General features: G+C 67.6%; 50 protein-coding genes, 1 tRNA gene and 1 pseudogene (2 of these 52 cut by a window edge). 21 read left to right on the top strand and 31 right to left on the bottom strand.

Features of this window, described 5'->3' with window-relative positions; genetic code table 11:
* The 5 genes from IE075_RS11300 to IE075_RS11280 all read left to right on the top strand — a co-directional run.
* Window positions 1-621, top strand: the 3' portion of a protein-coding gene (locus tag IE075_RS11300; RefSeq protein WP_189456578.1) for a hybrid sensor histidine kinase/response regulator. It extends 885 nt beyond the left edge of the window; only the last 621 of its 1,506 coding nucleotides appear in the window; its start codon lies off the left edge, out of view; its stop codon occupies window positions 619-621.
* A gap of 636 nt (window positions 622-1,257) precedes the next feature.
* Entirely contained in the window at window positions 1,258-1,755 is a 498-nt protein-coding gene (locus tag IE075_RS11295; RefSeq protein WP_189456576.1) for a YgjP-like metallopeptidase domain-containing protein, read from the top strand.
* Window positions 1,756-2,310: 555 nt separating this feature from the next.
* Complete coding sequence (locus tag IE075_RS11290) at window positions 2,311-5,541, top strand: hybrid sensor histidine kinase/response regulator (RefSeq protein ID WP_189456574.1); 3,231 nt, start codon at window positions 2,311-2,313, stop codon at window positions 5,539-5,541.
* A gap of 553 nt (window positions 5,542-6,094) precedes the next feature.
* Complete coding sequence (locus IE075_RS11285; protein WP_189456572.1) at window positions 6,095-7,951, top strand: EAL domain-containing protein; 1,857 nt, start codon at window positions 6,095-6,097, stop codon at window positions 7,949-7,951.
* Window positions 7,952-8,024: 73 nt separating this feature from the next.
* Window positions 8,025-9,290: a phospholipase D-like domain-containing protein gene (locus tag IE075_RS11280; RefSeq protein WP_189456693.1), complete on the top strand. Its 1,266-nt coding sequence runs from the start codon at window positions 8,025-8,027 to the stop codon at window positions 9,288-9,290.
* Between the two features lie 57 nt (window positions 9,291-9,347).
* Here IE075_RS11280 and IE075_RS11275 read toward each other — a convergent pair whose 3' ends face one another.
* A complete protein-coding gene (locus IE075_RS11275; RefSeq protein ID WP_189456570.1) occupies window positions 9,348-11,429 on the bottom strand; it encodes a tetratricopeptide repeat-containing diguanylate cyclase in 2,082 nt (693 codons plus the stop codon).
* 374 nt (window positions 11,430-11,803) lie between these two features.
* On the opposite strand from IE075_RS11275, the gene IE075_RS11270 reads away from it, so the two are divergent.
* The gene (locus IE075_RS11270; RefSeq protein ID WP_189456568.1) at window positions 11,804-12,844 is read left to right on the top strand and encodes a hypothetical protein; all 1,041 of its coding nucleotides are present in this window, start codon (window positions 11,804-11,806) and stop codon (window positions 12,842-12,844) included.
* 104 nt (window positions 12,845-12,948) lie between these two features.
* On the opposite strand, the gene IE075_RS11265 is transcribed toward IE075_RS11270, so the two are convergent.
* Both IE075_RS11265 and IE075_RS11260 read right to left on the bottom strand, forming a co-directional pair.
* Window positions 12,949-13,473 (bottom strand): hypothetical protein, encoded by a 525-nt coding sequence (locus IE075_RS11265; protein ID WP_189456566.1) that lies wholly within the window; start codon window positions 13,471-13,473, stop codon window positions 12,949-12,951.
* A 384-nt stretch (window positions 13,474-13,857) separates the two neighbouring features.
* Window positions 13,858-14,292: a YcxB family protein gene (locus IE075_RS11260; protein WP_189456564.1), complete on the bottom strand. Its 435-nt coding sequence runs from the start codon at window positions 14,290-14,292 to the stop codon at window positions 13,858-13,860.
* Between the two features lie 374 nt (window positions 14,293-14,666).
* On the opposite strand from IE075_RS11260, the gene IE075_RS11255 reads away from it, so the two are divergent.
* Window positions 14,667-15,509, top strand: coding sequence for an FIMAH domain-containing protein (locus tag IE075_RS11255; protein WP_189456562.1), 843 nt, complete (start codon window positions 14,667-14,669; stop codon window positions 15,507-15,509).
* A 314-nt stretch (window positions 15,510-15,823) separates the two neighbouring features.
* On the opposite strand, the gene IE075_RS11250 is transcribed toward IE075_RS11255, so the two are convergent.
* Together IE075_RS11250 and IE075_RS11245 are read right to left on the bottom strand one after the other, a co-directional pair.
* Window positions 15,824-17,026 (bottom strand): PAS domain-containing sensor histidine kinase, encoded by a 1,203-nt coding sequence (locus tag IE075_RS11250; RefSeq protein ID WP_189456560.1) that lies wholly within the window; start codon window positions 17,024-17,026, stop codon window positions 15,824-15,826.
* Window positions 17,027-17,669: 643 nt separating this feature from the next.
* Window positions 17,670-17,990: a hypothetical protein gene (locus IE075_RS11245; RefSeq protein WP_189456558.1), complete on the bottom strand. Its 321-nt coding sequence runs from the start codon at window positions 17,988-17,990 to the stop codon at window positions 17,670-17,672.
* A 290-nt stretch (window positions 17,991-18,280) separates the two neighbouring features.
* On the opposite strand from IE075_RS11245, the gene IE075_RS11240 reads away from it, so the two are divergent.
* Entirely contained in the window at window positions 18,281-19,963 is a 1,683-nt protein-coding gene (locus IE075_RS11240; protein ID WP_189456556.1) for a sensor domain-containing diguanylate cyclase, read from the top strand.
* Window positions 19,964-20,292: 329 nt separating this feature from the next.
* Here the strand turns inward: IE075_RS11240 and IE075_RS11235 are convergent, their stop codons facing one another.
* The gene (locus tag IE075_RS11235) at window positions 20,293-21,138 is read right to left on the bottom strand and encodes a tetratricopeptide repeat protein (protein WP_229792472.1); all 846 of its coding nucleotides are present in this window, start codon (window positions 21,136-21,138) and stop codon (window positions 20,293-20,295) included.
* A gap of 401 nt (window positions 21,139-21,539) precedes the next feature.
* Between IE075_RS11235 and IE075_RS11230 the strand changes: the two genes are divergently transcribed.
* Entirely contained in the window at window positions 21,540-21,869 is a 330-nt protein-coding gene (locus IE075_RS11230) for a hypothetical protein (RefSeq protein WP_189456553.1), read from the top strand.
* A 524-nt stretch (window positions 21,870-22,393) separates the two neighbouring features.
* Here the strand turns inward: IE075_RS11230 and IE075_RS11225 are convergent.
* The gene (locus IE075_RS11225; protein WP_189456551.1) at window positions 22,394-22,825 is read right to left on the bottom strand and encodes a hypothetical protein; all 432 of its coding nucleotides are present in this window, start codon (window positions 22,823-22,825) and stop codon (window positions 22,394-22,396) included.
* A 470-nt stretch (window positions 22,826-23,295) separates the two neighbouring features.
* Here IE075_RS11225 and IE075_RS11220 point away from each other — a divergent pair, with 470 nt between their 5' ends.
* Both IE075_RS11220 and IE075_RS11215 read left to right on the top strand, forming a co-directional pair.
* Window positions 23,296-24,123 carry an SPFH domain-containing protein gene (locus IE075_RS11220; protein ID WP_189456549.1) on the top strand — a complete coding sequence of 276 codons (828 nt, stop codon included), beginning with the start codon at window positions 23,296-23,298 and terminating at the stop codon, window positions 24,121-24,123.
* Between the two features lie 520 nt (window positions 24,124-24,643).
* Entirely contained in the window at window positions 24,644-27,739 is a 3,096-nt protein-coding gene (locus IE075_RS11215; protein WP_189456546.1) for a DUF3427 domain-containing protein, read from the top strand.
* A 416-nt stretch (window positions 27,740-28,155) separates the two neighbouring features.
* Here IE075_RS11215 and IE075_RS11210 read toward each other — a convergent pair whose 3' ends face one another.
* The 8 genes and pseudogenes from IE075_RS11210 to birA all read right to left on the bottom strand — a co-directional run bounded on the left by IE075_RS11210 (window position 28,156) and on the right by birA (window position 33,888).
* Window positions 28,156-28,920, bottom strand: a complete 765-nt coding sequence (locus IE075_RS11210) for a hypothetical protein (protein ID WP_189456544.1) — start codon at window positions 28,918-28,920, stop codon at window positions 28,156-28,158.
* Window positions 28,920-30,425: a tetratricopeptide repeat protein gene (locus IE075_RS11205; protein ID WP_189456542.1), complete on the bottom strand. Its 1,506-nt coding sequence runs from the start codon at window positions 30,423-30,425 to the stop codon at window positions 28,920-28,922. The genes IE075_RS11210 and IE075_RS11205 overlap by 1 nt, the downstream gene beginning before the upstream one ends.
* 183 nt (window positions 30,426-30,608) lie before the next feature.
* Window positions 30,609-30,737, bottom strand: a complete 129-nt coding sequence (locus IE075_RS16015; protein ID WP_425489372.1) for a phage integrase central domain-containing protein — start codon at window positions 30,735-30,737, stop codon at window positions 30,609-30,611.
* A gap of 149 nt (window positions 30,738-30,886) precedes the next feature.
* Window positions 30,887-31,138, bottom strand: a pseudogene (locus IE075_RS16010) (Arm DNA-binding domain-containing protein); the annotation flags it as partial.
* 172 nt (window positions 31,139-31,310) lie between these two features.
* Window positions 31,311-31,386: transfer RNA gene (locus IE075_RS11195), tRNA-Thr, on the bottom strand.
* Between the two features lie 27 nt (window positions 31,387-31,413).
* On the bottom strand, window positions 31,414-32,064 hold the full coding sequence (locus IE075_RS11190) for an SPOR domain-containing protein (protein ID WP_189456538.1): 651 nt from the start codon (window positions 32,062-32,064) through the stop codon (window positions 31,414-31,416).
* Window positions 32,065-32,113: 49 nt separating this feature from the next.
* Window positions 32,114-32,863, bottom strand: a complete 750-nt coding sequence (locus IE075_RS11185; RefSeq protein WP_189456536.1) for a type III pantothenate kinase — start codon at window positions 32,861-32,863, stop codon at window positions 32,114-32,116.
* The gene (birA, locus tag IE075_RS11180; RefSeq protein WP_189456533.1) at window positions 32,860-33,888 is read right to left on the bottom strand and encodes a bifunctional biotin--[acetyl-CoA-carboxylase] ligase/biotin operon repressor BirA; all 1,029 of its coding nucleotides are present in this window, start codon (window positions 33,886-33,888) and stop codon (window positions 32,860-32,862) included. The genes IE075_RS11185 and birA overlap by 4 nt, the downstream gene beginning before the upstream one ends.
* Before the next feature lie 219 nt (window positions 33,889-34,107).
* Between birA and IE075_RS11175 the strand changes: the two genes are divergently transcribed.
* Both IE075_RS11175 and IE075_RS11170 read left to right on the top strand, forming a co-directional pair.
* A complete protein-coding gene (locus tag IE075_RS11175) occupies window positions 34,108-34,368 on the top strand; it encodes a hypothetical protein (protein WP_189456531.1) in 261 nt (86 codons plus the stop codon).
* 13 nt (window positions 34,369-34,381) lie between these two features.
* The gene (locus IE075_RS11170) at window positions 34,382-35,122 is read left to right on the top strand and encodes a M90 family metallopeptidase (protein WP_189456691.1); all 741 of its coding nucleotides are present in this window, start codon (window positions 34,382-34,384) and stop codon (window positions 35,120-35,122) included.
* A 66-nt stretch (window positions 35,123-35,188) separates the two neighbouring features.
* Here the strand turns inward: IE075_RS11170 and IE075_RS11165 are convergent, their stop codons facing one another.
* The 9 genes from IE075_RS11165 to IE075_RS11125 form a co-directional block, all read right to left on the bottom strand.
* Window positions 35,189-36,586 (bottom strand): ATP-binding protein, encoded by a 1,398-nt coding sequence (locus tag IE075_RS11165; RefSeq protein WP_189456529.1) that lies wholly within the window; start codon window positions 36,584-36,586, stop codon window positions 35,189-35,191.
* Between the two features lie 131 nt (window positions 36,587-36,717).
* Window positions 36,718-37,401: a response regulator transcription factor gene (locus IE075_RS11160; RefSeq protein ID WP_189456528.1), complete on the bottom strand. Its 684-nt coding sequence runs from the start codon at window positions 37,399-37,401 to the stop codon at window positions 36,718-36,720.
* A 44-nt stretch (window positions 37,402-37,445) separates the two neighbouring features.
* Complete coding sequence (locus tag IE075_RS11155; protein ID WP_189456526.1) at window positions 37,446-37,775, bottom strand: hypothetical protein; 330 nt, start codon at window positions 37,773-37,775, stop codon at window positions 37,446-37,448.
* Between the two features lie 136 nt (window positions 37,776-37,911).
* Window positions 37,912-38,823, bottom strand: coding sequence for an arginine deiminase-related protein (locus IE075_RS11150; protein ID WP_189456525.1), 912 nt, complete (start codon window positions 38,821-38,823; stop codon window positions 37,912-37,914).
* Entirely contained in the window at window positions 38,820-39,833 is a 1,014-nt protein-coding gene (dusA, locus tag IE075_RS11145; RefSeq protein WP_189456523.1) for a tRNA dihydrouridine(20/20a) synthase DusA, read from the bottom strand. The genes IE075_RS11150 and dusA overlap by 4 nt, the downstream gene beginning before the upstream one ends.
* A 67-nt stretch (window positions 39,834-39,900) precedes the next feature.
* Window positions 39,901-40,521: a hypothetical protein gene (locus IE075_RS11140; protein ID WP_189456520.1), complete on the bottom strand. Its 621-nt coding sequence runs from the start codon at window positions 40,519-40,521 to the stop codon at window positions 39,901-39,903.
* The gene (locus IE075_RS11135; RefSeq protein ID WP_189456518.1) at window positions 40,518-40,946 is read right to left on the bottom strand and encodes a hypothetical protein; all 429 of its coding nucleotides are present in this window, start codon (window positions 40,944-40,946) and stop codon (window positions 40,518-40,520) included. Before IE075_RS11135 ends, IE075_RS11140 begins: the two co-directional genes overlap by 4 nt.
* 110 nt (window positions 40,947-41,056) lie before the next feature.
* Window positions 41,057-41,515 carry a hypothetical protein gene (locus IE075_RS11130; protein WP_189456516.1) on the bottom strand — a complete coding sequence of 153 codons (459 nt, stop codon included), beginning with the start codon at window positions 41,513-41,515 and terminating at the stop codon, window positions 41,057-41,059.
* 238 nt (window positions 41,516-41,753) lie between these two features.
* Complete coding sequence (locus IE075_RS11125) at window positions 41,754-42,371, bottom strand: EF-hand domain-containing protein (protein ID WP_189456514.1); 618 nt, start codon at window positions 42,369-42,371, stop codon at window positions 41,754-41,756.
* Between the two features lie 619 nt (window positions 42,372-42,990).
* Here IE075_RS11125 and IE075_RS11120 point away from each other — a divergent pair.
* Both IE075_RS11120 and IE075_RS11115 read left to right on the top strand, forming a co-directional pair.
* Entirely contained in the window at window positions 42,991-44,331 is a 1,341-nt protein-coding gene (locus IE075_RS11120; protein WP_189456512.1) for a sigma-54-dependent transcriptional regulator, read from the top strand.
* The gene (locus IE075_RS11115) at window positions 44,328-44,558 is read left to right on the top strand and encodes a hypothetical protein (RefSeq protein ID WP_189456510.1); all 231 of its coding nucleotides are present in this window, start codon (window positions 44,328-44,330) and stop codon (window positions 44,556-44,558) included. Before IE075_RS11120 ends, IE075_RS11115 begins: the two co-directional genes overlap by 4 nt.
* Before the next feature lie 115 nt (window positions 44,559-44,673).
* On the opposite strand, the gene IE075_RS11110 is transcribed toward IE075_RS11115, so the two are convergent.
* Entirely contained in the window at window positions 44,674-45,936 is a 1,263-nt protein-coding gene (locus IE075_RS11110; protein ID WP_189456508.1) for a BON domain-containing protein, read from the bottom strand.
* 461 nt (window positions 45,937-46,397) lie between these two features.
* Between IE075_RS11110 and IE075_RS11105 the strand changes: the two genes are divergently transcribed.
* The 3 genes from IE075_RS11105 to IE075_RS11095 all read left to right on the top strand — a co-directional run bounded on the left by IE075_RS11105 (window position 46,398) and on the right by IE075_RS11095 (window position 47,728).
* Complete coding sequence (locus IE075_RS11105; RefSeq protein WP_189456506.1) at window positions 46,398-46,763, top strand: hypothetical protein; 366 nt, start codon at window positions 46,398-46,400, stop codon at window positions 46,761-46,763.
* Window positions 46,764-46,778: 15 nt separating this feature from the next.
* Entirely contained in the window at window positions 46,779-47,399 is a 621-nt protein-coding gene (locus tag IE075_RS11100) for an RES family NAD+ phosphorylase (protein WP_189456504.1), read from the top strand.
* A 95-nt stretch (window positions 47,400-47,494) separates the two neighbouring features.
* Window positions 47,495-47,728, top strand: a complete 234-nt coding sequence (locus IE075_RS11095) for a KGG domain-containing protein (RefSeq protein ID WP_229792485.1) — start codon at window positions 47,495-47,497, stop codon at window positions 47,726-47,728.
* A 265-nt stretch (window positions 47,729-47,993) separates the two neighbouring features.
* Here IE075_RS11095 and ligD read toward each other — a convergent pair whose 3' ends face one another.
* Both ligD and ku read right to left on the bottom strand, forming a co-directional pair.
* On the bottom strand, window positions 47,994-50,822 hold the full coding sequence (gene ligD, locus IE075_RS11090; RefSeq protein ID WP_189456500.1) for a DNA ligase D: 2,829 nt from the start codon (window positions 50,820-50,822) through the stop codon (window positions 47,994-47,996).
* 3 nt (window positions 50,823-50,825) lie between these two features.
* Entirely contained in the window at window positions 50,826-51,704 is an 879-nt protein-coding gene (gene ku / locus IE075_RS11085) for a non-homologous end joining protein Ku (protein WP_189456497.1), read from the bottom strand.
* 178 nt (window positions 51,705-51,882) lie between these two features.
* On the opposite strand from ku, the gene IE075_RS11080 reads away from it, so the two are divergent.
* Window positions 51,883-52,383, top strand: coding sequence for a hypothetical protein (locus tag IE075_RS11080; protein WP_189456495.1), 501 nt, complete (start codon window positions 51,883-51,885; stop codon window positions 52,381-52,383).
* 84 nt (window positions 52,384-52,467) lie between these two features.
* Here IE075_RS11080 and IE075_RS11075 read toward each other — a convergent pair whose 3' ends face one another.
* Together IE075_RS11075 and IE075_RS11070 are read right to left on the bottom strand one after the other, a co-directional pair.
* The gene (locus tag IE075_RS11075) at window positions 52,468-53,043 is read right to left on the bottom strand and encodes an EF-hand domain-containing protein (RefSeq protein WP_189456493.1); all 576 of its coding nucleotides are present in this window, start codon (window positions 53,041-53,043) and stop codon (window positions 52,468-52,470) included.
* 153 nt (window positions 53,044-53,196) lie between these two features.
* A complete protein-coding gene (locus IE075_RS11070) occupies window positions 53,197-53,796 on the bottom strand; it encodes a M15 family metallopeptidase (protein WP_189456491.1) in 600 nt (199 codons plus the stop codon).
* Between the two features lie 290 nt (window positions 53,797-54,086).
* On the opposite strand from IE075_RS11070, the gene IE075_RS11065 reads away from it, so the two are divergent.
* Both IE075_RS11065 and IE075_RS11060 read left to right on the top strand, forming a co-directional pair.
* Window positions 54,087-54,842 carry a hypothetical protein gene (locus IE075_RS11065; protein WP_189456689.1) on the top strand — a complete coding sequence of 252 codons (756 nt, stop codon included), beginning with the start codon at window positions 54,087-54,089 and terminating at the stop codon, window positions 54,840-54,842.
* Window positions 54,843-55,561: 719 nt separating this feature from the next.
* Window positions 55,562-55,780: a hypothetical protein gene (locus IE075_RS11060; protein WP_189456489.1), complete on the top strand. Its 219-nt coding sequence runs from the start codon at window positions 55,562-55,564 to the stop codon at window positions 55,778-55,780.
* A gap of 37 nt (window positions 55,781-55,817) precedes the next feature.
* Here IE075_RS11060 and IE075_RS11055 read toward each other — a convergent pair whose 3' ends face one another.
* Window positions 55,818-56,048, bottom strand: a complete 231-nt coding sequence (locus tag IE075_RS11055) for a DUF2798 domain-containing protein (RefSeq protein ID WP_484484281.1) — start codon at window positions 56,046-56,048, stop codon at window positions 55,818-55,820.
* Window positions 56,049-56,083: 35 nt separating this feature from the next.
* Window positions 56,084-56,546: the 3' portion of an HAD family hydrolase gene (locus IE075_RS11050; protein ID WP_189456485.1), read on the bottom strand. 299 nt of this gene lie beyond the right edge of the window; the window shows 463 of its 762 coding nt (coding positions 300-762); its start codon lies beyond the right edge, outside the window — the gene reads right to left on this strand; it ends in the stop codon at window positions 56,084-56,086.

The raw sequence follows: 56,546 nt of genomic DNA, 5'->3' as shown, positions 1-56,546 counted from the left end.
CAATGCTTCGAACTGTTTGTTCAAGGTGAGCGAACTCCAGAGCGCGCTGGCGGTGGACTGGGGATAGGCCTCTCCCTTGTGCGCAGCATCGTTGAGCTGCACGGGGGATCCGTCCGCGCTGAGAGCCCCGGCATCGGCAAGGGCAGCCGCTTCACCGTATCGCTGCCACGGGCCGCGGGCCGGAGGGGCGCGAAAACGCTCCCGTCACCCGCGGCCCAGCAGCAGGATCGTGCGGGTGAGCGCCTGAAGGTCCTGATCGTGGACGACAACGAAGACGCCGCCGAGATGCTTGGCATGCTGGTCGAGGCGATGGGGTATCAGGCCGTCATCGAGGGCCGTCCAGTCGATGCACTGAAGCGCATCGACGTGGAGCGGCCTGATCTTTGCCTGCTTGATGTGGGCATGCCCGAAATGGACGGGTATGAGCTCGCCCGAGCGATCCGCATGCATCCCACCTGGAGGCGGCTCACTCTGGTCGCCGTAACCGGGTACGGACAACCTGAGGATCGCAGGCGGGCAATCCAGGCGGGGTTTGACGAGCATTTTGCCAAGCCGCTGGACCAAGCGGCTTTAGCTGAGTTACTTGCTGATCACGCGCGCTCGAAAAGACCGCCGGAATAGCCTGTGACCATCGGTGGGTGCTCGGGGAATCGGTGATCCCAACCCTCAAACGTGCGCTGTGCTTCTGTGGCGACGGGCTGCGCGACGACCACCTGCTGGCGGTGGCAGGTTGAACTGCTGTCGATAGCGGACCTGGTCAATAACAGCGACCTGGTCAGCTCGGCCCGGAACTCCTGATCAACGGGACCGGCACATGCAGGAACCTTGTCCGGGTCGGCCAAAGACGTGGTGAGGTCCGCTTCTGGCCGGAAGCGGACGAGACGTCATAGCAACCACAGCAGGACAGAGGTCCGCGTCCTGCCTTCCGGAAACCCCGGCCGAGCCGCCACGTGCGGATCACGGACGTGATGGGCCGGACCTCAGCGAGATTGACATCAGGTGTCACTTGGCAGGCAGATATGGAAATGCTTCGCCGGCGCTGCGCACAACTGCGGGTGTCGGTCGCTGTGTATCCTTGAGGCTCGCCACCTGCGCTTGCTGACTCGCTCAGCGGTGACAGTTCGTCCGAGTTTGCGCGGCGTCCCGAACATGGGTGAGTTCATCCGTGGACATGCCCGGCAGTGACGAAGGCGAACGCCATCGTACTCGCGGCTCGCGCCGCCTCCGGCCCTGCGTCCGCTCTCGCGCGTTGCTCCGATGAAAGCTTTGAAATATCTCGCTGGCTATCCACCGCACGTGCTGGCTCGCGTACAGGCACTGATCGAGCAGGGCCTGTTGGGAAAGGTGCTCGCCGACAGGTACGACCAGACGCATGCCATCCGCAGCGATGGCCAGCTCTACGAGTACGTCCAGGCGCTCAAGGAGCGGCACCTGCGCCAATCGGTCCCGCTGGGCAAGGTCGTCTACGACAGCAAGCTGCAAGTGATGAAGCACGCGCTTGGCACGCATACGACCATTTCCCGCGTCCAGGGCGACAGGCTCAGGACCAGCCGCGAGATCCGTATCGCCACGGTGTTCCGGGACGCGCCAGCTGAATTTCTGAAGATGATCGTGGTGCACGAGCTGGCACACCTGAAGGAGGCCGAGCACGACAAATCGTTCTACCGGCTATGCACCCACATGGCGCCGGACTACCACCAGTTGGAGTTCGATTTGCGCCTGTATCTGACTCATCTCGACGCAGATAGGGGCTGAGGGGCTACCGGCGCATCACGAAGGCTGGGCTGGCTGAGACGAAGATGTGCTTTCGGCGACTCCACGACGAACAACCGCCCCGCGTGGTCGTCGGCTAGCGACTCAAAGCGGACGTCGTGCATGGCCGCTTCTTCTCTCAAATTCACGTCCACCCTCGCAGCAGAGAAGCGCGATCCTGAAATCCGTTGTGGATGTGTCGCGAGGATCGCCTGATCGAAGCGGGAGCCTCCGGGCACTGCTCGAGAGGTTCACTCGTCACCGAACGCGTCTGTCGACGACAAGCCTGACTCCAATCCACAACAGACGAGCATTCAGCGACAGAGCCAGCAACCGGCGATGACGCGCCGCTCTAAAGCTCGCCGTTCAGCCGCGACGTTCGGTTCTTGAGAATAGGGAGTAGGGTGACTGGTTCCCGACGTCACATGCGTCGCGGATCACCCCCGGAGGGGGCGCAGCGTCAGGCGGTCTATCCCCTGAGGCTTCTTGTACGTAGCTTCACGCCGCACTGGCACTGCCCCGCGACCTACGCCGCCCACTGAATCTTCAGGTGGCAGCATGAAACTTCTTGTTTTCCGTCGCGCTGAATGCGTGCTCGTCCTCTCTCCCGAGCTGCTGGAGCCCCCCGCTCCCAGGTATTCCGCTGTGCTCCAGGCCAGTTCGGGCGTCAGCCTGGACGTCGAGCAGCTTCCCTCTACCGTTGCGTCCAGCATCAAGCGCCAAGGGTTCGCGGTCGTCACGGGCGATGCCCGCGCTCGCCTCGAGGTTGCCATGCAGCTCGCCGCATACGGCGGGCCGGAGGGCACATCGGCCGAGCCGCGTGCGCACAGCGGCAGTGCGCTTTCGGGTGTGCTTGGCGCCCACGCTGCAGCTGCATTGCGGGCACAGGTGTTCGAAGGTGCCGACGGGTCCGTCTGGGTCGCCGCAGCCGCCACGCAGGCGCCCATCCCCGCGTCTGAATGTCCGGCCTGTTATCCCATTGGAGAGGCGCGCATTCCGCTTGCTGCGCTGAGCGACTCCGTTCTCCTGCAACTGGCACGCGTGGGCTATGCGGCGGTCAACGCCGACGATCGCACTGTCACGCTGAGCTCGGTCACCGCCTGGGCTGAACCGTCGCGCGGAGCACAGCTGCGCGGCCCCGCTACGAGCGCCCGCTCCAATGTCGACGCCGACGCCTCTAAGCACGGGCCGGCCCGCCCGACCGACGAGCCGCGCGGCGCGCACCTGGATTTCGAGGCTCTCTTCAAGGCGTCGCCCTATCCCTACCTGCTGATTGCGAAGGACCAGACCATCCTCGGCGCAAACCCGGCGTACCTGACTGCAGCCGGACGCAGCGTGGACTCGGTCGTTGGGCAGCGGTTGTTCGATGCATTCCCGACCAACCCGGACGATCCGGCGTCGACGAACACGGGTGAAGTCGCCCGGTCCATCGATATCGCCGTTTCGACCGGCAGATCGCATACCAGCCCCCTGCTCCGCTACGCGACACCGCGCGACACACCCGAAGGCCGTGTGTTCGATGAGCGCTACTGGAGCGTTGTGCACACGCCGGTGCTCGATGCCGACGGCAACGTCCTGTACGTGTCGCAGAATGCCATCGACGTCACCGACCTCTACAGGTTCGACCCCGCGAGCCAGCACTACTTCCTGCGCAAGGAAGCCGACGCCGTTCCGGACGTCGCTGAATTCAACCGGCCGCAGTTGCACGAAGCAATGACGCGGATTCTCGGCGTCGAGCGCAACCAGCTGCAGACGCTGTTCGACCAGGCGCCCGGGTTCGTGGCAGTGCTGATGGGCAAAGAGTGCGTCTTCGATACGGTCAACCAGGCGTACTACCAGCTGGTCGGCCACCGCGACGTCATCGGGCGGCCCGTCATGCAGGCACTGCCCGAAATCGCCGGGCAAGGCTTTGAGGAGATATTTGCCGAGGTCCTGGCGACGGGTAAGCCAATTGTTCTCTCCGAGCGGCAGGTCGCTCTCCAGCGCGCCCCCGACGGACCATTGGAAGAGCGCTATCTCGATCTGCTGTTCCAACCGATCTTCGACAGCGACGGACGCGTCACGGGCATCTTCAACCAGGGCCAGGACGTCACTGAGGGTTGTAACGCCCGACGCGCCCTCGGAGAGAAGCTCGAAGAACTCGCGGAGGCGAAGCGACGCAGCGCGTTCCAGCTGCAGCTGGCCGATCGGCTGCGCCCGCTTCACGACCCAACGGAAATCTTCCGGCAATCCGCTGCACTGATCGCCGGGCACTTCCATGCAGCACGCCTCGCATACGGCGAATACCACCGCCTGCAGAAAAAAATGAGGTTCCACGCCGAGTACCTCGAGAACGAAGCGACGCATGCGCCGCTCCAACCGGCGGCCGTCGAGTTCGAAGCGTCCGACGCCGAACTGATCGAGAGCGGCGGCATCTGGGTCAGCGACGATCTCTCGCGGGATCCACGCACCGCCGGGCCTGAGACCTGGCAGACGTTCCAGGCGCTGGAGGTGCATGCGGCAGTGGTCGTGCCGCTGACCCAGCAAGGGCCGACGATCGCCTGCCTGTTCATCGGCTCATCCACCCCGAGAGCGTGGGCGACGGCGGAGCTCGATCTGCTGAAAGAGGCGGCCGACCGGGTATGGACGGCGGTAGAGCGCGCGCGTGCCGAAGAAGCACTGCGGACCGCGGACGAAAGAAAGGATCAGTTTCTGGCGATGCTGGCGCATGAACTGCGCAACCCGCTGGCGCCGATCCGTGCGGCCGCCGAAATCCAGGCGTTGACGCCGGGCGACGTGGAGCGTGTCGTCGCCACGAGCGCGATCATTTCAAGGCAGGTCAAGCACATGACGAGTCTGGTGGACGACCTGCTCGATGTGTCGCGGGTAACGCGCGGCCTCGTCACGCTCGAGGTGCTGGAAGTCGACCTCAAGGACGTGCTTGCACATGCCCTCGAACAGGTGCGACCGCTGATTGAAGCGCGCGGGCACGTGCTTTCGGTGCAACTCGCGCCCGCCGTCGCGCATGTGGCCGGTGACGAGAAGCGTCTGGTGCAGGTGTTTGCGAACGTGCTCAACAACGCTGCGAAGTACACCCCGGAAGGCGGCCGCATCCGGGTCGAGACCCAGATGGGCGAGGACTCGATCCTCATTACCGTCGCCGACAGCGGTATCGGCATGTCGCAGGAGATTGTCCGGGACGCCTTCGATCTCTTCGCGCAGGCCGAGCGAACCTCCGACCGTGCACAGGGCGGGCTTGGGATCGGGCTCGCGCTGGTCAAGCGCCTGGTCGAACTGCATCAAGGCTCGGTGTGTGCCAGCAGTGCCGGGCTGGGCGCGGGCAGTGAATTTCTGATTCGCCTCCCGCGGCTGAAGGTCAGTGCCACCGCGACGTTGGTTGCCCGACCTGCACTGACCGCCAAAACCCGGGCGTTGCGTGTGCTGGTCGTCGACGACAACCGCGATGCCGCGGCCATGACCGCCATGCTGATCGAAGCATCCGGTCACACGGCATATGTGGCATACGATGCAGCCGAGGGACTGAAGCGCGCGCTCACGGAAAAACCCGATGCCTGCCTGCTCGACGTGGGCTTGCCCGGAATGGATGGAAACGACATGGCCCGCGAGCTGCGCCGCAACCCGGTGACATCCGGGGCGATGCTCATTGCCATCACCGGCTATGGGCACGACGAGGACCGCAAAGGCACGTCCGAAGCGGGCTTTGATCACCACCTCGTCAAGCCGGTCGACCCGAATGTTCTGGCGGGACTTCTCGCGCAGACAACGAGGCACGCCGCCGATGTCCAGTAAACGCCAGCCACTGCGACCCACGAAGCCGCGATGTTCACTGCCGGAGGCGGCTTCGCCTGTACGGGTAAAGCTTCCACCGTTGCCGCAGGGTCGAGGGCGTGCCGCCCGATCACCTGCGGCACTTGAGCGGATACGCGCGGGCGGGCCCCAAACCAGGAGCCGCATTGCGCGGCTTGCCGGCTGAGCAAGATGCGTGCGCTGGCTGTAGTGCGGCAGATGGGGGAGCGACCGTTCATCTCCCGGCCGCCTCGGTGGGGCCGCGTCACGGCGCGGGCAGCGCACTCGCGCGGTCGTTGCTCAAGCGTGTTCAATGAACACGACCCTCGTAACCGGCAGGAGGACGGGATTGCGCACTTGCGCGCCCGTTGAATCAAGCGCATACCGGTTGGTTGGGGAAACACGTTCTTCGACTCCCGCGTCAGACACACCCGGCCTCAATCGGGCTCCCCGTCTGCGCCCCGCTGCTGCAGTCGCACCGCCTAAGCCTCTTGCCAGACGCTCCGGTCCTGCTTCTGGTCCGTGACGTCCGCTGGTCCCAAGAGGCTTCTTCCCGATGAACGCGATCGACAACGGACACATCACTCCACTGGAGGCGATGGCGTCCAGAGACATCCCGAATGGGACGGATCATGTGTCTGACCCCAGCCCGGAGCCGGTGGCCTGCTCGGCCAGCCTTTGCAGCGGTCTATGCGCGCCAGATGTCTACGACGCAGATGCGTCTGCGGTCCGCGTAAACGTGGCCGCGCGTGAGACTGAAGCTCGGTGGCACGACGCCCTGCCGTTGGAAGCGGCCGCCAAGCGCGAGCCACGCGACGCGAAAACGGAGCTGACGATCGCTCTGCGAGAGGCGCTCGCGCGCCGCGAGTTCGTACTGCATTACCAACCCAAGGTCTCGCTAACGACGGGAGCCTGGACGGGCGTCGAAGCCCTGCTCCGATGGTTGCGGCCGGGCCACGGCATGGTGCCGCCCTGCGAGTTCATTCCGCTTCTCGAGGAGTCCGGTCTGATCGTGCCGGTCGGCGCCTGGATCATCGACGCAGCGTGCAAGCAGCTTGCGGAATGGCGTGCCCGCGGTATATGCCCGCTGCCGATCGCCGTGAACGTCTCCGCGCTGCAGATCGCGCGATCGAATTTCGCGGCTACTGGGAAAGCCGCAGACGCTGCTGCCGAGCTTGCCGGTGGAACCACGGGTTTGGTCGGCACCGTGGAAGCCGCCCTGCGCACCCATCGGGTGCCGTCATTCATGCTCGAGCTCGAGATCACCGAGAGCGCGGCGATGGCCGATGCGGACAACAGCATCCACATGCTCGAGCGCCTGCGCGCGATGGGTGTCAGGTCGTCAGTCGATGATTTCGGCACGGGCTATTCCAGCCTTTCGTGCCTTCGTCACTTTCCCCTCCACACCGTCAAGATCGATGGCAGCTTTATGCGCGAGGTCACCGAAAGTGCTGAAGGTGCGTCAATTGCGGCGGCCATCCTCGACATGGCGCACCGACTTGACCTGAAGGTCATCGCCGAATGCGTGGAGACTGCGGAACAGATTCAGTTTCTGCAGGCGCACGAGTGCGACGAGGCACAGGGGTATTACTTTTCCGGGCCATTGCCCCCGGTTGCTCTCGAGAAGCTGTGGGCGGCGACCGGTGGCGCCTTCAGGCAGCTGGCCGAAATTTCGGTTCGCGTCGATATCGACCACGCCTGCGCGGCGGCATGGCCCGAGTGCAGCGCGTTTGTGCTCGCGTTGCTGACAGGCTCCCGCAGCGAGGGCATCCACCTGATCGAGCGGCGGATGGCGCGCGGACACGGCCTGGTCGAGGTCGGTTGCGAGCTGATCCGGCCCGCGCTCTACCGCGTCGGCTCGCTCTGGCGGCGCGGCCAGGTCAGTGTGGCTGAGGAGCACCTGGCAACCTCATTGGCGCTTTCGATCATGGTTGAACTCCACGCGCGTCAGCCCGCAGTCGACCGGAACGGAAAGAAAGCCCTGCTCGCGTGTGTGCGAGGCAACCATCATGCGGTGGGAGTGCAAATGCTGTCGGACGCATTCGATGGCGCAGGCTGGATCGCGCACGGCCTGGGTGCAAACGTGCCCACAGAGGTTTTGATTGAACACATCAGGTCGTGGAGACCGCACATCGTCGGGCTGTCCGCGTCCCTGCCGGAACACGTGCTCGAGGTGAAAATCGCCGTAGCACGGCTGCGGGCGTCATTGGGAAGCGACTGCCCCGCGATTCTGATCGGCGGCCAGGGCTTCGCGGCTTCACATGTGCCCGCGGAGCTATTGAACCAGACGATTTGGGCGCCCGATGCGGAATCTGCCTTGGCCGCTGCCGAGCACGCGTGCCGGTCAGTCGAGGGCGACACGCGGTCGAGTGGCTCCCGAGTCGGCGGCCGTGCTTCGTTTGGGGAGCGCTGATCACGTGAACTCACCGTGGCGCATGTTGGGCCGTATACCCGCCGCTGCCGGCCGCAACCGCACGCTGATGCGCCTGCTCGCGATCATCGTCGCGACGGCGGCGTGCACCGCGCTGCTCATCGTGATCGCCGCCAACTTCTCGACGCCGGAGAAAAATCTCGAGCGCAAGATCGAGCACCGCTACGGGGTTGCGGACGAACAGTACCGGCGTGAGATGTCAGTTCTGCTCGGTCCCGCGGTATTGCCGGGCAATCGCATCACACCGCTGCACAACGGTGACGAAATATTTGCCGCCATGCTCGACGGAATAAGAAGCGCGCAAAAGACGATCACGTTCGAGACGTACATTTACTGGTCCGGTGAGATCGGCGATGCATTTGCGGACGCGCTGGCCGAGCGCGCCCGGGCCGGAGTCAAGGTGCACGTCACGCTCGACTGGGCCGGCAGCATCAAGATGGATAACGACCTGCTCGAGCGAATGCGCGATGCAGGCGTGCAAGTCCACCATTACCGCCCACTTCGCTGGTACAACCTCGGCCGGCTCAACAACCGTACGCACCGCAAGCTGCTGGTCATCGACGGCAGGTTGGGCTTCACCGGCGGCGTGGGCGTGGCGGACCAGTGGTTGGGAGACGCGCAGAGCCCGGATCATTGGCGCGATATCCACTTCCGCGTCGAGGGCCCGGTCGTTGCGCAGCTGCAGGCTGCATTCAACGACAACTGGATGAAGACGACCGGCGAAGTGCTCAACGGGGCCGCGTACTTTCCACCGCTTGCGCCTGTAGGCGACACCCCGGCCCATCTGTTCATCGCTTCGCCTGCCGGTGGCAGCGAAAGCATGCACCTGATGTACCTGATGGCGATTGCGGCCGCCGACGAAACCATCGACCTGGCAGCGTCCTATTTCGTGCCCGACGAGCTCATCACGCGGGCGTTCATCGCGGCGCGACACCGAGGCGTGCGGGTGCGGGTGCTGCTGCCGGGTCCGCACATCGACTCGGTCACCGTCCGCTTCTCCTCGAAAGCTTCATGGGGCCCGTTGTTGCTTGCCGGCGTCGAGGTCTATGAGTACCAACCGACGATGCTGCACGCGAAGCTGTTGATCGTCGACGAGGAAATGGTGTCGGTCGGCTCCACGAACTTCGATATCCGCTCGTTCCGTCTCAACGACGAGGCAAGCCTCAACATGTACGACGCCGACTTCGCGGCGCGGATGACGCGCACGTTCGAGGCCGACCTGAAAAATGGACAGCCCTATCTGTACCAGGAATGGGACAACCGTTCGCTGCGACACCGTGTGGTCGAAACGCTGATGGTGCCGCTCCGTACTCAGCTCTGATCGTTCGTTCGCCGGGCGGTCGACGGCGCTCGCGACGCGTGTAGGCGAAGCCTCCCCCTAGAGGAGCGCAGGCACGCCGTCCTCCTCGGCGTTGCGATGGACGTCGTCAGGCGTGGGCCGCACCGGGCCGACGACGGTCTGGAGCTCGACTTCGCCCTGTTCGCGTGCCGCACCGAGGTCGCGGTAGACCCGCTCCATCTGGGCGTCTTCTGCAACACGAACCACGTAGGTCGCCCGGTTGCGCCCGCTGCCCTTGGACTCGTAGAGCGCAAGGTCGGCGACGTGCATCGCCTCTTCCCAGCGTTGGCCGTCCTTGAATGGCCACACCACGGCGCCGGCCGAAGCCGTCACGTGGATCAGCGCGCCATTCACTTCGAACGGCTCGGTCGCAATGATGTCGAGTACCCGCCGCGCGATGACCGCGAGGCCATCGCGGGACGCGCCCGGAAGCACCAGCAGGAACTCCTCGCCGCCCCAGCGCACCACCGCGTCCTGATCCCGGACCAGTGATTGCAGGCGACCGGCGACGCCCTTGAGCACGGCGTCGCCCGCGACGTGGCCGTGCGCGTCGTTGACCTTCTTGAAGAAGTCCACGTCGATGACCATCAGGCCCACGCCGGCCTTTCCCTCCCCGTTGAGGTCGCGGGCGTGAAGCGTCAACTCCTGCTGGCCCATGAGGCGCTCGCAGTGACGGCGGTTGTACGCGCCGGTCAGCGGGTCGTGGGCGGACTGCTCGCTGAGAGCGGCGTTGTCGTCTTCGAGGAGCCGGTTGCGCCGACGCACGTGCCGCAGGCCGAGCCAAAGCAGCACGGTGCCCAGCGCGAACGCGACGGCGACGGCGGCCCACAGCCGCTGCTGCCAGGTGCGCGCCTCCACCTCCGCCTGGCGCCGCGCGCTCTCCGTCGAAAGACGGTCGATTTCGTGCGACTTCCGCTCGGCGGAGAACTTCTCCTGCAGCTCGACGAGGACCGCGTCGCGCTGGGTCTGGGTCAACTCCTTGTCGAGCGCGATGACGCGGCGCAGCGTGGCGAGCGCGTCGGCGGGGCGCCCGACGAGTTCGTAGACGTTGGCCTTCTCATCCAGCAGGTCGATGCTGGCGCGCTTGTCGCCCGCGCCCGCCGCCAGGTCGCTGCCCTTCTGCATCAGGGCGAGCCCGGAGCTGACCTGCCCCATGCGGGCCATCGCGCTGCCGCGGTTGCTGACGGCAAAGGCGACTGATAAATCGTCCCCCAGCTCGTTCGCCAGCGCCTCGGCGCGGCGGGTCACCTCGATCGATTCGGGAAACTGCTTGGCGTAGATGTGGTACGCCGACAGATTGATCAGCGTCGTCAGCGAAAAGCGCTCCATGCCGGGCACGCCGTTCGACAGGCGCAGGGCGTCGGTCAGTGCGGCGTGGAACTTCGGGAGATCGTCCCGCCCGCCGTAAACGTAGCTCTGGTTGTTGCGCATGCGCGCCATCTGGTACGTGTAGCCGATGCGCTTGGCGAGCGCATAAGCCTCGGTGGAGAGCGCCAGCCCGCGATCCAGATCTCCGCGGGTGAGGTTGGCCCGCGCCATGATCGCGAGCACATCCACCTGTCGAGCGGGCTCATCCATCCGCATCGCGAGGTCCGCGGCTTCCACGCCTGCCTTGATCGCCTCGTCGAACTCGTCACCGTGCTCCAGAACGCTGGCGTGCGCGGTCATGATCTCCAGGCGCTGTGCCTGCTCGGCAGACGGCAGGTGCTGGAGCGCGCGCGTCATGTGCGCGCGGGCGTCGCCAGGCTTCTTGTTCGCGGCTGCGAATTCGGCCTGTCGGACCAGCTGCAGCACGCCGCAGGGTTGGCACCCGCGTTCGGTTGCCAGCGTGCCGAGCGCCTTGATCGCCTGCTCGGCGACCGCGTCCTCACCGGCGACGGTCGCGTAGTCGGCGAGCGCCGCCTGGTAACGCTGCTGCTTGTCCAGCGGTGCATCAGCCGACGGCCTATCGGGCGCCGCCTGCAGCGCCCGAAGCGCCACCAGCGGTGAGGCGTAGCCCTTGCGGCCGTGCTGATCGAGCAGCGCATCGACGGTGGACGGCGCCGCGACCGACGCGGCGGACGCCGTCGCGGTCAGGACCAGGACCACGGCGGTCAGGTGGGTACGAAGCGACGGCTTCATGGCGCATGCGACCTGTTCAGGCGAAAAGGGTGACCGCGGACGGCCGCGATCTCCCCTCCATGCAAGTGTTGTTCCGCCGCGAAAGGGGTTTGCTGGCCTCCCCTTGCCTGAGACGGCACGGTTGAGGGCGGCTCGGACGTACAGCCAGCGTGTCGATGGGGACGGCTGCCGGTGGCCACCTGGCGCGCGGTGACACCGCTGGCTGGCGGCTCAGGCTGCGGAGCGCTGGCCCGTTGGAGCTGATCCGCCGACGCCCGTCTCCGGCCCTGTGCAGATCGCCGCTTCCGGTTCAAAGCGACCCTCGGGCGGCGCGCCTGAGTCGTATGGGAAAATCGACCTGACCGCCTGAGGCCAGGAAGCCGAGCATTCCGCATATGACTGCACTTGAGATCGCCTCCAACCGTCTGCCGGCGGCCCGAAGCAGCATCGCGTTTCTGGCCTTTGCGGCCGCCGTCGTTGCCGTCAATGCCCTGCTCGTTCGCAATTACGCGCGTTTCTCGACCGGCCCGGCGCCCGAGTGGCCGGTCATGGTCGACCTGCTGCTGGTCGTGCCGCTCGTGTTTCTCGCGCTCAATTGGAGACAGGGCAAGGCCGCTGCCTTCAGGGCGCTCGCGCTGGTGAGTCTGGGTGCGCTCGCTGGAAGCCTGATTCTCCCGGACGAGAGCAAGAACGCGTGGCACGTCGTGGACGATCTTCGATACGTCGCGCTCGCCGTCGTTGTGATGTTCCAGCTGGGCCTGATCACCCTGCTGCTCACCCAGGTGGCGCGCGAGCGCCACAGCCAGAATCTGGAACTCGCGCTCGATCGCGCCATCAGCGCCCGCTTCGGCGACAGCGCTTTCACGCGGGCGCTGCGGCTCGAGAGCCGCGTCTGGCTGTACGGGCTTTTCAGGCGGCCGATCCGGCAAGCGTTTCCCGGGCTTCGCCACTTTCATGTCGGCAAGCAGGGAATGAATGCGACGAATCAGCTGGGTTTCCTCATCGCGATCGGTGCGGAAATTCCGATCGCGCACGTCCTCATCCACCTGTTCGACCCGCTCATTGCGGCCGTCGTCACCGCGTTGTCCGCATACGGGTTTGTGTTCATGCTCGCGGAGTACCGGGCTACGCTCTACCGCCCGCTCAGCGTGACCGAGCGCGGCCTGCAGGTGCGGTACGGCGTGGCGAGCGACTTCCTGCTCGAGTGGTCATCCATCGCCACCGTCGAGCCGACGCGCGGGCCGGTGCGCCGGGCGAAGGGGCGACTTCGCCTGATCGGAATGGGCGAGGCCAACGTGCTGATCGGACTGGCGCCCGGTACTCGCGTGCGCGGCCTGGCAGGCAGTCGCGTCGTCGATCAGATCTATCTGGGCGTGGACGATTCGGCCGGGCTCATTGCCGAGTTACGCGCCCGCGCGGCGCAGGATTCGATCTGATGCCTGTTGCGGCCTGGGAGCGAACGACCGCGGCCCCGCCGGCGTGATCGGTCGAGACGGCTGTCGACGATCAACCTGCTGTGCATTTGCGGCGCGCGCTTCACTCAAGCGAGTTGGCGCGCGCGAAGCGCCTGCAACACAGCGGACGAGGCGCGGGTGGTGTAGTCCGCTCCGATGCGCAGGTCCTGGTGAATCCCGGCCAAGCCATACAACATCCCGTCCACGGTGACGTTCAATAGCGCAACGTCGACGATCCCCACGGCAGCTGCGCCCTTGCGGTGGACTTCGGTGACGCCGACGAGCATTCGCACTGCAAGCCGCAGGCTGCCGTCCCGGCGTTCCAGAAAGTGGAACCAGAACGGCCATTGGTCAGTGACCGCGCGGAAGAATCGGCGACAGGCCGGACTCTGGTACGGCGGCGTCGTTTTGTAGCCCTCGAACACCAGATGAAGGCGGCCTTCGAATTTGTGCGCCAACACCGGGTCGTCAGACAGGGCGCACAGCAGGTCGACGGTGCGCCCGGTCAGTCCGGCATCGACCTCACGACGGTGAAACACCACCACGAGCGCATCGGCGCGGAGCATTTGCTCGCGATCGGCGGTGTGCAGGTAGGCAAACGCTGCGGACATCCTTTCCATCCCCTCGGCGACCCCTCGCCAAAGTGAAATTTACCCGAGCTGCCTCGACGGGGCCAATGCGCCTCCGGCACCGCGACAGCGGCTCACGCGGTGACGGCCTGACGCGGCGCTACGCTTGCTGCGGAGGGTCGAGGCAATTGTCTCCGAACAGCCGACCTTCCTCCTGGCAACAGGCACCGACTGATGCGGGCTTTGCCTGCAGACGGCTTTAACGCCTGAAACGGAACCGAATCCACTGCCCAGGAAACACGGAATAGGGCAAAGCAGCTGAGCACTCCAGCGTTGTGTTCGTGCAACGCGCGCAATACACCGAGCGCGCCTCTGCAAGCCGATGCCAGCGCTCGTTTAGGCCCAGCGCCGTGTTTGACCGCGATGCTATCGAGCGGCCAGCCCGTGTAAATCGACAAAGGCACGCAGTTGTCGACGCTGCCCGGTGCTCAGCACGCGGTCCGGAATCGGCAGGCCGCCGTTTTCCTTCATCAGCAGAAGGCCAGACTTGCAGTCGTAGACCGCTCGAATCTGGTTCCAAGGCACAACGGCCTCGCCGTTCTTGCTGATCCGCCGGATCTCGTTCGCATCGATCCGGAACCGACAACGGCCGACGCGCAGAACCTTGTAGAGGAAGACCACAGGCAGCACGACTGCCAGAAGTGCCATCGTGCATCGGTGCATGGGGCCGTTCACCGATTTTCCGGTTTGCGCAGCCAATTCTGGAAGTTTTCTATCGATCGCGGATTGCACGAACGAGCGGTACTCGCCGTAGTGGTAAGCCACGTCGAATTCAATGCTGCCATTCCCGTTTTGTTCCATCTTGCCGTCCGTGGTGAGCCGCTTCTAAGGAGAGTGACTGGATCGAAACTGACGACACAGCCGTGAAGTCATTCAGTGGCGCTGCCGATCCTGAACTTCAAGGCTTCTGTCACCGACTCGATCCAAGCTGCTGCAAACTCACCGCACGGTTCGGTGTTCAATGGCGGCCATAAGCGAACAGCCTGACTCGAACAAACTGGCCGCGCCTGCCGTTGTTTCGATCGCTCGATCGGTGCACGGCGTAAGACCGGCTGCGCGCCGCAGACGAGCCTCTCGGCTGCGGTTGCAACAAAGTAACGCGGCTCAAGCAGACCGGTGGCGGATGCGCCGCGGCATAGTCCAGACGTACATGCCCCTGCTTCGAGGATCAGCCCATGCGTGCATTCGCGACTCTGCTGTCCGTCGCTTTCGGATTGGCGCTTGCGCCGGTTCAAGCGTTCGCGGAAACCGTCACAGTCACCTACACGGGCACCATCCAGGAGGCCTACGACCACCCGGTGCTCGACGAGGGCGACGCCGTCACCGTCACGTATGTGCTCGACACCGCTGCTCCGGACCGCGATCCGGATCCGTCGAAGGGCTGGTTCATCGACGACGCGGTCGTGAGCTTCCGGGTGCAGATTCCTGCGGCGGATCTGGACGTGGTGCTGGGGCCGGGCCAGCTGCAGACGTTCGACAACACGGCGAACCCGGACGATCAGGTCTCGGTGTATGCAGGCCGCGTGCTCCAGCCCGACACGCTCGGCGGCTCGCCCGTCAATGCCGCCGAACTCGGCTTTACTGGGTTTCCCGGACCGAACGGGGAGCCGCCGTCGATGATCACCACGGACGCGCTGCCGACGCGGAGGCTGCAGGCGGACGTTTACTCGCTCTTCCTTCACACGGTGGCGGCGGGCTGGTCCAACGTGAAGCTCGAGATCACGTCCACGCCCGAGCTTACGGTCAAGGAACTCGTGGACTCGGCGATCAGCGAACTGCGCGCCGCCGTGCAGAGCGGCGCCATCGGCGCGGGCAACGCCAGGTCGCTGGCGGTGAAACTGCGGAACATCGAGCGCCTTCATGGCGCGGGCAGGAACAAATGCGCCTGCAAGGTGCTGCGTGCGTTCTCGAAGCAGGTCGCGGCGTTGAGCGGCAAGCAGATGCCGGTATCGCTGGGCAACGAGATGAAAGCGCACGCCGCGCTGCTCGACGCCGCACTCGGTGGCTGCCGCCGGTAGTCAGCGCGTCTCATCGCCGATGCACCGGCTGCAGCGATCGCGTCAGGCGGCGCTCCGCACCGTGGCTGAGCCTGCGCCCCGCGCATCAAGACATTCGGATGCGCGGGACGCGAGGTCGAGCCGCCGCACGCCGAGTCGAAAAAAAGACCGGCGATGCGAGCCGGCCCCGGATAGACGGCTTGGCGTCCCGCTGCAACGAGCCGCCTGACACCGCGGCGAAGTTCGACGTGCGGAGGCGCCGTCTCGCGTGAGCCGACGCTTCCGTGCGGCCAAGCAACATCGCTCGCCGCGGTCCGGCGCCACCCCACGCGCCGCTAAAGCGGCAGTCGCACGCAGAAAACGGTGCCGCTGCCCGCCGCGCTGTGCACGCCAACGGAGCCGCCGTGCGCGTCTACGAGACCGCGCACGAGCGTGAGGCCCAGGCCCCAACCTCTTCGCTCGGTGAGCTCGTGTTGCTGTTGACGAACGTGCGCGTTAAATATTGCCTCCTGCTGATCCGTGGGTATTGGATCGCCTTCGTTGCGAACCTCGACGATCCCCTGTCCCGCTGACGCGTGCACGGTAACGATGACTGGCCCCTCGGCGCGGCCGTAGCGGATCGCGTTGGTGCACAGGTTTTCGATCACGCGCCTCAGCGCTTCGCAATCCCATTGCCCAACCGGCGCCTCGGTGGCGATCAATTCGAAGCGGTCGCCGTGCACGGTGCTCAAATCGTCGATGACGACCCGGGCGATGTCGCGCAGATTGCACGGTCCAATCGACAGGTTGATCGAGCCGCCGGCGTTGATGCGGCTCGCGTCGAGCAGGTCGCGCAGCATGTGGTCCATGCGTTCGAGGTTGGCCAGCACGCGCCCGCTGATGCGCCGCACGTCGTCGGCGTCATTCGCCTTTCGGCCGATCACGTGCGAGCCCATCGTGGCGGCCGACAGCGGCGTGCGCAGGTCATGCGATAGCGCGAGCACGAACTGCTCACGCAACTCGTGTTCGCGCTTGAGCTGGCAGTTCGCATCCTTCAATCGACGGTTTGCGTCCTGCAGTTCGAGCGCCTGCGCAGCGAGCTCCGCCTCGAGCTCCGTCGCGTGCGCGGCGCTGTTGACGAACGAGGTGACGTCGACCACGCGATGCAGGATATGCGTGAGTCGGTTTTCGTCGTCGAAGACCGGCGTGTTGATCGGACTCCAGTAGCGCGTCGTGAAGCGGACGCCGTCACTGTCGAGCACGCGGATGTCATAACGCTGCACCGGCATCGAATCCGCCGTGCGCCGTTCGAGGACACGCAGCAACGAGGCGTGGAGGTTCTCCACCGCGCGCGACTCGGTGTCGTCGGGGTTTTGCGGGAACGCGTCGAACACGTGGTGGCCGATCAACTCTTCGCGCGTCGTCGCGGTGGCGTCCAGGTAAGCCTCGTTGACGGCCGCGATGTGCAAGTCGGGCGTGAGCACGAGGTGCGGCGCAGGCGTGGCGTCGAACAGAGCCCGGTAGTCGAGCGCGGCGGGCGATGGGGCTGGCTCGTTCATGGCGGTTCGACAAGTACAACCTGGCGGCGGTGACCCACGATGCCTGTGTCTGCGTCATCGTCGCGCCGAGGGATTGCCGTGGCGTCTGCGACGCCGCGCAGCGGCCTTGCTGCTCGCGTGGCGCTCACGTAACGCCCGCATCGCGTGCCGGGTCGACCTGCCGGCGGAGTCGTGCGCAGGCGCCGGCGCCACGGTTCGGTGCGCCGTGAGAGCGAGTCGACGCATGACTCAGTGACGGTGCGACCGGGGTGCCCGGTGGCGTGGGGCGGGCGTTTCGGCAAGGCCTCGTTTAGAAGCGACCGGCTCTTTACAAGCGGCAGCGCGGCCCTTGCCTTCGTCCAGGACCGCGCGCGCGTGATGTCCCTGCGTGCGGCAGCCCGGGTGTCATGCAGTGGCCCGTGGCCGCGTCGGGCTGAGGCGGGCAAACGTGTCCGCTGCAAGCACATCGGCGCCAAGCCGCGTCGCGCGCGGTGGCGGCGCGTCGCAGCCCACGCAGTCGTCAAGCCTCAAGCGCAGACACGACACTTCGAACGAAGCACGGCGCGCTGCAGGTCGCAGCGCCAGCCGGCGTCTACATGCCGCAATCCCGAAGGGTCAACGCATCGCGAAACGCCAGGCAATCAACGCGGGGGCTCAAGACGCCTCAGGCGTCGTCGTCTTCACGGCGCCTTGCGCGCAGCGCGCTGCTGGCGATGAGGACCGAGCAGAACTGGGCGACATCGCTGTTGGAGCGCATCGAGAAGACCGCGCGCCCGTACCGGCCCTTTTTCCCTTTGGAATCGCACTCCCATTGCTGCGCCTGCAGGTATCCCGCGCTGTTGATCTGCACGCGGTACGCAACGCCGTGGTGGGCCTCGATGACGATCCTGACCATCGACTCGCCGCCTTCGATCTCGAAGCCCTGCTCCACCCCCACTTGCTGGATGAATCGAAGCCACGATTTCAGCTTGGCTGCACTCGCCATGTCTGTCTCCTTCCGCAAACAACCATGGACGAGGGTCGCACAGGGAGCGCGAGCGCCCGATGCAGGCCGTGGAACCTCGAGCGTGCTGAAGGCGCCCGGCGGTCCGGGCATCGCACACCGGGCGCTTGCGCCCCACCCTCCGCGGCTGATGCCAGTGCCGGTGTGCGCTGCAGGCACCCCCGAAACCGCGGGTGCGCAGGCCCAACCGGCGGAGGGGTAGACCGACCGCCGACACCGGATACAGGCATGCCTCTTGCATGAACCCATCGAGCCGAAACGGAGCCGCCCGGATGACAGTCACTGCAGCGCAGCCTTCTGCACGCGGTCGCATCGCGACCGTGATGGCCGCTCCAGTCTGGGTGGCGCTCTACGTGATCGGCGTCTGGTACTCCGACGCCTTCGTGGTCGGCCCGTCGCAGGTGACGCTTTTCTGGCCCGCGGCGGGCGTCGCGTTTGCCGCAGTCGTCGGCATGGGCATGCGTTGGGCGGCGATCACGCCGATCGCCGTCCTCATCGCGCACGCCACGTTCGCCAAGGTGCCCGACGCGTTCGTTCCTTTTTCGGTGCTGAGCAACCTGATCGGCTCGATGGCCGGCGGGTATGTCGTTCATCGCGCGCGGGCGCGGGGTGTGCGAACCGCAGCAGGCGCGTTCGCCCTGCTCGCGGGCGCCGCGGTCATGGCGGTGGTGGCCGCGTGCATCGGCACGTTCGGGCTGGTCGTGGCCGGCATGATCCAGGTCGGCGACCTCGTCGGCGCGTACCTCAAGTGGGCGCTTGGCGACCTCCTCGGCATCGTCTGTATCGCGCCGACCCTGTTGCTGCTCATCGCGAAGGGCGAGCTCAACGACCGCGACGCGCCGCATGCGTCGTCGTACGCGCGTGCCCTTGAGAAGCTGGTGTGGGCATTGGCCTATGCCGGCTCGTACGGCTTCGTTTATTGGGTCGGACTGCAGAACAGCGCCTATGCGCTGGGCATGGTCGCGGTGCCGCTCGCACTGCTGCTCTGGAGCGCGTTCCGTTTCCGGCCGCTGTGGACGGCGGTCGGCGCGCTGGCGTCGGTGTTCGCGGTCACATCGCTGACGGGCCTGGGCCTGGCCGCGTTCCAACCGCCGAGGACCTTGCTCGATGTGATGCTGCTGCTGAGCTTCCTGAATCTGTTCGCCACGCTGCCTTTGTTGCTGATGGCGTCGATCAACGACCAGCGCATCGCCGCGACTCGCGCGTTGCAGCGCGCGGCCGAGGTGGCCGAGCAGCAGCAGATCGAACTCGAACGTCTGGTCGCCGAGCGCACGCGCCAGCTCGATGAGGCAAACCGGCAGCTCGAGCACGCCAGTCAGACCGACGTCCTGACCGGGCTTCGCAATCGCCGCTACATCGCGCGCCAGCTGCCGCAGGACCTGGCGTTCTACGTGCGCGAAGCCGGGGAAACGCACACACCGCCGCACGCGCTGTTCTTTGCGCTCGTCGACATCGACCACTTCAAGCGCATCAACGACACCCACGGGCACAAGGCCGGCGACGAGGTCCTGCAACAGTTCGCGGGCCTGCTGTCGGCGCTCGTGAGGAGCAGCGACTACGCGGTGCGCTGGGGCGGCGAAGAGTTCCTGCTCGTGCTGCGGCCGATGCCGACCGAGCACGTGGCCACGCTCGGCGAGCGCATCTGCCATGCGGTCGCGGCGCACACGTTCACCCTGTCTGACGGCTCGACACTCAGCCTGTCGTGCTCGGTGGGGTTTGCCGAACAGAGCTTCTCGAGGGACGGGGCGCCGCTGTCGTGGGAAATGATGATCGAGCTCGCGGACGCAGCGCTCTACTGGACCAAGAACAACGGACGCAACGGCTGGGCCGTGCTGCGCCCCACCCAGGGCCACGCGCTGGCGGACCTTGCCCGGCGCGCGAGCGAAGGCACGCAGGCACTGATCGACCTCGGTGTGGCGTGCATCGCACGAGGCCGGTGCGCAGTGGCGCCCTGATGCAGGTCGGGGCGTCGCGGTAGCGCCGCACGGTTTCGGGAGTTCGAACGTCCGGCTCCGCGAGCCTGCGAGCCCGCGGGGTGGCGCCGGGCGCAGTGGCTCGCGCTTTGTCGCGTTCGATGCCGAGCCTCAGGATCCCTGACCGTCGACAGCAGTCGGATGTGAGCTGCAGCCCCCGGCAATTCGTCTGCCCGGCGATGAGCCCGCGAACTTGGCCTTGCGCTCGGGAGGGCCACCACTGAGGCGCCGGTGGGGCTGGCTGAGCGTGTCGACCAACGGCATCGACTCCGTGATCACCGTCGGACACCAAGCCCCGCGGCGGCTTCCGCCTACCCGTCGCCGATCCGGACCAACGCGATGCCGGCGGCCTCGCGCCACGCGGGGCTGTATCGGCGCCCGGTCGCAGCGGCCATCAGCGCCGACCGAACCGCGTCCTTGCGCGACGCGTGCCGGTAGCCGGTCAGCACCGCGTCCACGGCGCGCTCGCGCTCGCCGAGCTCTGCGTAGGTCTGTCCGAGGTTGAGCCAGGTGGCCGACCGCGTGGGCGCGACGTCCAGCGAACGCGTCAGATGCTGGCTCGCCCGGGTGTGCTCGCCGAGCAGCATGTAGGCGTAGCCGAGATTGCCCAGCATTTCCGCATCGCGCGGTTGCTGCGCAAGCGCACGTTCCAAGGGCTCAATGGCCTGCTCGGGCCGGCCTGCGTTGATGAGCTCGATGGCCTGCTGGTTGAGCCGACGCGCGTGCTGCGGCGCTGCGCCGCCGTCGTGCACCGCAGGCGGCCGCTCGCGACGCGCAGCTGCCGCAAGGTCATCGCCCGACCGTTCGACTGCGCCGGGCTCGCGCTGGACCGAGCGTGCCTGCGAAGGCGCGCGCTCGGCCTGCCCGGGCGGCAGGGTGCCGACCGATTCGGGCGCTTCGTCGTCGGGAACGACCGCCCACTCCTCCGACGCGCGTGTGTCACCGGCAATCGCCGCGTCGACAGCCGCATCGGGGCTGTCCGACGGTTCGACGACCGCCGCCCCCGGCGGGCGCACGAGCACGCGGTCGAGCGTGCGCGCGGGCCGGCCCGCGTCCGCGACGGCCGCGGTGGGTTCGGGCTCAGCGCGATTGCAGCCGCCCAGCGCGAGCGCTGCCACGAGCGCGGCGCCGAGGCGTCTGGCCGGTACTTCCGTCATGCGTGACATGGGGCGACCCTAGGCAGCCGATCGTTCAATTCCCGTGGACGACGCGCGCCGCCCGGGTGGAGCACGGCGTGGCATTCAGCTGGGCTGGGGCGGCGGTCGCGGCGCACGCTGCACCTCGCTCGCGTCGCGCCGTGGCCGACTCGGCGCGCAACCGGTGCAGCGCGCCCAATCACGCGCGTGGACGCGCTGCGCTGCGTGTTCGACGTGCCTGCGCGTCGCCGGCCAGTCCAGTGCCCACCCCGCCCCGCCGCCGGCGAGCACCGCGCGTCGCAACGCATCACGAAGAGCGCCGGCCAGCCTGCACGTGCCAACCCACCGCTGGGGATCGACGCGGCGCACCAGCGGCTTCACCATGCGCCCGCAGCAGCACCCCTTTCCTGACCGAGGCCCCCATGAGCGCACAACTGACCGGACATGTGATCGTCGAAATCGACGGCGACGAGCAGCAGATCGACGCCGAGTCCTTCGTCGAGGAGCACGACGGCCTGTGGAAGTACCACGGCGACGGCTTCACGCTGCAGGTGACCGCCGACCTCGAAGGCGCCACCGACGATGAAGGCAACTACCCGACGTTCGTCGACGAGCCGGAGATCGAAGGCAACGTAAGCGTCGAGATCATCGAATCCGAATTGGCCGCCGCCCGCGGAGATCTGTACTCCCTCGACGGCGATGACGAAGAAGAGGACGAGGATGACGAAGACGAGGATCTGGAAGACCGGTGACGTGACCGGCGGCCGGGCCTGGTCCCGGCGCGCGTCAGCGCGCACCGGCGCGAGTCGAAGGCCGGACCGTGTCCGGCCGGGCCGCGGCGCCTGAAGACCGAGGCGGCGGCGAACGCCCGCTTCGCCGTGGTGCCGGCTGTCGGCACGACATTTATGAATTATGTCGTTGTTGGTAAAAGCTTTTTTCAAAGCGGCGGACCACCCACACCCCTCCGGCACCCCCGTCGTCCTCGTCCTGTGTGCAGCGGCCGCCGCAGATGCAAGCACGGGGGCAAAGCTGTGCCGCTCACTGGACTATCGCAAGGTCGGCCCGGCCGCATTCGGCTTGGCGTTGCGCCGGCATTTGACGCGACGTTCTACGTGACGTGTCACGCGGCGTTGCACGCCACGTTCAATGCAGCAGACCGCGGGGGTATGCGCCGTTAGACCAGCCTTAAGCCGTCCCTCGTTCGCTCGACTGATGCCAGTCCGGTCAACCCCTCGGGCACCCGTGCCCCGGCCCGCGCTGCGCGGACGAACCGGAGTCAGCCGGCGATGCGGGCGAAGGTGCCGGCCCGGAGGATGTAGCTGACAGTATTTCCGTCCTCATCAGTGGTCGATAGCGCATCGCGCTCGAACACGCCCGTCATGTCCGTGACGAGATCCGCGTGTCGAGAGCCCCGCACCGTCAGCGCAATGCGGGTCAACCCGCGCTGGCTCGGAATTAGCAATGGCCGGTCTTCGCCTGAGAGACAGACGCCGATCGCCAACCTTATGGGCTGCGCCTTGCGGTCCATCAGACCGGCCAAGTCGTCTTGACCGTCTCCGTTGAAGTCGCCCCGGATTGTCGAAGCCGGCCGCATCTCATAGACGCTGTAGGCCCGCTCGAGTGACGCACGGCAGTTCGACTCGCTGCGCTCTGCGCACAGAGCGGCAAATGGAGCGGCCAGCAGGAAAAGGCCAACAGAAAGGCGCATGGACAGGCCCGCTCAGTGGGAAAGCGGCCTAGAGCGCCGCAGACGTGGGACGCGCCCATGATAGGGGTGGGCGATATTCCGAGCCTCGTACTGTCCGCACAGTTCGGGCTGACCAACTCAGCGGCCAGAGCGGGCATGTCTGCTCCGGCCGCGGCCGAAGACGACCTCGCCGGGCGGGGCTGACTGCGCCCGCCAGGCGCGGGCGGCGGACTGGCAAGGCAACGACACGCTTCCCAGCAACAGCGCCACGATCCACACTTGCGCCGGACCTGGACCGATGCGCGGGGGCGCATCCGGGTCAACGACTCTCGCGTAGAAGCGCCAGCCACCGGAAGGGCACGCCCACCCCGATGCCGAGCGCCTGCGCTAACCGTCAATTTCAAACCCAGAACTTCTCGCCGACCCGCAGCACGTGGGCGCCCGCGCCTGCCCGACCTTTCACGCACGACCCACCACTCGAGACCGCTTCCATGCGCACTGCCGCTTTTGCACTTTCCTTCGTCTTCCTGGCCGGCTGCACGCAGATCGACACCGGCAACGTCGGCGTCGGGCGCGCGTTCGGTGTGGTGAGCAGCGAGGCGCTGCCGCCGGGCCACTACACCACGGTGTTCGACTCGGTCGACGAGATCACGACGAAGGAAGTGAGCTTTCCCGTCTATGACCTCAACCCCAAGAGCAAGGACAACCTGACGCTCAAGGACCTGGACGTGGACGTCTACTACAAGACGACCCCGGGCATGATCCCCGGGCTCTACATCAAGTACCAGGGCGACTACCTGCAACACTCGGACATCGTCGAGAACGGCAACGACGTCGGCGTCGTCGGCTACAACCGGGTCCTGCGCGCAGCGCGCGAAGCGACCTACACGGCCGTGTCGAAGTTCAACGCGACGACCATGCACACCCAGCGCCCTGAAATCGCGGCGGAGATCCAGAAGCTCCTGCAGGCGGAACTCGACTCGTCCGACAAGGGCGCGTTCACCGTGACCTCCATCAACGTGCGCAACCTGTTGACCGACCCGGCGATCGAAGCCGCCATCCGTGACCAGGTGGCAGCCGACCAGGAAGTCATCCGCAAGCAGAAGGAAGTGCAGATCGCGCAAGCCGAGGCAGACCGCCTGCGGGCGCAGGCACAGGGCGAGGCGGACGCGAACCAGATTCTCGCCGCTTCACTGACCGACCGCGTGATGCAACTGCGCATGGCCGAGATCCAGCGCGACACGATTATCCAGTCCGCAAAAGCGGGGAACACCATCATCAGCGGCAACGTGACGCCGGTGATTACCACGGGTCAGTAAGCATGCTAAGACGCGGCGGCGTCCGCCCGCCATTACAGCCCCATGTCCGGGGGAACGGGCGCCTACAACGCCGGCGGCCCGGTGCTCCTTGAAGGCACTGGCCTGACCGGACCGCATGACCAAGGGCGTAGCAATCTACCGCCGCGCCCTCGCTCCCGGCGGCGCGGCGCCGACCAGAGCACAGCACGTGCCATGCTGGGCTCAGTTGCAGACAGCTGGCTGTGAAAAAGGACTCTGACCCCTGTTTCCGAAGCGCACTGCGACCCGTATTTTTCGGCTAGGAAATGGAACCTGACCCCTTTTTTCGATAGAACGTTTCAGCTTCATCAGCGTTGAGACGCCGGCACATGGCACGCCAATAGGACCGCAGGTCAACCCACCGCTGATCGGCCAAACATCGAGAAGTGCTGCCCTGGGAGGGTCCTCTCCCACTGCCTACACTCAGCCCGAGCGCATCCACGCGCCCTGCCCGCCCGCCCGCCCGCCCGCCGCGCGCAGCATCCTGATCCCGGATACCCCAATGAGTGACTTGCAGCCCGGCCTGTACGAGGTATTGATCACCAGCGGGCTCGAAGAGCGTCTGCAGCAGCTGGGCCAGCAGCTTGTTGCAGAGCGCAGCCAGCTGCATCCGGAAGAAGCCGCAGACCGAATCGCACTGCATCTAGGCAGACTGCTTAAGCAAACAGTCTCCTCGTTTGACCGCAAGCAGCGTGCATCGCTGGGAATCGCGCTCGCCCAGCAAGTGATTCGGCTCCTCCAAGACGTTCCCAGTGCTGGCGTCGATCAAAAGGACAAACTCCACGACGACGGAAGCGTGCTTCGCGCAATCATGGGTCTGCTGCCTGATGGCGCACCCGCAGCCGTCTCGCTGCCCGCGACACCACTTCTGGACACGACGCTGCTGACCAACGCGCCCGGCGAACCTCGTGTGGGGCACCAGCTGAGGACGGAAATCCCATCGGCTGATCGCATTGACGTGCTCATGGCGTTTGTCAGGCAAACCGGTATCCGCCCGCTCACTGACCTGTTACGTCGGCATTGTGAGCACGGGCGGCGCCTTCGCCTGTTGACCACTACCTATACGGGATCGACCGAGCTGGCTGCGCTTGAGGCCCTGCATGAGCTGGGCGCGGAGATCCGAGTGTCTTACGACACGTCGAGCACTCGGCTGCACGCCAAGGCTTGGCTGTTTCATCGGGCATCAGGCTATTCAACCGCGTACATCGGCTCTTCGAACCTAACCCATTCAGCCCAGGTGACCGGCCTTGAGTGGAACGTGCGCGTTGCCGGCGCTCGCAATCCCGATGTGATCGACAAGTTCTCCGCGGTCTTCGAGACCTATTGGAGCAACGAAGACTTCCGGCCGTTCGACCCCGCCGAGTTCCGGCTGCTTACGCAGGTGCCTGCCAACTCGGGGCCGCGTGTCTATCTGAGCCCCATTGAATTAAGGCCTGAGCCGTTCCAGTCGCGACTGCTTGAACTCATCGAACTTTCTCGACTTCAAGGGCACCACCGGAACCTGCTGGTTGCTGCGACCGGGACCGGCAAGACCGTGATGGCTGCGCTCGATTACCAGCGGCTCCGAGCCCGGCTGCCCCGGGCACGGCTGCTCTTCGTCGCTCACCGAAAAGAGATTCTTGAACAGAGCTTGGCGACGTTCCGACACGCGCTTAGAGATGCGGCCTTTGGCGAACTCTGGGTCGACGGCCAGCGCCCTGCCGCGTTCGAGCATGTTTTCGCGTCGATCCAAACCCTGGCCGCCGCCACCCTTGCAAATCTTCAGCCGGATCATTTCGACGTCGTGATCGTCGATGAGTTCCACCATGCGGCTGCCCCCACCTACTCCAATTTGTTGGAACACCTGCTTCCGCGCGAACTGCTGGGCCTGACCGCCACGCCCGAACGCGGCGACGGCGCGCCGATCCTGCAGTGGTTCGGCGGGCGGATCGCCGCTGAGCTTCGCTTGTGGGACGCCATTGACCAGCAGCGGCTCGCCCCCTTCGCCTACTACGGCATCAATGACGGCACGGACCTGCGCAACGTTACGTGGCGCCGCGGTACGGGGTACGACGTCGGCGAGCTCGAAAATCTGGTGACGGGCAGCGACGTCCTCGCTCGCCTCGTCATCGCCAATGTCGAGAGGACCGTGCCCGACCTCCACAAGATGCGGGCACTCGGGTTCTGCGTTTCGGTACGCCACGCAGAGTTCATGGCCGCCCATTTCCGCGCCGCCGGCCTGCCGGCCGTGGCCGTGGTGGGCACGACGCCATCACCCGCCCGCGCCGAGGCGCTGCAGCAACTGGCATCGGGTGCGCTGCGGGCCGTTTTCACCGTCGACCTCTTCAACGAAGGGGTCGACATTCCCAGCATCGACACCCTGCTGCTACTTCGGCACACCGACAGCTCAACCATCTTCCTTCAGCAACTTGGTCGTGGCCTGAGGCGCCACCCAGAAAAGACGGTCTGCACCGTGTTGGACTTCGTCGCGCAGCACCGGAAGGAATTCCGGTTCCAAAACCGGCTAGGCGCACTACTCGGTGGAACGCGCAAGCGGGTGATTGAGCAGGTCGAGCAGGGCTTCCCGTTTCTTCCCAGCGGCTGCCACATGCAGCTCGACCCCGTGGCGGCTCGGATCGTTCTCGACAACCTGAAAAACAGCGTGCCCAGCACTTGGCCGTCAAAAGCCAACGAGCTACGGCGCGTTGCAGAGCACGTCGGCCGCCCGACCCTTACACGGTTCCTGGACGAAACCGGCCTCTCCCTTGAGGAGATCTATGCCGCCAATCACTGCTGGTCCGACCTGCTGGAAGCGGGTGGCATCTCGACCTTGCCCCACGGTCCCCATGAAGCGGCGCTGCGCCGCGGATTAGGACGCGTGCTGCATGTAGACGACCCCGAGCGCATTGGGGCGTATCAAGCCTTTGCGACGAGCGCTGACGAGCTGACACCTGAGGTCCAAGGACTGCGCGAGCGCCGGCTCTTGCACATGCTGGTTGCCGTTCTGCTTGAAACGGTGCCGGGCGCTGCAGAATCACTCGAGGCTGGGGCCGCGCTGCTCCGGCAGCACCCGCAAGTGTTGGCTGAGCTGCTAGAACTCCTGGACGTACTAGAGGCACGGATTGATCACGTCCAGGAACCGCTGGCGACACTTGCCGAGGTCCCGCTCAACGTCCATGCCCGCTATACACGGCGAGAGATTCTCGCTGCCTTGGGCCCGGCTTCGAGCACGCCCGTCCCCACTTGGCGCGAAGGCGTGCGCTGGTTTCCCGAGGGGTGCGTCGACGCCTTCGTCTTCACGCTGGACAAGTCCGACGGCCAGTTCGCGCCGACCACCCGCTATAGGGACTACGCAATCAGCCGGGAGCTGATCCACTGGGAGAGCCAGTCCACGACTCGGGAAAGCAGCGAGACAGGCCTGCGCTACCAGCAGCACGCCACCCGCGGCAGCCACGTGCTCCTGTTTGCCCGGTTGACGCAGGACGACCGCGCGTTCTGGTTCCTAGGGCCAGCCACTTACGTGTCACACGAAGGTGAGCGGCCCATGGCGATTAAGTGGCGGCTGGTGAGCGAGCTCCCGGGCGACCTCTTTGCGCAGTTCGCCGCCGCAGTGTCCTAGGCGGCCTCGCCCCCTGCGGACCGTCGATCGCTCCGGTGGAAAAGGGGTCAGAGTGCATTTCGAGAATGCTACCCGCCTCCCTTTGCTGGCGACACTATAGCGATAGAGGCAGCCGTTCTTTACGGCTGACTCGGCGCTCGGTGCGGGGCCGCTCTCAGCCTCGACGACCTGCATGCTAGTCCCCTGCCGTCAGAGGTAAGGGTCCGCCGCGGTCCGAGCACAGCACCCGCGATGCTGTGCTCCAAGGCTAGTCGCCCTCTGCGACCGCGACTCGCCAAATCTGGCACGGTGGGGACTTCAGTACCCGTGGTGCGGGTATCTGCCTCGGCTTGGCGGCGATTGGCATCAGGTTGCACGAGCACCGCAATGGCCGAGACGAAAAATCGGCAGCCTTCTGTCGGAAACGAGCCCGTCGCCTAGAGCAGATTCGTCCACCCACCCACGTGCAGATCGTATTCGAAATTCTGCACCATCTCTCCATACCCCGCTTCGCCGGCCGCGTAGTTCGCCCCGATGCTCAGCACGTGGCGACCCGGTGGCAGCGGCTTGATGAGCAACCAGTAGCCGTCGGAGGCGGTGAGTGGCGCGGTGTCGTCACCTTCGTAAAGGCGGAAGCAGCCGGCACTGCGCACGCGGTAGCGGGCGACGTCGGTCACGGGCACACCGTCGAGGAGGACGACGGCACTGCCGAGCCGATCGTTGTTCACGGCAGCGGCCTCCTGCAGCACCTTGCATGGGAGCGGCAGCGCGCGACCGTGGCCGGACGCGGGATTGCTGTGGCGCATGTTGATGACTGGCACGAGGATGTGGCGACCGGCCGGGATTACGCAGCTGCGCTCGACTGCCGACGAGCCGTCAGTGCCTGCGAGGAACCAGACCTCGCCGCTTTGATCCAGGTCACACAGGCGCCCGTCAGGATCAAGGTAGGGCGCAATCGGCATGCGCTCGGCCCATTGCCACCAGCGCGCGGTGAGCGCACCGAAGGATTCGCCGGCCACGGTCGCATCGGGCCCGAGTACGAGCGCATCGGCGGCGGTCGGCGATGACGGACGGCCGCCGGCAGCGGTGCTGGCGGCCGTGATCGCGAGCAGCGTCGTAGCCAGGAGTGCGCGCATGCGCTGCGCCGCCGAGCCGTTCTGGCACACGCGCAGCCGGCGTGGACGATGAGTAGGTCGACTCATCACTTCGCTCCTGCGCCTTTCGGCGTGCGGGGCTGCGTGAACCATTCCACCGCCGCCTGTTGCCGCTCGTCGCTGAGGTCTGCGTGCTTCAGGAAACGCTCGATCGCCGCGCTGGCCTGCGGGCTTTTCGTGGCGACCAGGAAATGCGTGCGTTGCAGCCACGCCTCACCGTCGCTCGGGTACGCGGTGATGAATTCAAGCGTGCATGCACCGGCCTGGCCGTGCTCGCGGTCGTGGAGCAGACCGCCGCACAACTGACGCAGTGCGTGTTTGCGGGTCTCGGGAAATGTCGCGGCCCGCTTGAAGTGCTCGCGCGCGGCGCGATCGCCGTCGCGCTCAGCGAGAATTTCGCCCATGCGCAACTGATGCCAGCCGTCGTCCGGTTCGTGGCGCAGTACCACCTCCATGTCGCGGAGTGCCCAGTCGAGTTCGCTTACTGCGTGCAGGGCGCCCGCCCGCTGATAGCGGCGGCTGGCATCCTCGGGTGCGTAGCGCAGGCTTTGCGACAGGTAGACGATCGCGGCCCAGAACTCACCGCGGCGCTGGTAGCCGCTGCCCGCTCGTCCGCTGAGGCCGGCGCTCGGCCCCATCTGTGCGGCTGCAGCCAGTTCGTCGGCGACTTCGCGGAAGTCCTCCGCATTGCTGGGCGCATAACCGGCGCCTTCGCCCAGCAATGCGCCCAGCATGGGATTGCGCGTCACGCGCGCTTCCGCATGGGCGACCGCCTCGCGTAGCTGCGTGTCGGAGCCGCCCCACTTCGGCTGCGCGCCATTGAGGCGCTCGAGCGTGACGTGGTAGGAGTCTGGATCGACTTTGGTGCACGCGGCTATCGCATACGTCTGCAGCGCGTCGGACGACTGCCGGCCGATCGCGGCCAGTTCCGTGCAGGCTGGTGACAGCCGCGGCTCGATCTCGAGTGCTTTGAGATACAGCGGCACGGCTTTCGAAAAATTTGCCGTCATGCGCTCTAACTGCTCGTCCGACGTGTCGCGTGCGTACGCAGTGCCACGCGCAGCCCAGCCAAGCGCGTCGTGGTGGGATGCAAGTGCGGCGTGGGCGAATGCGCTGTCCGGGGCGGCCTCGAGCCAGCGATTTGCGATTTTGCCCGCGCGGTCGCTGCGATCGAACGGATAGAACGCGTTGAAGATCTGCTCACGGCGGTCCGGGTCGCTGTAATGCGCATCGAGCAGCTGCGCGAAGTCCCTTTCTAGCTCGGCACGGCCGGCCTCGGTCTGCAGCAACCGTTCGATCGCGTCGAGCGAATGCAGCGGCTCGCGCAACACGGCGCAGCGCCACTTGCCCGCGTCCGGGCGCCATCTGTTGCCGGGCAGGTCCGGATGCGCCAGGCAGCGTGCCTCGGCGCCCTCCATGCGGTCCGCGGCGCGGACCGCTTCGATGTACGCGGCCCACTCGACTGGCGGCTTATCCGCTTGCCGCGGCGCTGCGTGTGCGCTCAGCGCCGTGCCCAGCACGGCCGCCCCCAGCCAGATGCGAGTGCTTTGCATGGTGTCCTCCCCCGTGAGGAGGCCGACAGTACCCGACGGACCCGACCGCAGCTATGCGAAAGCGTCGGCCGACCTTAAGTGGAGCACGCTGCGTCCCACGCCGTACAAACCAGGCGTAGGCGCGCGGCTGCGGGACCTGAGCCGTCGATATTGCCCGAGCCGATGCCGCGGGTTCACCGACACCTATTGCGAGCAGCCGCGATGTTCCTTGGTCCGATGCGCTGTCTCATGGGCTCCTCGCTGCTCGATCCGGCGTAAGACGGCGAGCAGCTCAGGAGCTTCAATTTCAGCAATGGGTGCGACCCCAGCCACGCGCACACGTTATCCCGGAGGATCCACTGCGACTTCGCAAACGTCGAAAAGGCTAGCTTTCTCCGCTGCGCTCCCAAGAATTCGGTGGCGACCGCCTCGAGACTGTTCGCTGCGGAAGTGACCGCAGCCAGCTTTCGCTCCCGCTTCACGGCCCCGGTATCTCGCCCACCGCGAGTCGTTGCGCGCGCTTCGTCACGCCGACGACGAGCCTCGGCCAGTGAGACCTCGGGGTACACCCCGAAGGACAGCAGACCTTCCCGGCCTAGGTGGCGGTACTTCACTCGCCAGTAGCGGGCTCCGTTCTCGCGCACATGGAGGTACAGCCCGCCTCCGTCGAACAGCTTCCCAGGCGCAGCCGCCTTGATGACGATGGCCGTCAGCTTGCCAGTTCCAGATGCCATTGCACCCTAGAGTCGGTACCCCCGGAGGGGGGCAATGTACCCCTACCTATACCCCCACAGGGCATGGGCTTCAGCGGGACACCCCCAGGACGGCATGCAATAAAAAACCCCGCAAAAAGCGGGGTTTTTTCTCTCAATTCGGTCCAGCTCGGGAGAGCTTGAGACCCTCATTTGGTGCCGGCTGTCGGAATCGAACCGACGACCTACTGATTACAAATCAGTTGCTCTACCAACTGAGCTAAGCCGGCACAGGCGCGCATTCTAGCGCGCATGCGTCACCGCAGCGGGTCGCAGGCGGTGGGCTCGGCACGCGGCACCGCGGCGAGCGTGGCGAGCGGGGCCGCGTCGGCGCCGGCAGGCAGCGCGATTTCGAGCCACGGCTCGAGCGTGGTGCCCACGGGCTCGGCGCGGGCGTCGAACCCCGCCGCCGCGAGCGCGCCGGCCCGTCGCCGGGCGGTGGCCTCGGCCTGATAGAGGCCCAGCGCGACGGCGTTGGTGTCCGCGCCCTGCCGCAGCACGAAGAGATCGCTGAAACCGGCCGCTGCGATCCGTGCGGCGACGGCGTCGGCCTCGGCGCGCGTCGGCTGCGGCGGCACCAACACGCGCCAGCCCCGCACGGTGCCCGCGGCGCGCTCGACCAGACGGCTTGTGAGCACCTGAGGCGCGAGCTGCGTCTGCGCGCGGGCCGCGCTCGTCGCATCGCCGAACGGACCGAGCGCGATGCAGGCCGCGTCTTCAGGCAGCGGTACGGGCGCTGCCGCGGCAGGCGCCGCTTCAGTGGAGCGCTCGCTCGCGAGCTGCAGGGCCGCCACGCCGGCGACCTCCGCAGCCGCTGCGCGTGAGGACGCAGGCGCGTGTGCCCACCACCAGGCACCGACGCCGAGGTTGAGCACGGCCAGCAGGACGAGGAGCGCGCGTGCGTACATGGCGCGATTCTAGTCGGGCGCCGCGTGCGCGCCGCGCATCGCCGCCACGTTACGCATGCTCGACCTGCGCCCAGACCGCGAGCCCGTCGAGCACGAGCGACGGCTCGAACTGCGCATCGGGCAGCTGCGACAGCAGCGGCGCCGCGCCGCCGCCATGGACGATCAGGCGCGGCGTGGCGCCGAGAGTCCGCTGCGCCGCATGCTGCGCGTCGCGGATCAGCGCCAGCGCGGCGCCTTCGCACCCCGAGGCGAGCGCATCGAGGGTGTCGTCGGCAAACTCGCGGTACGCCCCGCCCTCGATCGGCAGCTGCGCGGCCCGCGCGTGCAAGCTCTCGCGCATCAGCGTGGGCGACGGGGCGATACGCCCGCCGCGGTGCCCGCCGGCTGCGTCGACGAGGTCCAGCGTCAGCGCAGTTCCGACGCCGCACACGAGCACGGCCTCGGGCGTGGCCGCGCGCGCGCCGAGCATCGCGAGGAAACGGTCGACGCCGAGCCGCTGGGGCTGTGCGTAGGCGATGCGCAGTCCCGCGAAACGCGGCTGCGTGCGCGCCAAGCCGATCCGGCCGCATCGCGCGGTCAACGCGTCGAGCAAGGCGACGCGCTGCGCCTCCGATGCGACGCTCGCGACATGGGCGACGCCGATGCGGGGCGGCAGAGCCCGTGCAAGCGCGTCGGCCATTGCGTCGGCACCGTCGAGCGCCGTGTGCGCGATCGCCTGCACCGGCCCGACGCGACCATCGTTTTGCAGCGGCGCGCACTTGAGGCGCGTGTTGCCGAGGTCGAACAGCCAGACTGTCATGCCGCGCTCCGCCTCACGCTGACTTCGCCCGCGTGCACGCGGCGCTCGCTGCCGTCATCGAGCCGCACGCGCAGCGCGCCGTCGTCGGCGAGACCGAGCGCGGTGCCCTGGGCAACGTTGCCTGCGTCATGCAACGCGATGGCGCGGCCCGAGAGCACATCGAACGCCGCATAGCGCTGCAGAAACGGCGCCAGCCCGTCGGCATCGAACGCGTCGAGCGCGGGCAGCAAATGCGCAAGCATGGCGGCGGCGACGGCGCTGCGTGACGGCGCTGCGGCGGGCGCGGCAAGACCGGCAAGATCACACCACGGCTGGTCGATCGCAGCCGCCGCGGCCTCGGGCATGCGGACGTTGAGCCCGAGCCCGGTCACCGCACGCGCCGCGCCTGCGAACTCACCGCCGCCTTCGACGAGCAGGCCGCCGAGCTTGCGAAGCCCTGCGCCGTCGTCGACGACGATGTCGTTCGGCCACTTGAGCCGGACTTGCACGAAACCGAGCGCATGCAGCGCCTGCGCGACCGCGACGCCGGCGACGAGGCTGAGCCCGCCAAGCCGCGCAAGACCGCCGCTGAAACCGCGCGCGAGCGACAGGTAGACGTGCGCCGCCAACGGGGAGGCCCACGCGCGCCCGAGCCGCCCGCGGCCGCCGGTCTGGCGCTCGGCAAGCAGCACGCGCGCGCCAGCGGGCGGAACGGCCGCCTGCAGCAGTGCCGTGTTCGTCGACTCGAGCGACCACGCAACCTCGAGCTCCGAAAGCCGCGCGCGCGCCGCGGGCGGCAGCGCATGGAGGATCGTCGCCGCGTCGAGCAGGTCGACCGGCGCTGCCAGGCGGTAGCCACGGCCCGCGCGTGCTTCGATCGGCACGCCCGCTTCGCGCAGTGCGGCGATGCGTTTCCAGATCGCCGCGCGGGTGAGCCCGGTCTCCTGCGCCAGCGCATCCCCGGACACGGGGCCGGCGATGAGCCGCGCCAGCAGGGCGCGCTCGTCGAGCCCGCGCGCATCGGGCGATGGGGCGTGCGCGGTCATGCGCGCCGGAGCGCCACGGCAGCGCAGGGCAGCGGGACGGGAACGTCGATGGAGGGCATCGCGGCATTATGCGGCCGGCTCCGTCCGCGCCGGGCTCGACGACCGCTCGTCGGCGCGCTATCGCCGCCGCGCCAGCCGGTCATGGAACGCCGGTATAGTCCCCGATCGAACGGGCCGGCCGGATGCCGGACCGGCCCGAACGTCGCGAGGGACTCCGCCATGTTGCGCCTGTGCTGCTGCCTGCTGATCGCGTTCGCCAGTGCGAGCGCTCCCGCGCGCGACTTCAAATACAGCTCGCCCAACAGCGGCGGCTGCCCCGAGCAGACCGCCGAGGTCTCCGCCGCGGACAAAGCCAAGGTGCGGCCCGCACGCGCGCCCGCACCGGTGCGCGAGACCAAGCCGCGCCCGGCGCTGCACGGCGACAGCGGCTCCCGCACGTCCGTGCGCTGGCACAGCTTCCTGCCCGGCATGTTCCGCTGACGCCTTGCTCGGATTGCTGCGCCGGCTGAGGCCGAAGCCCACCCCGATCGACCCCGCACTGTGGCAGACCACCTGCACGGCCGTGCCGTGGCTGGTCGCGCTCGACGCGACGCGGCGCGATCGGCTGGCCACGCTCGCCGCGCGTTTCGTGCACGAAAAAACGATCACGCCGGTTGCCGGCCTCGCGCTCGACGACGTGCAGCGCACCACGCTCGCGGCGTTGTGCTGCCTGCCGTTGCTCGAGTTCGGCGAGGTCGGCCTGCGCGGCTGGTCGCAGCTCATCGTCTACCCCGACGCATTCCGCGTGCAGCGCAGTCACGTCGACGCCGCCGGCGTGCTGCACGAATGGGACGACGAGCTCATCGGCGAGTCGTGGGACGCCGGCCCGCTGATCCTGTCGTGGGCCGATGTGGCGGCCGACTGCGCCGAGCCGGATGCGGGCTTCTGCGTCGCCGCGCACGAGATCGCACACAAGCTCGACGCGCTCGACGGGGCCATCGACGGCACGCCGCCGCTTCCCCGCGACTGGCAGCGCGCGTGGGCCCGGGATTTCCAGCAGGCCTACAACGCGCTGGCTCGTGAGGCCGATGCGGGCCGGGAGACTGCGATCGACCCGTACGCAGTCGAGGCGCCCGAGGAATTCTTCGCAGTCGTCACCGAATACCACTTCAGCCGCCCGGCCGTCCTGCGCGACGCGATGCCCGAGGTGGCGGCGCACCTGGCGCGGTTCTACGGGGCGCCGCTGTTCTCCTGAGCCACGGCGGCATTCACTGCGCGCGGGAAAAATCGGCGCGAACTAAAGCGCGAATCGCGGCAGGACCTACAGCCCCGGCGGCAAGTGCACTTCGAAGCGTGCACCGTCGAGCTCGGTCGACCGCGAGACCTCGAGCGTGCCGCGGTAGCTGCGGACGAGGTCCTGCACGATCGCCAGGCCGATGCCGTGGCCCTGCACGCGCTCGTCGCCACGCACGCCGCGCTGCAGGATCAGGCTGACTTTTTCCGGTGGGATGCCGGGGCCGTCGTCATCGACGGCCACGAGCAGGCCCGGGCGGCGGCCGGCCGATGCGGGCTCGCTGCGCACGGTCAGCAGCACACGCGAGCGGGCCCACTTGAACGCGTTCTCGAGCAGGTTTCCGAGCAGTTCCTGCAGGTCACCGGCCTCGCCGTGGAACTGCACGCCTTCCTGGATCTCGAATTCGCACAGCACGCCTTTGCTCGCGTAGACCTTCTCGAGCCCTTTGACGATCTGCTCGGCGTGCGGCTCGAGGGCGATCGGCGCCGCGAACAACGCGTGTCCACTGCGCGCCGCGCGCGCGAGCTGGTACGACACGAGGTCGTTCATGCGCTGCACCTGCGTCGCCACGTCCTCGCGCAGTTCGGCCTCGCCGGCGGGGCTCTCCAGGCGAGAGCGAAGGACAGCAAGCGGCGTCTTGAGGCTGTGCGCGAGGTCGGCGAGCGTGTTGCGCTGGCGGTCGAGGTTCTCGCGCTCGCTTTCGATGAACGCGTTGATGCTCTCGGTCAGCGGCTCGAGCTCGCGCGGATGCTGCATGCCCATGCGCGACGCCTCGCCGCGCTGCACGCGCTTGAGTTCAGCAATCACGTGGCGCAGCGGCATGAGGCTCCAGCGCAGGATCACGCCCTGTAGCAGCAGCAGGATCAGCCCGGCGCCGCCGAGATAGCGCCACAGCGATTCGCGGAACACGCCGATCTGCCGCCGCAGCGTGCGCGTGTCCTCGAGGATGTGGATCGTGTACGGAAACTCCGCGCGCCGGTCGCCCGCCCCGCCCCAAATCAGGCCGTAGCTGTAGCGATAGACCTCGCCGATCTCGCCGTCGCTCTCGCGCATCGGCAACGCCCGCTCGAAGCGGCTTTCCCGCGGCGCGAGCATCGGCGGCGCCGGCAGCGCCGGGCCTTCGGCCGAGGCGGAGGTCCAGCTGCCGTTCGGCAGCGCGATCTGCGCGTACAGGCCGCTGCCCGGGCGGTTGAAGCGCGGGTCCGGCGGGTCGTAGGGCTCGATCAGCTCACCGTCGCGGCCGAATTCGGTGTCGGCCGTGTACGCGAGTGCGTAGTTGTGCAGGCGCTGCTCGAGGTTGCTTTCCGCGGTCTCGATGAACGCGCGGTCGAGCGCGTAACCTGCGAGCGCGAGAAACGCGATGAGGCTCGCGCTCGCAGCGAGCTGCTGGCGCGCCTGCAGCGAACCGGGCCGCCGCCAGCTCATTCGCACAGCTCCCGGTGGCAGACGTGAGCCGTCCTGACGCGAAGCACGGTCATGCGTGCAGACCCACGCCGGTGCATGCCCGCGCGCGGGCCTCGCTCATGGACGACGGCGGCCATCGCCGCGCCGCCGGGTCACTCGCCGCTGCGCGGGATCGCGAAGCGGTAGCCACGCCCACGCACGGTCTCGATCGGCTTGAGCGAGCCGTCCGGGTCGAGCTTCTTGCGCAGCCGGCCGATGAACACTTCGAGCACGTTTGAATCGCGGTCGAAGTCCTGCTGGTAGATGTGCTCGGTGAGGTCGGCCTTCGAGACGAGCTCGCCCGCGTGCATCATCAGGTACTCGAGCACCTTGTACTCGTAGCTCGTCAGATCGACGTTCTGGCCGCCGACGCTCACGGTCTGGGCCGCGAGATCGAGCGTGACCGGGCCGCACTCGAGCATCGGCTTGCTCCAGCCGGCGGCGCGACGCACGAGTGCGTTGAGGCGGGCAAGCAGTTCTTCGACGTGGAACGGTTTAACGAGATAGTCGTCGGCGCCCTGCTTGAGGCCCTCGACCTTGTCCTGCCAGCTCGAGCGCGCGGTCAGGATCAGCACCGGAAACTTCTTGCCTTCATCGCGCAGGGCTTTGATCAGCTCCATGCCCGACATCTTCGGCAGGCCGAGGTCGATGATGCCGACGTCGAACGGCACTTCGCGGCCCATGTACAGGCCTTCTTCACCGTCCTGGGCCGCGTCGACCGCAAAGCCCTCGCGCTTGAGGCGCGCGGCGAGCGTCTCGCGCAGCGGCGCTTCGTCTTCGACCAGCAGGATACGCATGGCAACTCCGTAGCTGTGCGGTCCGCGACCGCCGTTCAGCTAGCTTAGTCGTTGCCGCCGTCGTTGCCACGTGTAGGGTCGGGCGGTCCGGCACGGCGCGCGTGCGGGTCGTCCATGTAGATGCGCACGCGACCGCTCGCATCGACGAACTTCACCCGGTTCACGTCGCGGCCGTCGAACGGCACGCGTTCGGCACTCAACACCTCGCCGCGCGACTCGCGCTCCACGCGGCGCACCGAGTCGGCAAGCGCGCGGCGGTCGTCACGCCGGTGGTCATGCTCGCGATCGCGTTGCGGGGCGGGGTCCTGCGCGGCCGCGGTCGATGCAAAGCCGCCCGCCGCAATCACAACGGCGACAAGGGCGGGACGGAGCATCGGACGGATCAGCGGCATTGGAGGCATCGGTCAGGGCCGGCCCGGTGGGGCCGATCGGTGGAGCCATTCTTTGAACGCGCGGTTGAATCGGCAATGAACTTTTTTTTCACAACACGGTCCGTGTTCAGTTCGGGCGTCAGAACACCTCGCCCACGCAGCACCGCAACGAGCCGCCCGCGGCCTCGATCGCCGACAGATCCACTTCACGCACCGTGAAGCCCGCGCCGGCCAGCACGTCGCGCGTTGCCGGTTCGAGCGCGGCCGCCGCCGCGGCGCTCATCCAGGCCGAATGCGGATCGAGGGCGATCGAGTTGGCGACGAACGCCGCGTGCTCACGCGCGCCGAGCCGCGCGACGTGCGGGGCATACAGCGCTTCGATTGCGTCCACGGCCGTCGCGTCCGCGAAGCCCGCGGGCGCGATCAGCGCGGCCCGGCCGGCAAGCACCGCGAGCACGACGTTCGTGTGGTACTCGCCCGGGGCGAGGTCGAACATCAGCGTCGCGCGCAGCCCGAACGCCTCGTGCATCAGCCGCGCACCGGCCTCGTCGCAGCGCTCGGACAGGCCCGCGAAGCCGAGACCGCGCGCGCGGTCGATCACCAGCGCGCCGGTCAACTCGCATGCGTGCGGCTGCGTCGACAGGTCGACCGCCTCGTAGCCGAGCACGTCGGTGAAAAACGCCCGGATGTCGGTGCGCGCGGCCTCGCGCCGGCGCACCTCGTGGCGCATGCGGCCGATGACGACGCGGCCCGCGGCGGTGCCGAACACGTTGTTCGGAAACACGGCGTCGGGCGTTTCAGGGTTGCCGGCGAAACAGACGGTGGGCAGCGACTGCGCGAACGCCGCATGCAGTGCGCGGTGCTGCATCGACGCGTGCTGCGCATCGAACGCGGCGGCGTCGGCCATGTAGCGGTTGTCGAGCGCGGACTGCGTCGCGAGACGAAAGCCGTCGGGCGCCACGAGGAACGCCGCACGCGCGGTGGGCGGCCCGAAGTCTGGCGCACACGTGCGCGCATGGGCGAGGAAGGCGCCGGTATCGCGCGTGATCATGCGGCGTCGCTCCGCAGGCCCTCTTCGGTCAGTCCCAATGCGCGCTCGATCAGCGACCAGTCGGCGCCGGGCTTGTGCGCGCCTTCGCTGAGCACCTGGCGGAACGCCCGGCCGCCGCGCTCGCCCGCGAACAGACCGAGCACGTGCCGGGTGATGTGCTTGAGGAACACGCCGCGCGCGAGCTGCGCTTCGACGTACGGCCGGTAGGCGCGCAGCAGTTCGGCGCGCGTGCGGAGCTCACCGCCGTACCAGGCCACGTCGAGCCGGTGCAGCAGGTAGGGGTCGTGATACGCCGCGCGTCCGAGCATCGCGCCGTCGACATGATCGAGATGGCGCGTGGCCTCGTCCTGCGCGGCGATGCCGCCGTTGACGACGATCGTCAGCGCGGGGCGTTCGCGCTTGAGGCGGTACGCCCAGTCATAGCGCAGCGGCGGCACTTCGCGGTTTTCCTTCGGCGACAGCCCCTGCAGCCACGCGTTGCGCGCGTGCACGACGAAGGTGCGGCAGCCGGCCTGCGCGACGGTGTCGATGAACGCCGCGAAGCGCTCGTACTCGTGGTCATCGTCGACGCCGAGGCGGCACTTCACGGTGACCGGCACGTCGCAGGCCGCGATCATCGCGGCGACGCCGTCGGCGACGAGCGCCGGCTCGCGCATCAGGCATGCGCCGAAGCGGCCGGCCTGCACGCGATCGGACGGGCAGCCGCAGTTGAGGTTGATCTCGTCGAAGCCCCATTCCGCGCCGATGCGCGCGGCCTGCGCCAACAGCGCGGGCTCACTGCCGCCGAGCTGCAGCGCGACGGGGTGCTCACTCGCGTCCATCGCAAGCAGACGGCCGCGGTCGCCATGGATCACGGCGTTCGCGTGGACCATTTCGGTGTACAGCCGCGCGTTCGGCGCCAGCACGCGGTGGAACGCCCGGCAGTGCGAGTCCGTCCAGTCCATCATCGGCGCGACCGACAGGCGGATCGAACGCGCGTATGCGCGGTCGGGGGCGGCAGAGGCAGTCATGCACGGGCTCGGCGGCGGCGCGGGGTCGCCATGGTAAGGCAGTGCCGGGGCATGGCCGGACGTTCGGTCAGTCCTGATTCCGGGTGTCCGGCGTGCGGCCCGGCGCGTCGGCTGTGCGCGTGCGCGCTCCGGCGTCGCGGGTCGGCTCTGCGACGACAACCGCCGGCAGGGGTCGACCCCATCGCCGGTACGTTGCCTCGACGTGCTCGTGCAGCCGGGCCCGCCGCGGCGAATCGGCATCGATTCCCAAACGCTGCGCAGTCGCGGCCCAGTCCGGCGTAGCCCCATCCGGCACGCCCTCGGTGACGGCGCGGCAGGCCCGACCGACGGTGTGGGCGAGCGCGCAGGCGTAATAGATGTCACCCGGCGGCCAGCCGCGCTCGAACAGCGCGAGCACGAGGTCCCGCGGCGCGGCGTGGTAGCGCACCAGCTCGTCGACGAACGCGGCGCGATAGCGCGCGCCATAGCGATCGATGTCGTCCAGGCGCGCGTCGAGCGTGGCATCGCCGGTCGTGCGCGGCACCGGCACCGGCACCGGCACCGGCACCGGCACCGGCACCGGCACCGGAAGCGATGCGGGCGCGGGCGGCTGCGCGATCGCGAGCGTCGTTGCCGCGCACGACACGGCCAGCAGCCATGCGCGGGCACGGCGCGTCCAGCGTCCGGAGCGGAGCGAGTGGGTCGTCATTTGGAGATCGTGAACTTGCCGAACACGACGCCGAGGTCGAAGCCCTCGCCCTTGCCGCCGAGCGCCAGCGAGACCTCGCCCTTCGTCATGACCTGCGCCTTGGCCGACTTCACTGCGCCGGCGTGTGCCTCGGCGGTGACGTAGGTGCCCAGCACGTCCTCGATGCGCTGCACGCCGGAGAACTCACCGCGGCCGTCAGCGATGCGCGACTTGCCGAAGCTCAGGCCGCCACCCTTGCTGCCGATCTGCACCTGCATGCGCTGGCCGTTATCGCAACGGATCGTGCCAGTGCCCGAACTCGTCTTGTAGAACGCGGACCAGCCCGACATCGAGAACGTCATCTCGCAGTCGATGAGGCGCTGCGCGCTCGCGGGGGGCGCGGCGCAGGCGAGCGCAAGGGCGGCGAAGGCGAGCAGTCGGCGCATGGCGGTCACGGCAGTCGGGATGTCGGCGCGAAGGCTAGCACCGGTCCGGCCCGCCAACGAAGGACGGCGCCCGGAGGCGCCGTCGGGATGCTGCCGGAACACGGCTCGCCTCAGCGGTCGCCCCAGTCGCGGCGGTCGTCGTAGCGCGAGTAGCGGCGGTCGTCGTACCGCCCGCGGTCGTGATAGGCGCGCTCGTTGCGGCGGTCGTACCGCGGGTCGTAATACTCGACCTTGCACTTGCCGTGCTTGTTGCACTTGGTGCGACGGGTGTCGTAACGATCACGCTCGTGCCCGTAGCCGTACGACGCGCGGTAGTCGCGGTGGGGCGCTTGGCGGTAATACACCGGGCGGCCGTAGCGGTCGCGGCCGACGACGAGCCGTTCGTCATAGCCATTATTGCCGTGGCGGTAATGCGGCTGGTTGCCGCGCATGAGCACATCGGCGACGTCGACGATCACGCGCGCGATCTCATCGCCACTCTGCGCATGGGCGGTCGCCGGCGTAAACGCGGCTGCGCCAAGACCGGTGGCGAGCAATGCCGGCGCAAGCCAGCGGGTCATCGAACCCATCGTCGTTCTCCTTATCAAGCCTGCCCCACGGCAGGCACGGTCCGACGATGCGACGGCGTCCATGAATCCGTTCGAAATTTTGCGGTACGGACCACGAATGGCTCAGCTTGTGTTTTGGATTGCGACGAAGCGGCCGGTGCCGCGTGGCCACCGGTTCGACAAAAAGAACGGGGCGGCCAAGGCCGCCCCGTGAATCACCGGTGCAGCGGCGCGGATGCGCCGCAGGCGATTACTTCTTTCAGTCAACCTTGCCGGCGTCGGCTTCGACTTCGGCTTCGACTTCGCCCTCGACACCGGCTTCAGCGCCGGCCTCGGCGTTCGCGTCGGTCGTGCCCTCGGCGCTCGCACGGGCGGCGTAGTCACGGTACTCGTCGGCCGTCAGCGAGCCGTCGGCATCGCCGTCGGCATCGGCGAAGACGCGATCGAGCGCCGGCATCGCGGCGGCCTCGGTCTTGTTGATGTTGCCGTCCTTATCGGTGTCGATGTCGGCCCAGCTCTTCTTGTCCGACGTATCGGCAGAGGCCGTCGCCTGCGCGGCGGTGTCGGTCGTCGCACCGGTGTCGGTCGTCGCACCGGTGTCGGTCGTCGCAGCCGTCGCAGCGGTGTTGGTCGCAGCCGTGTCGGAATGCATCGCGCCCGAATGCGCCGTGGTGGCGTCCGTGGCCGTGCCCGTGGTGGCAGCGGTGTCCGTCGTGGCCGTCGTGTCGGTCTGCGCGTTGACGTCGGCGCCGACCGTTGCCGAGGTGTCGGTCTGCTGCTGCGCGGTGGCGTCGGTGGACTGGGCGAACGCGAGCGGCGCCGAGAGCAGCGCGAAAGCGGTGGCCGTGGCCAGCAGCGAGGTGCGGAAGTTGGACATGCGTTGCTCCTAGGTAACCATTTGGGGGAATGCGGGCAGGTGCCCGACGGTCCGGCAGAGGACCGCGCGGTGATGCCATGTGGTGACCGCGGCGGCACCTTGCCGCTGTCGAAGTGAATGGATGGCACCGCGGATTTCAGCCCTCGACAAGGGTTTAACGCGTGGCGCTCGTATTTCGCGCTAGGCGGTTCGGCGCGATTTGCACGAAGCCTTGTGTGGCAACGGTTTGTACGGGGCGCATGCACGAGGCCTGCAGGCGGCCTTCACTGAATGCAACACAACCTTCACAAAACCGCCGGTGTTTCAGCCTGTGTGCGATGAGTGAAATGGGATGCGCGTCCGCGAATTCTGGACGCGCATCGACATGGAGCTGCACAAGGAGAGGGCCGCGACGCGGTGACGAACCTGATGCGCGCTACTGGGCGCAGGGTCCGCATGAGCCGGGTCTACACGCGGCGTGCACGCAATCGGCATGCCAAGCGCGCGCACTGTCAATGCAGGCCTTCACATCGCAACGTATCGAATTTTTTTCGCCGGCCGGCAGAAAATTCAGCGCATCTCACACGTTGCATTAACTCCGCCAGCGCTAGGGTGCTTCACCGCCTGCGCTGGACGCGTAATGACCCCTGCCCTGCCCTCCGTGCTCATCGTCGATGACGACGTCGATTTCGCCCATGCGGCGGCCGACTTCGCTCGCACGCGCGGGTTCCGGGCCACGCTTGCCCACTCGATCGAGGAATCGCGCCAGTTGATCGGCCGCGACGGTGCGGACCTGATGCTGCTCGATCTCGAACTGCCCGACGGTTCGGGCTTCGACCTACTCGACGAACTCGACCTGGCGCACCACAACGGCCGCGTCGCGATCGTGACCGGCACACCGTCGATCGAGTCGGCCGCGCGTGCGGTGTCGATGCCGGTCGTCGACTACCTGATCAAGCCGCTGTGCCCGGTGCAGTTCGAAGCGCTGCTTGCCGACGCACGCGCGCGCACGCCTCGGCCGTTGCCGTCGGCGTTCGGCGGCCTGATCGGCGAGTGCGACGCGATGCAGGGCATCGTGCGTGACCTGTGCAAGGTCGCGCCGACGCCGGCGTCGGTGCTGATCACTGGCGAGAGCGGCACCGGCAAGGAGCTCATCGCGCGCGCCGTGCACGAGCAGAGTGCGCGGCGCGGCAAGTTCGTCGCGGTGAACTGCGGCGCGATCGCGCCCGAGCTGCTCGCCAGCCATTTGTTCGGCCACGAGCGCGGCAGCTTCACCGGCGCGGCGAACCGCCACATCGGCTATTTCGAGCAGGCTCACCAGGGCACGTTGTTCCTCGACGAGATCACCGAGATGCCGCCGGGGCTGCAGGTCTACCTGCTGCGCGCGCTGGAGACCGGGCAGATCACGCGCGTCGGCGGGCTCGACTCGATCGATGTGAACGTGCGCATCGTCGCGGCGACCAACCGCGACCCCGAGCGCGCGATCGATGAGGGCCGGTTGCGCGAAGACCTGTTCTACCGGCTTGCGGATTTCATCGTCACGATGCCGCCGTTGCGCGCGCGCGGGGACGACGTGCTGCTGCTCGCGCAGGCGTTCGTCGATCGGCTCAACACACAGAGCGGGCAGCGCAAGCGACTCGCGCCCGATGCGCACCGCGTGCTGCTGCAACACAGCTGGCCCGGCAACGTGCGCGAACTGCGCAGCGCAATCCAGCGTGCCTACGTGCTCAGCGACGGGGACACCGTGAAGCTGGCGATGCCGGGACGGCGCGTGGCGCCGATGCACCACGACGACACGACGGTGATGTTCACGGTGGGCATGACGTACGCGGAGATCGAGCGCGAGATGCTGCTCAAGACGCTGGCGCGCTTCAACCACGACAAGACCCAGACCGCGCGCGCGCTTGGCGTGAGCGTGCGCACGATCCATAACCAACTTGCGCGCCTCGACGACGACGCGCGCGACGGGTCGGACGCATGAGCGCACCGCCGACGCCCTGTGTCGACACGGACGCGGCGGCTGCGAACAGCCGGTGGATGCACGGCGTGCGCAATGAACTCAACACCGCGATGATGGCCGCGGCCGCCGCGCGGCGGCTGTTGCAGAACGGGAGCGACGCCGAAGCGCTCGAGAACATCCGGCGCACCGAGGCGGCCTGCCAACGCTGCGCGCAGTTGCTGCTCCGCTCAGCTGGCCCAAGCGACTGACGCTATTTCTACGCGGTCGGCCGCGCGACGCTCGCCTCAATCAAAACGGCCCGCGTCATTCGACGCGGGCCGCGCTGCGCCACCCGGTGACGGGTGGCGTCTTCGAACGCAAGGGTCAGTGCGCCGAACCGCCCGGTCCGGTCTTGCCACTGGTCGACGTCGTCGAGTTCGACAACGCGTCCTTGCCGCCGCCGCCGTCGCGGCCCTGCGTCGACTGCGAACCGCTGCGGTCGTTCGACTCGCTGCGATCGCGCGACGACTTGACGGTGATGCGGTTCTCGACGTCCTTCACACCTGCGCAGGAGTCCGCGATGTCTTCGGCGCGGTGCTTCATCCAGCGGTGGTCGACGGTGCCTTCGAGCGTGATCTTGCCACCCTCGCAGCGCACGTCGATGTCGCTCGCGTCGATGTCGTCAGCATGCGTCAGGCGGTCGTTGATGTCTTCAACGATGCGCTCGTCCGATCGCGAGTAGTTCTTCGGGCCGCGGCCGCGGTGCGTCTGCTGCTGGCCGCCGAATTGCGAACCCGACTGGCTGTCGTCGCGATAGCCGTACTGCTGGCCATAACCTTCGCCGCCCATGCCGTAGCCGGAGCTGCCGCCGAAGCCCTGGCCGGCCTGCGGACCGCCGTAGGCGTCGGTGCCGTAGCCGCCGCGGTTGCCGACCGCGCCGTAGCCGCCGATGCGGCCTTGGCCGATCGTTTCGTTGCCGAGACCGGCGCGCGCGTAGTGGTCGCCGCCGCCCTGGCCGAACTGCTGGCCCTGCTGGCCATAGCGCCCCTGGAACTGCTGGCTGCGATCGTCGTGGCTCTGCTGACCCGAGCTGTATCCACGCTGCTGACCGGACGAGTGCTCGTTGCTGGATCGGCTCGAGTCACGACCGACGTTGTAGCCCTGTGAGCCGTAGCCGCGCTCCTGCCCATACCCGGACTGGCCGCGCCCCTGGCCTTGGGCGCCGTGGCTCTGCGAGCCCTGCGCACCAAGCCCCTGCGAGCCGCCGCCGTAGCTGTTCGTGGTGCCGCCGTAAGTCTGCGACCCGCCGTCGTTGCCGTAGCCCTGCGACCCTTCGGACCCATAGCCCTGTCCCTGGCCATAGCCGTGGTTCTGCCCGGCCTCGCGGCCGCCGTGCCCGAAATAAGCCTGCTCCGCACCGCCCGCGAACTGCTGGCGATTCTGCGTCTGAGACCCGCTGTACGACGCCGGGCCACCACGGCCCTGCCCGTTCCACATGCGGTCATCGTCACGATCGTTGCGCCAGTTCTGCTCCATGCCCTGAGTCTGATAGTCACCGGCGAACTGCGACGGCCCTGACCGCACCGACGACTGCCGGCTGCGGTCGTGATCGTGCTCGTTGCCATGTTCGTTCGAACGCTCTGCCATCTCACTTCTCCTGTCATTAAGCCAAGTACGGCCTGCCTGCACGCATTGCACGCCCAGGCGCAATACGTCCTGCGCCACGTTCTTGAGTTCGTTTCCGACCCGGTTATCACGCACTGGTCTTTCCTCCTCCATCGCGGTGGATTGCCCGCCGATGCCGATCGTGATCGGCGCTCGACATGCGCTGCAGTGGCTTGGAACGCACGACTGCGCGCCGTCATTGCGGCGGGAATGCGAGGGAGTGCCGCAATTGGCGTGCCAATGCGATGGGCCCGCAGGCGTGTCGCGCTGACCGGCACCACGACGCGCCATGCTCGGCCTTTGTGCACACGCGCGAACTTTTTTCATGCGGTTTCGCCGGACTTACGAGGCGCAAGCGCAGTGCTGCATTGCTCTGCCGTTGTGGCATGGAGATTGCTGCGCTTGTAAGTGACCTACCTGCACGCGCATATCGGGACACCACAATGAAAACGCTGACGCTCTGCGCACTGATCGCGCTGTCGATGTCGATGACGTCATGCAGCGAGCGCGATGTGGAGCCCGTCGACGCGGCGGCTCCGCAGGCGAGCGCCCCGGCGGTCGATACCGCCCCGGCGGCAACGAATGAGCCGGTGGCGGTGCCGATGCACACCGGTGCATGCGAGGGCCTCACGGGGCAAGCACTCACCGACTGTCTCAATCATGCGGGCCCGACATCGGCGCCGCCCACGACGACCGACCCGGCCACCACCGAACCGTCGCTGACGAACCCCACCCCGAATGACGGTGCCGCGTCGTCCGACGCCGCCTTGCCGACGGCGGACGACGCCGACACACCGCCCCAGCCCTGAGGAGATTGACCGTCGATGAGCACTGAAACGCGCGATTCGCTGCCGCCGCGCAAGCCCGACAACGAGACTGAAAACGACATTGACGCCGCGGTGGCCGATACGTTCCCCGCGAGCGATCCACCGTCGACGTCGCAGCCCGTCACCGCGTCGCCTGCGGTCAACGAGCACGAACAGCACACGCCCGGCCCGTGCCTGGTCTACCGAGTGGTCGAACGCGCGAACGCGGACGATGCGTTCGGCATCGAGCGCAACCGGCATGGCGGTCGATGGACCAGCGACGGCGTGTGCGCTGCGTACGCCTCGACGAGCCCAGCGGGCGCCGCGCTCGAATACCTCGCGCATCTTGAAGGCGATTCGCCCGAAGACCTCGTCATCGTCACGGCGACGCTGCCCGGCGATTCGATCACCTCGATCGACACTTTGCCGGCGCAGTGGCGCGAACGCCCATATCGGGATGACGTGCGTGCGGTCGGCGACGGCTGGCAGCGCGACAAGCACTGGCTCGCGCTCGAAGTGCCGAGCGTGCTGTGCACGCCCGAACGCAACGTACTGATCAATCCAGAACACCCTGACGCGCAGCAGGTGAAGATCCGCGCGGTCGATCCATTCCAGATCGATCCGCGTCTGCGCTACTGACCGGCCGCCGCCGCTCACCCGGCGGCCGTCGTGTCTTCGTCCCCCACCCGCGGTATCCCAAACCGCGTTTCATATGGAGTTGACCCATGGCAGACATGACCCAAGCATCCGGCAACGAACGCCAGCGCAGCGGCCGCGGCTTCGCAAGCATGGACCCGGAAAAGCAGCGTGCGATCTCGAGCAAAGGCGGCCGCGCCGCGCACCGCAGCGGCAACGCGCACGAGTTCGACTCGCAGCAGGCGCGTGAAGCCGGCCGCCTTGGCGGTCGTGCACGCGCGGCAAACGCCCGGCGCCGCATGCAGGCCGAGAACCAGCCGACCGCGCACTGAGCGCAACGCGCGCCGGCCTCTGTCGAGGCTGGCGCGCTCCCTGGCATCGAGTTCAAGCGGCGCGCACTGGCGCGCGCCGCGAATACGCGGCTGCACGAGGCGGCCGCGATCAGGATCAGACACGTGTTGCTGCGGCGCGATCGCCGGAGCGGCGCGGTCGCATAAGCATCTCGTGCACGCGTACGGACCGCGTATAAGCGCAGCGCGGCGGAATCACAGCGGCGGCAGCGCCCGTTTGACTGCGGGGCGCTGCCGCCGCGGTCCGTTACACCGGCAGCGTCTGCTGCTTGCCGATAATCGCTTCGATTTCTTCCGGAACGCTCAGCGTGGCCGCATCCGCCAGGGTCCACTGCGCGGCGCGAGGCACGTCATCGAGCATCTCCCAGGTCAGAGGCACGGCGGCCGGCGCGTCCGGCCGTGCCCGCAGTGACCACGTCGCGATCGACGTTGCACCGCGGCCATTGCGGAGCCAGTCGATGAAGATGCGCCCCTCGCGCTTGGCCTTGCTCATCGTCGCGACGAAGCGCTGCGGCGCCTGCGCGGCCATCGCGGAGGCGAACGCGTCGCAGAACCCGCGCACCCGCTCCCACTCCGCCTCGGGAGCAAGCGGCACCACGACGTGCACGCCCTTGCCGCCGGTGAGCTTCGGATAGGCCTCCAAGCCGATCTCCGCAAGCCGGTCGCGCACTTCGACCGCGGCCGCCTTCACCTGCGCCCACTCGATGCCCTCGTCAGGGTCGAGGTCGAACACGATGCGGTCGGGACGCTCGAGGTCATCCACGGTCGAACCCCACGGGTGGAATTCAATCGCGTTCATCTGCACGAGCTGCATGAGCCCGGTCAAATCGTCGATGTAGAAGTACTCCGCCTGCTCGCCGTCGGCCTCGACGATCGTCTGTCGCCGCACCGCATCCCCAAAGCCGCGCCCGGCGTGCTTCTGGAAAAAGCGCGGCCCGTCGATGCCGTCGGGGCAGCGCACGACCGACAGCAGCCGACCGCGCAGCTCGGGCAGCAACCGCTCTGCGACCGCGAGGTGGTAGTCCCACACCTGCTGCTTGGTGTAGCCGGCGTGTGGGTAGACGACGCGATCGGGCGAGCTCAGCGCAGGCAGCTCCGCATCGACCGTTGCACTCGGCGTCGCACTCTTCGCGCCGGCGGTCTTACGCGCCGATGCCGTCGCCTTCGGGGCGGCGGTGGCCTTTGAGCCCGCGGTCTTCTTTACCGCGGCCGTCTTCTGCGCTCCTGCCGGAGCCTTCTTTGCCGTTCGCGGCTTCGCATCCGAAGCGGCTTTTTCACTTGCCCGGCCTGCAGCGGATGCCTTCGTCTTCGACGCAGGCGGTGCGGCCGCTCCAGGCCGGTCGCCGGCGGTGTCCTCGTCGGCGGGCTTGTCGGTGCGCAGGCGGTGGAAGGTCGCCTGTCGCAGCAGGCCCTCCTTGCTCCAGCCGCGGAAGATCACCTCGACGACGAGCTCCGGCCGCACCCATTGCACGCGGCCGTAGCTGCGCGGCAGGTGGCCGGGCAGATCGACCGGCGGCGAATCGACGGCGAGCTTGCCGAGCCGGCGCGGCAGGTCGCGCAGCAGCTGTGCACCGAGACCCGAGCCCACACGGCCGACGAACTCGAGCGCCCCGCCGCTGCGCTGCGCGAGCATCAGTGCGCCAAGGCCCTTTCGCGAGCCCTTGGGCTCGGAGTAGCCGACGACGATGAAATCGCGCGTCTCGACCGCCTTGACCTTGAGCCAGTCCTTCGATCGACCGCTGACGTAGGTCGAGTCGACGCGCTTGCTGATGATGCCTTCCATGCCGCGCTTGCGCGCTTCCTCGAACAGCGCGGGACCGTGGCCCTGCACGTGCGTGCTGTAGAACAGCCGCGCGTCGGCGCCGTCGAGCAGTTGCTGCAGCAGCGCCTTGCGCTCGACAAGCGGCACTGCGCGCAGGTCGAATCCGCCCAGGCTCATGAGGTCGAACACGCAATAGCGCAGCTGCGAGGTGTCGCCGTCCTTGAGCGCCTGCTGCAGCCCGTTGAACGTGCTGATGCCGTTCGCATCGACCGCGATGAGCTCGCCGTCGAACTCGCAATCGACACCGAGCGACGCAAGCGCGCGGGTGATCTCCGGCACGCGCTCGGTCCAGTCCAGGCCGTTGCGCGAGAACAGCTGCGGCGCGTCTGCGATGAGCGCAACCACGCGGTAGCCGTCCCATTTCCACTCGTGCAGCCACGCGTCGCCGTCCGGCGCCTCGTCGGCGGCAATGGTCAGCATCGGCTCCTCGAAGTCGACCGCACGCAGGCGGCGGCCGCCTGACAGTTCGCGGGCGCGCTCGACCGATGCCGCATGCGCATCGTTCGAGCCACGGCCCGACGACGCCTTCGATTTCGAAGCCTTTGCGGTTGCGCCCTGCGAGCGCTTGCTCGCCGGCTTTGGGGAAGGTTCGGCGTCGGCGCTGTCTTCGCTGCCGTTCGAGCGACGTGTGCGCGATGTCTTCGCGGCCTTCTTTGTTCCAGCCCCTGCGTGTTCGGCGCGGATGCGCCGCCCGCGCCCGACCGATGCGCCGACATCGTCGCTGGGCGGCTCGGGAATCCCATCGAGCAGATCATCGGCGTCGATGTCGGCGGCGTATTCATCGCTGCGCTTCATGAGCAGCCAGTGCGGCTTGCTGCCGTCGCGCCGCGTACGGATGAGCATCCAATGCCCCTGCAGGCGCTCGCCGTGCAGTTCGAATTCAAGCTTTCCTTTTTCGATCGCTTCGGCGGGGTCCCCGTCTGGGGTCCAGTGGCCCTGGTCGAAAATCGCGACGTGCCCCGCGCCGTACTGACCTTCGGGAATAAGCCCGGTGAAGCTCGCGTAATCGAGCGGGTGGTCTTCGACCTCGACCGCAAGGCGCTTGTCACCCGGACGCAGCGACGGCCCTTTCGGCACGGACCAGCTGCGCAGCACGCCGTCGACCTCGAGCCGGAAGTCGTAGTGCCGCACGCTGGCGTGGTGCAGCTGGATCACGAAGCTCCGCTCGCCGTCGGCGGCGGGGCGCAGGTCCTCACCGCGGGGTTCAGGGGTGCGATCGAAGCGGCGCTTGCGGTGGTATTCGGTCAGCGCCATGGCTTAGGCCCGCTTGCTCGACTTGCGCGTGGTTTTCTTCGCGCTCTTGCGCGCGGCCTTCGCAGGCGCCGGCGCCTTGCCCGCGTCCTTGCCCTTGAGGCTCTGCTGCAGCAGCGCCATGAAGTCCACGACGTTCGTCGCGGGCTCGGCCTCGTCGTCGGCCGTCTCCTCGATCTTGGTCGTGCCGTCCTTTTCGGCAATGCGCTGCTTGATCACCGCCTGCAGGCGCTCGCGGAACTCGTCCTTGTATTGCGAGGGCTCCCATTCGTCCGACATGGTCTCCAGCAACTGCTGCGCCATCTTGAGTTCCTTCGCACTCACGCCGAACTCCGACGCATCGCCGGTTGGCACGTTGTACTCGGCCGGATCCACGATCTCCTGCGGGAAACGCAGCAGGATCAGCATCAGCGCGTCGGACTCGACCGTGACCATCGCGAGGTACTCGCGGGTGCGAATCACGACGCGCCCGATGCCGACGCGGCCGGAGTTGCGCAGCACTTCACGCAGCAGCACGTAGCCCTTCTCCGCCTTCTTGCCGGGCGCGAGCACGTAGGGCTTGTCGAGGTATGCAGCAGGGATGCAGTCGCGCTCGACGAATGCATCGAGCGCGATCGTCTCGTTGTTCTCGGCCGCGGCGCGCTCGATGTCGGCCTTGTCGAGCACGACGTAATGGCCTTTCGAATACTCGTACGCCTTGACGATCTCCTTCCACGGCACTTCCTCGCCGGTCTCGGCGTTGACGCGCTCGTAGCGCACGGGATCCTTCGTGCGCGAGTCGAGCATGCGGAAGTGGATGTCCGTGCGACGCTCGCCGGCCATGAGCCGGATCGGGATGTTGAGCAGCCCGAACGACAGGGAACCGGACCAGATCGGGCGAGCCATTGCGACGTCCTCGTGTGCCTGCGGCGCACTGAAATTTCGACGCGGCCACGATCGCGTGCGGCTCGTCCGCAGCAGGTGAACGGTGCGGTCGCGCCCGCGTGCCGTCACGTGTTTTGTACCCGGCCGGCGCGACGCTGCGGCCCTGCGCCGCGACGCGCCTGACTATTGGATTCCGCCGATGAAGACCCGCCATGTATTCAGCACGCCCGACGTGACCACCGCCGCCCGCGTCGTGGAGATCGCGTTCGCGAACGGGGCGACGACCGAAGATCTGTCGTTGGTGGCGCGTTCGGACATCGAGCTCGATGCGATCCCCGACGAGCTCAAGTCAGCCGACAGCGACTTCATGCCCGCGGTCCTGCGGGGCATGGGGGCGGGCACGACCGCCGGGCTGCTGGCGGGCTTGGTCGCGGTGGTGGCCACGCCGATCGGCGTCACGCTCGCCGGGGCGGCGGCGGTCGCGGCAGGCGGCGCGGCGCTTGGCGGCTGGACCTCGTCGATCGTCGGAGGCGCGCTGCCCGACCCGATCCGGCGCGACTTCGACGATGAGATCAAGGCCAGCCGCATCCTCGTCGTGGTCGATGGGACGAAGGACGTGCTTGCGGAACTGGAGCCCAGGCTCGTCGAAGCGGGCGCACGTCGTCTTCCGTGGGAGGAGACGACCGCCTTCGTGCGGTGACCTGACCTTCGCGAGGCTCACGCCGTACGAGACATGAAAAAGGCGCCCATCGGCGCCTTTTTCGTTTTCATCCTGCGGCCAATCTCAATCGTCGCGATCCGTGCGCTCGCGGGCCGGATCGCGGCTGTTGTCGCCAACGCCCTTGTTGAGAGTGGGATCGTGACGTATCGCATCGTCGCGGCCGCGAGTCGCGTCGACGCGACCGGAGGCTCGGTATTCGCTATCGGTGACCGCGCCGTCGTGATCCGCGTCCAACAGCTCGAAGCGGCTCTTGAAGTCGGCGTTGACCTCCGCTTCGGTGCGCGTAACTCGCCCATCACCGTCGGCGTCGAGCTCGCTCCACGCTTCGCGCTGAGCTTCGGCCGGCGCGCGTGCCGGGCGCGGCTTGATGCGCAGCGCGCGGCGCGGGTCGCGTCGCATTGCTTCTTCCTCTTCTTCGACCTGCGCGGCCGGCGGCGGCGTCGCCTCGTCGAGCTGCTCGCGCACCGGCGCGTTCGTCGTGATCATCGACTCGCGCAGCACGGCATCGGTCTGCGTGGTCTGCACCGGCGTGCCAGCACGGCGGGTCTGCGTGGTGTCGCCGGATTGGGCAAGTGCGATCGGCGCGGCAAGCGCGGCGGCGATCGCAAGCGACAACGCGTACGGGTATGGAATGCTCATCGGACACCTCCTCGGGTCTCGGATCGGCACGTCGCATGGTGCGCGCACGCGGTGTATGCAGAGTGACCGGCGGACTCGAGCGCACGAAATGGTCGAGCGTTTATTGCTTCGTTATTCTCGCGCGGCGCGCGGTTGCAGCCGATAGCGTTGAATTCATGCCGGCGCCTTTCCGTCTTCGAAGCGCGTGCGCAGCGTGATGAGGTCGAGCCCGAGGTCGAGCTCGTAGTGCGGCGGATCGGGAAAGCGCCTCCAATGACCGCCCCAGACAAGGCCTTCTGCCAGGCCCACGTGTGCGACCTCGGCGTAGTCGTCCCAGCGGCGCGAATAACCCGTGTCGGTGAACACCCCGACGTCCCACGCGATACCAAAGTTGTGCCGACTGCGGCCACCGCGCGCGTTCGTGACGCGAGGTCCCGCGTTGCCAAAGCGGCCTTGCCGGAACAACGCGTCCTGCTCGGCGTAGCGGCGCGTGCCGGAGATCACGCGCACCTGCATCGGCAGCGGCTGCACGCGCTGCAAAAACTGCCGGGCCTGCGACTGCGCCTCCAACGTAAGACCGAGCACGTGGCGCTCGCTGCGCGTGTCGAATGTGCCGAACCGCTCGCGCAATGCATGCGCACGGCGGTCGAACTCCTGCGAGGCCGCTTGGGTGCGTGCGCCCCAAATGCCGTCGAGCGCACCGTCGTACAGCCCCTGCAGCCGCAGCAGGCGTTGGGTGAAGAGCACATCGGCGTGCGAGAGGCGATCGCTCATGGCCGGCGTGGGTTTTGCGATGGGTCGATGCAGCCTTCGCTCGGCGACGTGACCGCGACGTGCACCGCGCCGAGTATTTGCAATTGCGCGATCGCCACCGCAGTGCATGCATGTTTCGCGTCTGCGTCGAAACCGTTAGCCGACTGTTAGCTGCGCGCTCACGCCGCCGTGCGGGGCCAATAACGATCACGGCTGTAGCGTGGAATTCCCGCCGCAGGGCGTGCCCTGCTCCGGTTTACCCCTATCGCCATACTGAAAGGAGACACGCCGTGGCCAATGAAACCCGCGACATGAATCGAGATCCTATTTCCGGCGCCCCGGGCGCGCACCCGGTCGGCACCGGCGTCGGCGCGGCCGGCGGTGCCACCGCAGGCGCGCTCGCTGGCGCGATCTTCGGGCCCATCGGCATGCTCGTCGGTGGCGGCGTCGGCGCCGTGGCCGGCGGCCTCGCCGGCAAGGGCGTCGCCGAACGCATGGACCCGACGGCTGAGAACGAGTACTGGCGCGAGAACGCAACCACGCGTCCGTACTACAACCGCGACTACGACTACGACAACGACTACAGCCCGGCCTACGCCTGGGGTGCGAATGCACGCACGCAGCTCGGCAACCGCGACTGGGATGATTCGCTCGAAGGCGACCTGCGCGAAGGCTGGACCAAGAACCGCGGCGAGTCGCGACTGGACTGGGACAACGCGAAGCACGCCGTGCGCGACTCCTGGGACCGCAGCGACCGCACGTATCGCACCTATGAGCAGGGCGACCGCCACTTCGAAAGCGGCTTCCACAACGCCGATTACTACAACGCGAACGAAGGCGCGAGCTTCGACGACTACCGTCCGGCGTACCGCTATGGCTTGTATGCGAAGAGCCATTACGGCGATCGCCAGTGGGACGACTCGCTCGAGAACGACCTCAGCCGCGACTGGGACCGCCACAGCGGCGGCTCGAAGCTGAGCTGGGACCGCGCGAAGTACGCCGTCAAGGACGCATGGCACAACGTCGAGCGCGTGATCCCGGGCGACGCGGACCGCGACGGCCGCTGATCGCATCTACAACGCGACAGAAAGAGACCGGCCACGCGCCGGTCTTTTTTTGCCTGTCGGCGGCCCCGACGAGAGGGTGCGCCGGTGCAAAGCCCAGCCGCAAGGTGGCGAACGTGCGCATCCAGCGCGCATTCGCCTGTTCATACAAGGCGGCCGTCGGACGCAGGCCCGGGATTCACGTGACGCTGCACGTCACCAATGTGACGCGATCGGCAGTACGGGCACGCCGCGGCGCGCTGCGGGGGCACGTGTGACCGGGGTCGCGGACCGGGGCGGCGGCTGCGCGGTTCACTGGCCCCGTCATCCAAGCCGTCCAGCCCCGACCATGAGCACCCGAAAGGCCGCACGCCCCGACCGCATCGAACTCGCCGAGCGCGCCATGCTCGCGCTCGCCCTGGTGAGCGGCGTGATCTGGGCCGTCGCACCCGGCCTGCAGTGAGGCCACGGTCGGGCGCGACGCCCCGCGCCGCCTGACCCGCAATTCCCGGACGGCATCGCCCGTTCCGCCACCGGCGCGTGATGCACGCAGCCCGGATCCAAAATCCCTCGCAGTCGTTCGTCGACGCAGCCCGGTGCCGCGATGCCTTGTGCGTCCGACCGCGGCACGTCTGCGTGCGCCGAACACCCGCGCGTCGACCGGCAAGGCGAATCCACCGATTGCGCTCACGCCGGGCCGACCCCAGCGCCGCAACACTGGTCACCCGCCTCGATCACGCGCCATGACCACGAGCGACCAGCCCTCGCCCCCGAACGTCGACGAGCTCGAGGCCCTGCGCCGCGCCGCCCGCGAGCCTCGGGCGGTCGACGCCGGACAACGCGATGCGCTGCAGGCGAAAGGCATGCTGCAGGACGACGGCGACGGCATGCAGCTCACGCCGGCCGGGCGGCACGCGCTCGACATCGGCGACGGCCCGACGGTGCCCGGCCTGGACAACTGACCGGGCGGACGCCCGCTCGGCTGCGATGCCGAGCCGATCAGCCGCGCGTTGCGATGCGTGCAAGCCCGCGGGCGCAGCGCGCCGCGAGCGGCCGGCACGCATAGGCCGCCGTGACCGCCGCGGGCCACGCCACCGCCCAGGCGCGCAGCCAGCGCGCCGGCAACTGCGCGTCGACGCCCGTATTGAGCGCAGTCACGACTGCAGCGACGAACGCGGACATGAAGGTGGCCAAGCACGCGGGCTGCCAGCGAGCGGCACGCGCGGCCACAGTCTGCTCATGCCCAGCGCCTGCCAGCGGCTCGCTCACCGCGTCTCGCTGCGGCAGGCGGCGGCAAGCGCGCGCACCGCATCGGGCAGCGCAGGCGCGCCGTCCACCGTGCGCATGCGCGGCAGCAGCTCATCCGGCAGCGCCGCGGCGGTTTCGTGCACCCACGTCGTGTGATACGGCATGTGCACGCCCCAGCCGCCGAGCGCGAGCACCGGCGCGATGTCCGAGCGCAACGAATTGCCGACCATGCAGAACTGCGCCGCGGCGAGACCGAACTCCTCGAACAAGCGCGCGTAAGTCGCGGTGTCCTTCTCGCTGACGATCTCGATGCGGCGGAAGCAGTCGGAAAACCCGCTCTGCCGCACCTTCGCTTCCTGGTGGAACAGATCGCCCTTGGTGATGAGCACGAGCTCGAACTCGCGCCCGATCTCCTCGACCGCGTCGCGAATGCCCGGCAGCAGCTCGACCGGATGCCGCAGCAGCTCCTTGCCGAGCTCG

This window comes from Cognatilysobacter bugurensis, from assembly GCF_014652095.1.
GTDB lineage: Bacteria > Pseudomonadota > Gammaproteobacteria > Xanthomonadales > Xanthomonadaceae > Cognatilysobacter > Cognatilysobacter bugurensis.
The sequence above is the reverse complement of the archived record's forward strand: the minus strand, read 5'-3'. Positions and strand labels throughout refer to the sequence as shown.

Coding starts and splice junctions, on each gene's coding strand:
- IE075_RS11295 (WP_189456576.1), top strand. CDS start 1,258: ATGAAAGCTTTGAAATATCTCGCTGGCTATCCACCGCACGTGCTGGCT.
- IE075_RS11290 (WP_189456574.1), top strand. CDS start 2,311: ATGAAACTTCTTGTTTTCCGTCGCGCTGAATGCGTGCTCGTCCTCTCT.
- IE075_RS11285 (WP_189456572.1), top strand. CDS start 6,095: ATGAACGCGATCGACAACGGACACATCACTCCACTGGAGGCGATGGCG.
- IE075_RS11275 (WP_189456570.1), bottom strand. CDS start 11,429: ATGAAGCCGTCGCTTCGTACCCACCTGACCGCCGTGGTCCTGGTCCTG.
- IE075_RS11270 (WP_189456568.1), top strand. CDS start 11,804: ATGACTGCACTTGAGATCGCCTCCAACCGTCTGCCGGCGGCCCGAAGC.
- IE075_RS11265 (WP_189456566.1), bottom strand. CDS start 13,473: ATGTCCGCAGCGTTTGCCTACCTGCACACCGCCGATCGCGAGCAAATG.
- IE075_RS11260 (WP_189456564.1), bottom strand. CDS start 14,292: ATGGAACAAAACGGGAATGGCAGCATTGAATTCGACGTGGCTTACCAC.
- IE075_RS11255 (WP_189456562.1), top strand. CDS start 14,667: ATGCGTGCATTCGCGACTCTGCTGTCCGTCGCTTTCGGATTGGCGCTT.
- IE075_RS11250 (WP_189456560.1), bottom strand. CDS start 17,026: ATGAACGAGCCAGCCCCATCGCCCGCCGCGCTCGACTACCGGGCTCTG.
- IE075_RS11245 (WP_189456558.1), bottom strand. CDS start 17,990: ATGGCGAGTGCAGCCAAGCTGAAATCGTGGCTTCGATTCATCCAGCAA.
- IE075_RS11240 (WP_189456556.1), top strand. CDS start 18,281: ATGACAGTCACTGCAGCGCAGCCTTCTGCACGCGGTCGCATCGCGACC.
- IE075_RS11235 (WP_229792472.1), bottom strand. CDS start 21,138: ATGACGGAAGTACCGGCCAGACGCCTCGGCGCCGCGCTCGTGGCAGCG.
- IE075_RS11230 (WP_189456553.1), top strand. CDS start 21,540: ATGAGCGCACAACTGACCGGACATGTGATCGTCGAAATCGACGGCGAC.
- IE075_RS11225 (WP_189456551.1), bottom strand. CDS start 22,825: ATGCGCCTTTCTGTTGGCCTTTTCCTGCTGGCCGCTCCATTTGCCGCT.
- IE075_RS11220 (WP_189456549.1), top strand. CDS start 23,296: ATGCGCACTGCCGCTTTTGCACTTTCCTTCGTCTTCCTGGCCGGCTGC.
- IE075_RS11215 (WP_189456546.1), top strand. CDS start 24,644: ATGAGTGACTTGCAGCCCGGCCTGTACGAGGTATTGATCACCAGCGGG.
- IE075_RS11210 (WP_189456544.1), bottom strand. CDS start 28,920: ATGAGTCGACCTACTCATCGTCCACGCCGGCTGCGCGTGTGCCAGAAC.
- IE075_RS11205 (WP_189456542.1), bottom strand. CDS start 30,425: ATGCAAAGCACTCGCATCTGGCTGGGGGCGGCCGTGCTGGGCACGGCG.
- IE075_RS11190 (WP_189456538.1), bottom strand. CDS start 32,064: ATGTACGCACGCGCGCTCCTCGTCCTGCTGGCCGTGCTCAACCTCGGC.
- IE075_RS11185 (WP_189456536.1), bottom strand. CDS start 32,863: ATGACAGTCTGGCTGTTCGACCTCGGCAACACGCGCCTCAAGTGCGCG.
- birA (WP_189456533.1), bottom strand. CDS start 33,888: ATGACCGCGCACGCCCCATCGCCCGATGCGCGCGGGCTCGACGAGCGC.
- IE075_RS11175 (WP_189456531.1), top strand. CDS start 34,108: ATGTTGCGCCTGTGCTGCTGCCTGCTGATCGCGTTCGCCAGTGCGAGC.
- IE075_RS11165 (WP_189456529.1), bottom strand. CDS start 36,586: ATGAGCTGGCGGCGGCCCGGTTCGCTGCAGGCGCGCCAGCAGCTCGCT.
- IE075_RS11160 (WP_189456528.1), bottom strand. CDS start 37,401: ATGCGTATCCTGCTGGTCGAAGACGAAGCGCCGCTGCGCGAGACGCTC.
- IE075_RS11155 (WP_189456526.1), bottom strand. CDS start 37,775: ATGCTCCGTCCCGCCCTTGTCGCCGTTGTGATTGCGGCGGGCGGCTTT.
- IE075_RS11150 (WP_189456525.1), bottom strand. CDS start 38,823: ATGATCACGCGCGATACCGGCGCCTTCCTCGCCCATGCGCGCACGTGT.
- dusA (WP_189456523.1), bottom strand. CDS start 39,833: ATGACTGCCTCTGCCGCCCCCGACCGCGCATACGCGCGTTCGATCCGC.
- IE075_RS11140 (WP_189456520.1), bottom strand. CDS start 40,521: ATGACGACCCACTCGCTCCGCTCCGGACGCTGGACGCGCCGTGCCCGC.
- IE075_RS11135 (WP_189456518.1), bottom strand. CDS start 40,946: ATGCGCCGACTGCTCGCCTTCGCCGCCCTTGCGCTCGCCTGCGCCGCG.
- IE075_RS11130 (WP_189456516.1), bottom strand. CDS start 41,515: ATGGGTTCGATGACCCGCTGGCTTGCGCCGGCATTGCTCGCCACCGGT.
- IE075_RS11125 (WP_189456514.1), bottom strand. CDS start 42,371: ATGTCCAACTTCCGCACCTCGCTGCTGGCCACGGCCACCGCTTTCGCG.
- IE075_RS11120 (WP_189456512.1), top strand. CDS start 42,991: ATGACCCCTGCCCTGCCCTCCGTGCTCATCGTCGATGACGACGTCGAT.
- IE075_RS11115 (WP_189456510.1), top strand. CDS start 44,328: ATGAGCGCACCGCCGACGCCCTGTGTCGACACGGACGCGGCGGCTGCG.
- IE075_RS11110 (WP_189456508.1), bottom strand. CDS start 45,936: ATGGCAGAGCGTTCGAACGAACATGGCAACGAGCACGATCACGACCGC.
- IE075_RS11105 (WP_189456506.1), top strand. CDS start 46,398: ATGAAAACGCTGACGCTCTGCGCACTGATCGCGCTGTCGATGTCGATG.
- IE075_RS11100 (WP_189456504.1), top strand. CDS start 46,779: ATGAGCACTGAAACGCGCGATTCGCTGCCGCCGCGCAAGCCCGACAAC.
- IE075_RS11095 (WP_229792485.1), top strand. CDS start 47,495: ATGACCCAAGCATCCGGCAACGAACGCCAGCGCAGCGGCCGCGGCTTC.
- ligD (WP_189456500.1), bottom strand. CDS start 50,822: ATGGCGCTGACCGAATACCACCGCAAGCGCCGCTTCGATCGCACCCCT.
- ku (WP_189456497.1), bottom strand. CDS start 51,704: ATGGCTCGCCCGATCTGGTCCGGTTCCCTGTCGTTCGGGCTGCTCAAC.
- IE075_RS11080 (WP_189456495.1), top strand. CDS start 51,883: ATGAAGACCCGCCATGTATTCAGCACGCCCGACGTGACCACCGCCGCC.
- IE075_RS11075 (WP_189456493.1), bottom strand. CDS start 53,043: ATGAGCATTCCATACCCGTACGCGTTGTCGCTTGCGATCGCCGCCGCG.
- IE075_RS11070 (WP_189456491.1), bottom strand. CDS start 53,796: ATGAGCGATCGCCTCTCGCACGCCGATGTGCTCTTCACCCAACGCCTG.
- IE075_RS11065 (WP_189456689.1), top strand. CDS start 54,087: ATGAATCGAGATCCTATTTCCGGCGCCCCGGGCGCGCACCCGGTCGGC.
- IE075_RS11060 (WP_189456489.1), top strand. CDS start 55,562: ATGACCACGAGCGACCAGCCCTCGCCCCCGAACGTCGACGAGCTCGAG.